Consider the following 55,889-nt stretch of genomic DNA (forward strand, 5'->3'; position numbering starts at 1 on the left):
GGCTGCTGGAGGAGTTCGTGGTCTTCTGGCGCGAGCACGGCGAGGTGCTCATCCGTCAGGAGAACTACCACGAGGCCGCCTGCCAGATCATCCTCATGGCCTTCCTGCACCGCCTGGTCAACGGCGGCGGCTATCTCGATCGCGAGTACGCCGCCGGCACCAAACGCCTGGACGTACTCGTCCGCTGGCCCTACACCGGCCCGGACGGCGAACGCCTGGTGCAGCGCGAAGCCATGGAGCTGAAGGTCTGGCGAGCAGGCAAGGACGACCCCCTCTCCGACGGCCTCGCCCAGCTCGACGGGTACCTGGACCGGCTCAGCCTCACCACCGGCGTCCTGGTGATCTTCGACCGGCGCCCCGAGGCCCCGCCCTGGAACCAGAGAGGCACGTTCGAGCAGGCGACCACCCCGTCCGGCCGCCAGGTCACCGTTCTCCGTGGATGACCCCGAACGCGCCACGTAAAGGGGGTTCTACCCGTACCACCTGCCGCGGCGGGAGGTGCGGGGGCGGCGGGTGGCGCGGATGCGGGCGAGGATCCGCACCATGCCCTCGGGGCCCGGCTGCCACCCGCCCTCGATCAGGGCGTTGGCCACGGCCTCCAGGAGGTCGGCGGCCCGGCCGGGGATGACGTCGGGGCCCGCGACGACGATCCGCCAGCCGAGGCCGCGCAGCTCCTCCCGGCGCGACTCGTCATGGCGGCGGTCGGCGGGGGTGGTGTGATGCTCGCGGCCGTCGTACTCGACCGCCACCTTGTAGGCCTCCCATCCGAGGTCCAGGCAGGCGTGGCGGCCTCCGGGGAGAGTGACGCGGAGCTGCGGAGCGGGTCTGGGCAGCCCGCAGTCGGCGAGCATCATCCTCAGCAGGCTCTCCCTCGGGGACGCGGCCCGCCGGTCGGCGAGGGTGAGCACGTCACGGGCGCGGCCGGAAAGGGTGCGGTGCCACAGCGGGCCGAGGTCGACGCCCCGGCGCAGGAACTGGTCAAGCACCACCACCGCCTCGGCCCTGGGCAGCCAGTGGGCGCAGTCGAAGGCGGTCCTGGCGGGGGTGGTGACGCGGATGCCGGCATGGTGGGTGACGTCGCCGGCGAGCAGGGCCGCCGGATAGGTGACGCAGCCGGGAGCGTCCAGCCCTTCCGGGGTGATCAGCTCCAGGGGTTGCAGCGTGCCGAGGGGGTGCGACGTCTCCACGCCCCAGACGCGTGCCGCGCTCGCCCGGCACACCACGGCCTCGGGAATCGCCCGCGTGACCCGCCGGGCCTGGACCAGCAGGAGGACCCGTTCGCGCGCCCCTGCCCGCTTGCGCTCCTTCTGCGGGACCGGCTGAACCGCCGGGCCGAAACGGGGCTGCGGCTCCCGTGGCCTCCAGGAAGCATCGTCAGACTCACCGTGAGTACGGTCCGCGGGTTCAGACGATGTGGAGGCGGTCATGGGTTCAGGGTGCACCGGTGGCCCGCGCAAAGCGGGAGGTGAGCGGGGTTCTGTGGATGGGCGACGGCCGTCCACAGGACGTCACGGGTGCAGGTGGAGGCCCTTGAGGGTTTTGTCCACGGCGTTCTTGGGGCCGTACACCGCCAGGCCGACGAGCTGCAGGTCCGGCGCCGCCACCGCGCGCACGGCGGCCCGGTTGGCGTCGTCGTGGCCCGTCTTGAACATCTCCTCGATGTAGACCGCCACCCGCAACCCCCGCGCCACGGCCTTCTCACGGACCGAGGCGAGCGAGCCGGCCGTGTAGACGAGCACCGGCTGGCGGAACATCGGCAGGTACGCGTTGCCCGACCCGTCCTCGTAAGGCTCCCCGATCGTCTCCGGCGCGCCGCCGGCCACGGCGCTCGCGAGGAAGGCGGTGACGTTCAGTTTCTGCCAGGTGGCCAGGTCGTCGCGGACCACGATGCCGATCTTCGTGTCGAAACGCATGGCGTCCAGGCTGCCGTCACCGCCCCTTCGGGGTCTTGAACGCTGGTGCGGCTATCCGGCCAGCACCGGCTGCCAGCCGGGCACCTCGTGGTAGCGGCGCAGCTCGGCCAGCCCGGCGAGGTTGCCTCCCCAGGCGGCGAAGGGCGGGCGGTCGAAGCCGCTCTGGATCATGGTGAGCCGGGTCTTGCCGCCGGTGCCCTCCAGCTCCCAGGTGCCGACGCCGGTGGCGCCCCAGTCGACGCTGACCTTGCGGTCGGTCTCCAGCTCCAGGATCTTGGCCGGGTGGGGGTTGTTCTCGATCCGGCCCATCGCGAACCGCCCGCCGACGTGCGGCTCGATCTCGATCGGGTAGCCGAACCAGCGGGTGGCCGACTCGGAGTCGATCAGCGAGTGGAACACCTGCTCCGGGGACGCGTCGACCAGGACCGAGGCGCGCAGGTCGCCGGTGGCGGTGAAGTCGATCTTCGGGGTGAGCTCGCGGCCCTCGAAGTGCTCGGCCAGGTTGGTCAGCGCCAGGCACCAGTACGTCTGCAGCACTCCCCTGATCGAGCTCTCCGCCAGCGCCTCCTCCATGCTGAAGTGGCTCTGCTCGACCGTGACGACCGTGGTCTCGGGCCCCTCCTCCTCCAGCCGGAGCTCGGTGGTCGTCTCGACGCCGTCCAGCGTCCAGGCGAACCGGACCGTACGGTCGTCGGCGTGCAGCAGCCGCTGGTGCGGCGCGTCGCCCTCGGGGGTGTGGCGGCCCCAGAAGGCGTAGCGGTCGGGCAGCTCCACCTCGGCGTGCTCGGCGAGCCAGACGCGCAGCGCGGCGGGGTCGGTGAGGGCGTGCCGGACCTCCTTGACCGGGGCCTGCACGCGGGCACGAATGATCATGGGCTCTCTCCCTTGGGGTAACAGGCGAGGGCGAGCTTGAAGGCGTCGCCTTCGGCTCCCCCATAGCGCGTGAACAGGTCCCGCATCACGGTCTGCAGGTCGTCGAGGAACTCCTGCCGCTGCTCCGGCCGTACGTGGATCTCACCGGACAGGCCGATGGACGGCAGCTCCGGCGCGGTCCTGTCGAGCGCGGCGATGTCGGCCTGGACCTCCTCCATGAGGTCGAGCAGGTAGCCGAGGCTGAGCTCGTCGCGTGCCCTGGTCAGCCCGATGCGGCCCACGAGGCGCGGCGACAGCCAGTAGGAGCGGGCGCCGGCCTGGTAGATGCCCTCGCTGATGCCGCGCACCTTGCGCTCGGCCACCTGGTCGACCAGCCCCGCGTCCACCAGCCGCTTGACGTGGTAGTAGACCCGCTGCGGGGTCTGACCGAGCCGGGCCGCGACCTCGCTGCAGGTGCGCGGCTCGGCGAGCTGCCGCAGCACCTCGACGCGCTGCGGCTTGAGCAGCGCCTCGGCCTGCTCGATCTCTTCCAGATACAGGACTTCTCTCATCGCAAAAATCATCCTTTACGTAAAAACACTGTTTGTCAATAGAATCGGAGGCGTGGCACGTGAATGGTCCCGCTACTGGAGGTCTCCCGACCGGCCGATCGAGGCCATGCACGCCCACTTCGCGCGCCACGTCTACCACCGGCACAGCCACGAGACCTACTCGTTCGGCATGACCGAGGACGGCGCGCAGTCGTTCACCTGCCGGGGGTCGGCGCACACGAGCACCCCGGGCATGGTCATGGCCTTCAACCCCGACGACCCGCACGACGGCCGGCCCACCGACGCCCTCGGCTTCACCTACCGCATCGTCCATCTCGGCCCCGGCCTGATGTCGGAGGTGCTCGACGACCTGGCGGGCCGCCGCACGGGCCTGCCGCTGTTCGCGGAGCCGGTGGTGCACGACCCGGCGCTCGCCGCCGCCCTGCGCGCGCTGCACGCGGCCCTGCTCGGCGGCGCGCCCGCGCTGCGCCGCGACGAGCTGCTCGCCGACACGGTCAGGGCGCTGGTACGGCGCGCGGCCACCGGCCCGGTCACCGTGGCGGGCGGCTCCGGCGGGGTGGCGGCCAGGGTCAGGGCGATGCTGCGTGACCGCCCGCTCGACGACGTGACGGCCGACGACCTGGCCAGGGAGGCGGGCACCAGCAGGTTCGCCGTCTACCGGGCGTTCCGCGCCGCCTACGGGATGGCGCCCAGCGACTACCAGCGCCTGCTCAGGCTGCGGGAGGCGCGACGGCTGATCGCGGGCGGGACCCCGATCGGCGAGGTGGCGGCGCTCACCGGGTTCGCCGACCAGAGCCATCTGACGCGCTGGTTCGGCCGCTGCTTCGGGCTCACCCCCGCCGCCTACCGCGCCGCCGCCCTGTGACCCGTCACGGCCAGGAGGACTCCTGGTCGGGGTCGCCGCCGTCGGTCAGCAGCCGCAGGTCCGACTCGACCATCATCGCCACCAGCTCGTCGAACGACACCGTCGGCTCCCAGCCGAGCTGCACCCTGGCCTTCTTCGGGTCCGCGCACAGCAGGTCGACCTCGGCGGGCCGGTGCAGCGCCTGGTCGGTGACCACGTACCGCTCCCAGTCGAGCCCCGCCGCCGCGAACGCGGCCTCGGCCAGCTCCCTGACGGACTTCATCCGCCCGGTGCCTATCACGTAGTCCTCGGGCTTGTCGGCCTGGAGCATGAGGTGCATGGCGCGCACGTAGTCGCCGGCGAACCCCCAGTCGCGCCGCGCCTCCAGGTTGCCCAGCCGCAGTTCGCCGGCCAGGCCGAGCTTGATGCGGGCCACCCCGAGCGAGACCTTGCGGGTGACGAACTCGGCCCCGCGCCGGGGCGACTCGTGGTTGAACAGGATGCCGGAGACCGCGAACATCCCGTACGACTCGCGGTAGTTCTGCGTGAGGAAGTGCCCGTACGTCTTGGCGACCCCGTACGGCGAGCGCGGGTGGAAACCGGTGCTCTCGTTCTGCGGGGTCTCGCCGACCTGGCCGAACATCTCCGAGGAGGAGGCCTGGTAGAAGCGGATCTGCCCGCCCGACGGGCGCCCGCCGCGTGAGACGCCGGAGCACACCCGGATGGCCTCCAGGACGCGCAGCACGCCCATCCCGGTGACCTCGGCCGTCAGCTCGGCCTGCTCCCACGACATCGGCACGAACGAGATCGCGCCGAGGTTGTAGACCTCGTCCGGCTGAACGCGTTCCACCGCGGAGATCAGCGAGCCCTGGTCGAGCAGGTCGCCCCTGACGAGGTGGACGTCGGCCAGAAGCTTGCGGATGCGCGACACGCGCGGGTTGGCCTGGCCGCGGGCCAGCCCCCATACCTCGTAGCCCTGATCGAGCAGGTGCTCCGCCAGATAGGAACCGTCCTGGCCGGTGATGCCGGTGATCAGAGCGCGCCTGGCCAAGGGTCCTCCAACTCTCGCCTACCCGGGGAATACTATCTAGAACACGTTCCACCGAACAACGCTCGGTCAGGCTAATGCCGCAGTTCGCACGGCTTGTCCGTGTGACTGTGAACCATTCCAGATGACCTACCGAATGGTAGCCTTCTCGGACTAAGGTCATCTTTCACGGTACACGCCCGCGTTCCGGGCCTACCGGCGGAGAAAGGGGTGTCCGTGAGCACGGACTCGCTGCGGATCGCGCTGCTGTCCTACCGCAGCAAGCCCACCTGCGGCGGCCAGGGCGTCTACCTCCGCCACCTGAGCCGCGAACTGGTCGCGCTCGGCCACCACGTCGAGGTGTTCTCCGGCCAGCCGTACCCCGAGCTCGACGAGGGCGTCATCCTGCGGAAGGTGCCCAGCCTCGACCTCTACCGCGACGAGGACCCGTTCCGCACCCCCAGACTCGGCGAGTACCGCGACTGGATCGACCTCCTGGAGGTCGGCACCATGTGGACCGCGGGCTTCCCCGAGCCGCTCACCTTCACCCTGCGCGCCCACCGCGAGCTGAAGAAGCGCGTCGGCGACTTCGACGTGGTGCAGGACAACCAGACCCTCGGCTACGGCCTGCTCGGCATCCAGAAGCTGTTCCCGGTGGTCGGCACCATCCACCACCCGATCAGCGTGGACCGGCGCATCGAGCTGGAGGCCGCCCAGGGCGTCAAGAAGCTGACCATGCGCCGCTGGTACGGGTTCGTGAAGATGCAGGCCAAAGTGGCCCCCCGGCTGAACCCGATCCTGACGGTCAGCGAGTCGTCGCTGGCCGACATCCACCGCGACTTCAACGTGCCGCAGGCCAACATGCGCCTGATCCCGCTCGGCGTCGACACCCGCTACTTCCACCCCCGCCCGGACAAGCCCCGCCGCAAAGGCTCGATCGTGGCCGTGGCCAGCGCCGACTCCCCGATGAAAGGGGTCGCCACGCTGCTGCGGGCCGTCGCCAAGCTGGCCACCGAGCGCGACGTCAACCTCACCGTGGTGAGCCGGCCGACCCCCGGCGGGCCCACCGAGCAGCTCGTGCAGGAGCTGTCGCTGCAGGACCGGGTCCGGTTCGTGCACGGGATCTCCGACGACGAGCTGGGCGAGCTGATCGCCACCTCGGAGATCTCGGTCGTCCCCTCGCTGTACGAAGGGTTCTCACTGCCCGCCGTCGAGCACATGGCCTGCGGCACGCCGCTGGTGGCCAGCCGTACGGGGGCGCTGCCGGAGGTCGTGGGCGACGCCGCGGTCCAGGTGTCGCCGGGCGACGCCGAGGAGCTGGCCGCGGTGCTGCGCCGGCTGCACGACTCGCCGGAGGAGCGCGAGCGGGTGGGCCGGGCCGGCTACGACCGGGTCATGGAGCGCTACACCTGGCACGTGGTCGCCAAGAAGACCGTCGAGGCCTATCGGGAGGCCATCGCCGCCCGCCGGTCCCGCTGATCGCCCGTCCGAAGACAGGAGAACGTTTCTCGTGCTGACCGTCGACTTCGACCGGCTGCCCGTGGGCCCTGGGGTGCGCGTGCTCGACCTGGGGTGCGGCGGTGGCCGGCACGCCTTCGAGGTGCTGCGCCGCGGCGCGAACGTGGTCGCCTTCGACATGGACCAGACCGAGCTGGACAGCGTGGCGGCGATGTTCGCGGCGATGGACAAGGCGGGCGAGGTGCCCGGCGGGGGCACCGGCGAGACCGTCCAGGGCACCGCGCTCGACATGCCGTTCGAGGACGCGAGCTTCGACCGCGTGATCGCCGCCGAGGTGCTGGAGCACATCCCGGACGACATGACGGCGATGCGGGAGATCTTCCGGGTGCTCAGGCCCGGCGGCACGGCCGCGATCACGGTGCCGAGCTTCCTGCCCGAGCGCATCTGCTGGGCGCTGGACGAGGACTACCACACGGCCCCCGGCGGGCACGTGCGCATCTACACGCTGGCCGAGCTGTCGGCCAAGCTGAAGTCCACCGGGTTCGTCATCGGCCCGCACCACCACGCCCACGGCCTGCACGCCCCCTACTGGTGGATCAAGTGCGCCGTCGGCGTCAACAACGACGACAACCCGCTGGCGAAGGCGTACCACGAGCTGCTCGTGTGGGACATCATGAAGCGCCCTCCCGCCACCAGGATCGCCGAGGCTCTGCTGACCCCGATCATCGGCAAGAGCGTCGTGCTCTACGTGCGGAAGCCCGAGGCGTGATCTCGCGCGAGCAGGTCGTACAGACGGCCGAGAGCATCGCGGCCATCCAGCAGGACGACGGGGGCGTGCCCTGGCCCGAGGGGCACGTCGACGCGTGGAACCACATCGAGTGCCTGATGGCCATGGCCGTCGCCGGGCTGCGCGAGCCGGTCGGGCGGGGCTACGCCTGGCTGGCGGCGCACCAGCGCGAGGACGGCTCCTGGCCGATGAAGGTGGTCGGCGACGCCGCGGTGGAGCGCGGCGGCGAGTCCAACCACGCCGCCTACGTCGCGGTCGGGCTCTGGCACCACTGGCTGGTGACCGGCGAGCGGGCCTTCGCCGAGGAACGCTGGCCGATGGCCAAGGCGGCGCTCGACTACGTGGCGGGGCTGCAGACCGAGCGCGGCGAGATCGTGTGGGAGCGCGACGCGCACGGCCGGCCGGCCACCTACGCGCTGCTGACCGGCTGCGCCTCCATCCACCAGGGGCTGCGCTGCGGGGTGCTGCTGGCCGACCGCCTGGGCGACCCGCAGCCGCACTGGGAGCTGGCCGCCGACCGGCTGGCGCACGTGCTCGCCGCGCACCCGGAGGCGTTCGCCGACAAGAGCCGCTACTCGATGGACTGGTACTACCCCGTGCTCGGCGGCGCGGTGCGCGGCCAGGCCGCCTTCGAGCTGCTGGAGCGGGAGTGGGGCACGTTCGTGGTCCCCGGGCTCGGCATCCGCTGCGTGTCGGACCAGCCGTGGGTGACCGGCGCGGAGACGTGCGAGCTGGCGCTGGCCCTGGACGCGCTGGGCGACCGTGACCGCGCGGTCGCGCTCTTCGCCGACATGCAGCACCTGCGGCACGAGGACGGCTCGTACTGGACGGGCTGGCAGTTCGCCAACCGCAAGCACTTCCCGTACGAGCGTTCCGGCTACACGTCCGCGGCCGTGATCCTGGCCGCGGACGCCCTGCAGGGGCTCACCGGCGGGGGCGGGATCTTCCGCGACACCGCCGCGCCGTCCGGCCTCACCGGCCGCCCGGAGCTGTGCGGCTGTACGCCCGCGCGGGCGTGACACGCAAGCGGTTTTGCCGCGTCTTTGCGCGCGAGGCCCGTGCGGCTCCGTGAAAGCGCCCAATGCGGTTACTAGCTTCGGGAGCGACCGTACGAGGCGTCTTCGGGGGAAGCGTGGGCGACACGGGCACGACATCGTTCTTGGAGCACGCCGGAAGCGAGCCGGTGGCGAGCCCGGCCCGAGGATGGCGGCGGCTGCTGTCGAGGGATCCGGGCGAATCGGACCTGAGCAGGCGGAGGTTCCGGCTCACCCGGCCGGCCTCCAGGGCCGTCATCGAAGGCGCGGAGAAGTCCTACCTCACCGGCTTCAACGCGGTCGTCTCACGGAATGTCGAACGGATCGAGGACATCTCCCGTGATCAGCTGGCCTTCGCCTACGAAGGGGCGGGGGCCGCGTGCGCGGTGCTCGATCTGGTCACCCTGACCCGGGGCCGGCGCCTTCGCGAGCTACTGGCCGGCCCCGCCGCGCACCACGCGTTCGCCGCCCATCTGGGCGCCGGCCGCGGCTACGCCATGCTGCGGATGCGGCCGGTGCGCGCCGCCCGGCGGGCCCACCCGCTGCTGCGCTGGCTGGCGCTCGACGGGTTCGGGTTCCAGTGGAGCATGGCGCGGGCCGACCGCATGGTGGGCGAGCGGGCCATGCCCGACCTGCTGTCGCGGGCCCACTGCGCGCTGTTCGACCAGGGGCTGGGGCGGCTGCTCTGGTATCACGACTGCGCCTCGCCCGACGACGTGGCGGCCAGGATCGCCGCCTATCCGGTGGCGCGGCGGGCGGCGCTGTGGAGCGGCGTGGGCTTCGCCGCCGCCTACACCGGCGGCGCGGAGGCCGACGAGCTGTGGTGGCTGACCGAGCACGCGGGCGCCGACGGCTTCCGCTCCCACCTGGCGCAGGGCTGCGCGTTCGCCGCGACGGCCAGGGCCCAGGCGGGGCACCTGCCGGACCATGTGGCGCAGGCGGCGCCGATCCTGGCGGGCGGCACGGCCGAGGAGGCCGTCGCCTGGGCCGACCGGGCGCTGCTGACCCTCCCGGACGACCCGTGCGGCCACGAGGAGTTCCTCGCCTGGCAGGCGCACACCCGCCGCCTCTGGCTGCGCCGCCACCAGCCGGCCTGACCCGGCGCGCTAGATGCCGTCGGCGACGCGTTCCAGGACGCGCAGCGAGCCCGTCACGCCGACCTCGGCGAACGCCCCGGACTCCAGCGCCCGCAGGTAGACGCGGTAGGGCGCCTGGCCGCCGTCGGCGGGGTCGGGGTAGATGTCGTGGAAGACGAGCGCCCCGCCGGGCATGACGTGCGGCGCCCAGCCCTCGTAGTCGCGGGTCACCGGCTCCTCGGAGTGGCCGCCGTCGATGAACAGCATGCCGAGCGGCGTCGTCCACAGCTTCGCCACCCGGTCCGAGTGTCCGACGATCGCGATCACCTCGTCCTCCAGCCCGGCGGCCGCGATCGTGGCGCGGAACGTCGGCAGGGAGTCCATCTTGCCGAAGCGCAGGTCGACCAGCGTCGGGTCGTGGTGCGCCCAGCCGGGCTGGATCTCCTCGGAGCCGCGGTGGTGGTCGACGGTGACGACCACGGAGCCGGCCTCGCGGGCGGCGGCGCCGAGATAGATCGCCGACTTGCCGCAGTAGGTGCCGATCTCGCAGATCGGCCCGCGGGTCCCGTACGTCCGAGCCACCTCGTACAGGGCCAGGCCCTCCTGCGCGGGCATGAAACCCTTGGCGTGCTCAGCTGCGTAGAGCAGCGCGGGCGGCATCGTCATGCCCAGCACCCTAACGGCACCGAATCTTATTCGGGCGACCCCTTGCCCGCCATTATGCAACCTGTTCTACTTGGCAGCGTGAATCAGCGCGCTCGCATCTCCATGTCCGAGGAAGAGGTCGCCGCGTTCCTGGAAGCGGGACGTAAGCTCCAGCTGGCCACCATCAACGCCGACGGCACGCCCCACCTCGTGACCATGTTCTACGGCCTGGACGACAAGGGCAGGATCACGTTCTGGACGTACGCCAAGTCGCAGAAGGCGCTCAACCTGGCCCGCGATCCGCGGGTGAGCTGCCTGGTCGAGCTGGGCGACGACTACAGCGAGCTGCGCGGGGTGCTGGTGTACGGGCGGGTCACGCCGCAGGACAGCCCTGAGGACGTGCTAGACGTCGGCATGCGGGTGGCCCGCCGGATGACTCCCGGCGTGGCCGACGAGCAGCTGCGTCCCTACGTGGAGCACACCGGGCGCAAGCGGCTCGCCTACGTGGTCGAGCCTGTCAAAGTGGTCTCATGGGATCACCGGAGAATCACGTGAAAGTCAGTGTCGACGAGCTGGTCTGCGAGGCCAACGCCGTCTGCATGGGCCTCGCGCCCGAGGTCTTCGAGCTGGATGACGACGACCAGCTCCACATCCTGCTCCCCGAACCACCCCCCGAGATGCTCGACCGCGTCCGCCACGCGGTGCGGTCCTGCCCCAAAGCCGCCCTCTCCCTTGAGGATTAGCCGGAGGAGGAACCCATGCGCGCAGCTCTCCTGCACGCCGTAGGCGACGACAAGCTGGACATCCGCGACGACATCACGCTGGCCCCCGTCGGGCCGGGTGACGTCCGCGTACGGATCAAGGCGACGGGCGTCTGCCATTCCGACCTGTCGGCCATGACCGGCGTGCTGCCGCAACCCGTGCCGCTGATCCCCGGCCATGAGGGCGCGGGCGAGGTGGTGGAGGTCGGCGAGCACGTCGGCTCGGTCCAGCCGGGCGACCACGTGGTGATCAGCTGGCGGCCGGCCTGCCAGGAGTGCGACCTGTGCCTGGGCGGCCAGCCCTTCCTGTGCATGAAGTACATCATCGAGTCGTTCACCAAGGGCAACTTCCGCTTCGGCGGCGGCACCACCGCCTTCGGCATGGCCGGCTGCGGCACCTGGGCCGAGGAGATCGTGGTCCCGTCGGTGGGCGTCGTGAAGATCGACCCCGAGGTGTCGTGGGAGGCGGCGGCGCTGATCGGCTGCGGCATCACCACCGGCGTGGGCGCCGCGATCAACACCGCCAGGGTGCGCCCCGGCTCGACGGTCGCGGTGATCGGCTGCGGCGGCGTCGGCCTGTCGGTGATCCAGGGCGCGCGCATCTCCGGCGCCCGCACGATCCTCGCCATCGACCCGCTGGAGTCCAAGCACGAGCTGGCCAAGAAGGTCGGCGCCACCCACGCGGTCACCCCCGAGGGCGTGCCTGGCGCGCTGGCCGAGCTCACCGGCGGCGCCGGCTTCGACTACGGCTTCGAGGTCGTCGGCAAGTCGGCCACCATCCAGTCGGCCTGGCAGATCACCCGCGCGGGCGGCGACGTGATCGTGGTCGGCGCGGGCGCGGCCGACGACATGGTCTCGATCTCCGCCTTCAGCCTGCTGTTCGAGGGCAAGAACCTGCTGTCGAGCCTGTACGGGGAAGCGGACGTCCGCCATGACTTCCCGTACTTCGCCAAGCTCTACAAGGCCGGGCAGCTCGACCTGGAGTCGCTGATCAGCTCCCGCATCAAGCTCGCCGACCTCAACGACGCGGTGGCCGCGCTGAAGAGCGGCGAGGTGCTGCGCCAGATCGTCATCATGGACTGATCGCGGTTTCGGTCGCCGGCGCCCGGGTGGATCGTCCCGGGCGCCGGCGGCCGCAGGAGGTCTCAGCCATGGCCGTGGGTCGCGCCGGCCGGGCACTTCACGCTCGGGTTCCACTGCTCGAACATGCCCTTCGGGTTCTCCTTGAAGATCCAGAGGTGCAGGTCGTAGTGGATGGGCATGCCGTCCACGTGCGGCCCCATCGGCCCCTGGAACTCGTGCCCGAGCAGCGTGGGCCGGTCGTCCACGGTCGCGATGCGCTGGTCCCTGTCGCGCTGGAAGTACTCGACCGCCCCCAGCTCCCGCCCGCCGTGGCCGTCGGGCACGTACACGAGGATCTCCGGACGCATCAGCTCGATCTTCGGGTCCTCGATGAGCCGCGTGTTGGCGTAGTGGTAGCCCATGCCGCCGAGCCGCTCACCGCCGGGCAGCGTGTACGGGAACTCCCAGCAATCGTCGGCCCTTTCGTACCCGTCCTGCTCGGCGACCTTCGGGTCCTTGTACTTCGCCGTCGCCTGGCGCAGCTGGTCGAGCCAGTCCGCCGGAGGGGTGTCACTCTGACCCACGTCGACGCCCTCTGCCTGGGCCGTCGCCGCATCGGGCAGGACGACGACGGACGTCGCGCATGCGGCCGCCAGGAGCATGGATGCGATTCTTCTCATGCCCTTGTTTGTCCGCTAACGCCCCTCGTGTCAAACACTGAGGGTTTCCAATTCTTCACTGACGGTCAGCGGCGGGCGAGGGCCTCGGGTCCGAGGCCCTCGCCCGATGGTCAGCCGCTGCTGAAGGCCGCGTCGAAGGCAGCCGTCGGCGGGGTGATCGAGTTCATGGTGCGGATGTACGACAGCGCCTCCCTGGCCCCGTCGAGCCGGTCCATCCCGGCGTCCTCCCACTCGATCGAGATCGGTCCCTCGTACCCGATGGAGTTCAGCGCGCGGAAGCAGTCTTCCCACGGCACGTCGCCGCGGCCGGTGGAGACGAAGTCCCAGCCGCGCCGCATGTCCGCCCACGGCAGGTGCGACGACAGGCGGCCGCGGCGGCCGTCGCCGACGCGGACGCGGGTGTCCTTGCAGTCGACGTGGTAGATGCGGTCGGCGAAGTCGAGGATGAACGCCACCGGGTCGAGGTCCTGCCACACCATGTGGGACGGGTCCCAGTTGAGCCCGAACGCGGGCCGGTGGCCGATGGCCTCCAGGGTGCGCACGGTGGTGTGGTAGTCGTAGGCGATCTCGCTCGGGTGCACCTCCAGCGCGAACCGCACGCCGACCTCGTCGAACACGTCCATGATCGGGTTCCACCGGTCGGCGAAGTCCTGGTAGCCGGCGTCCACCATGGAGGCGGGCACGGGCGGGAACATCGCGACGGTGTGCCAGATGGACGAGCCGGTGAAGCCGACGACGGTGTCGACGCCGAGCAGGGCGGCGGCCCTGGCGGTGTTCTTCATCTCCTCGGCGGCGGCCTGGCGCACCGACTCGGGGTCGCCGTTCCCCCAGATGCGGGCGGGCAGGATCGCCTTGTGCCGCGCGTCGATCGGGTGGTCGCAGACGGCCTGGCCCACGAGGTGGTGGGAGATGGTCCACACCTTCAGGCCGTGCTTGTCGAGCTGGGCGCGCTTCTGCTCGACGTACGACGGGTCGGAGACGGCCTGGGCGACGTCGAAGTGGTCGCCCGAGCAGGCGATCTCCAGACCGTCGTAGCCCCATTCGGCGGCGAGCCGGCACACCTCCTCGAACGGCAGGTCGGCCCACTGGCCGGTGAACAGCGTGACGGGTCTCATCAGTCCTCCACGGTGGTGTAGCGGCTGCCGTCGGCCGCGCTGCGCTCGACGGCGGCGAGCACGCGCTGGACGCGCAGCCCGTCGGCGAACGACGGCGTGGGATCGGCGCCCTGGCCGATGGCCTCCAGGAAGTCCTTGATCTCGTGGGTGAACGTGTGCTCGTAGCCGAGGCCGTGGCCGGGCGGCCACCACGCGCCCACGTACGGATGGTCGGGTTCGGTGACGAGGATGCGCTCGAAGCCGCGCCCGCCGTCGCTGACCCACAGCTCGTTCATCGCCTCGAAGTCGAAGGCGAGGCTGCCGAGTGAGCCGTTGAGCTCGATCCGCAGCGCGTTCTTGCGGCCGGTGGCGAACCGGGTGGCCTCGAACGAGCCGAGCGCCCCGCCGGACAGCCGTCCGACGAACAGGGCGGCGTCGTCGACCGTGACGGCCCCCCTGCCGGAGCCGCCGCTGGCGGCCAGGCCCGCCGAGCCTTCGGCCAGCGGCCGCTCCTTGATGAACGTCTCGGTCAGCGCGGACACCCCGACGAGGTGCTGGCCGGCGATGAACTGGGCGGCGTCGATGATGTGCGCGCCGATGTCGCCGAGCGCGCCCGAGCCGGCCTTGTCCTTCCGCAGCCGCCACACCAGCGGGAAGTCCGGGTCGACGATCCAGTCCTGGAGGTACTGGGCCCGCACGTGGCGGATCTCGCCGAGCCGGCCCTCCTCCACCAGGCGGCGGGCCAGCGCGATGGCGGGCACCCGCCGGTAGTTGAACGCCACCATGCTCTTGCCGGTGGCCGAGGCGGCGGCCGCCGCCATGGCCTCGGCCTCGGGCACGGTGTTGGCCAGCGGCTTCTCACAGATGACGTGCTTGCCGGCGCGGAGTGCGGCGATGGCGATCTCGGCGTGCGTGTCGCCGGGCGTGCAGATGTCGACCACGTCGACGTCCGCCCGCCCGACCACCTCCCGCCAGTCGGTCACAGCCTCGTCCCAGCCCAGCCGCTCGGCCGCCGCCTCTGTGGCGTCCTTCGACCGGCCCGCGATGACCCGCATGCGGGGCGTGACGGGCAGGTCGAAGAAGGCGGCGACGTTGCGCCAGGCCTGGGAATGGACGCGGCCCATGAAGGCATAGCCGATCATGCCGACGCCGACGGTTCTGTCTGACATGCAACCCCCGATCAGGATTCGAAGCCGAGTGGCAGATACTGCTCGACGTTCTCCTTGGTAATGGTCTCGGATGCCAGCGTGATCGACTGGGGAACCTGGTTCTCCACGAGATCACTCATGCCCTTCCCTTGGGCGATCAGGCGGGCGAGCTTGATCGCGGAGGAGGCCATGGTCGGGCTGTAGGTGACGGTGGCCTTCAGGACCGTGTTGTCCTCCTTGATCGCCCGCATGGCGTTGGCCGAGCCGGCCCCGCCGACCATGATGAACTCGTCCCGGCCGGCCTCGCTGATGGCGGCGAGCACGCCGACGCCCTGGTCGTCGTCGTGGTTCCAGAGCGCGTCGATCTTGCTGTGGGCCTGCAGCAGCGAGGTGGCGACCTCGTTGCCGGTCTCGACGGTGAACTGCGCGTCCTGCTGGGCGGTGACCTCGAACCCGTACGTCTTGAGCGCGTCGGCGAAGCCCTTGCTGCGGTCCTGGGTCAGCGGGAGGGTGGCGATGCCCTGGATCTCGACGATGACCGGGTTCGAGACGTTCTTCTCCTTGAGCGCGGTGCCGATGTAGTGGCCGGCGGCCACGCCCATGCCGTAGTTGTCTCCGCCGATCCAGGTGCGGTAGGCGAGCTTGTCGGGGAAGATCCGGTCCAGGTTGACCACGGGGATGCCGGCCTCGGTGGCCCGCAGCGCGATCTGGTTCAGCTGCTGGCCGTCGTTGGGCAGGATGACCAGCGCGTTCACCTTCGCGGCGATGAGCGACTCGACCGCGGAGATCTGCTGGTTGATGTCGTTGGTGGGCTCGACGGGCTGGAACTCGACGTCCGAGAACTGCTTGGCGGTGGCCTCGGCGTTCTTGGCGATGGCCGCGATCCAGCCGTGGTCGGCGGCGGGGGCGGAGAAGCCGATGGTCACCTTGGTGCCGGGCTCGTCGTTGCCGCCGGCCGCCTGGGTGGGCGCGGGGGCGGCCGAGGTCGGCGCGGCGGACGGCTCGTTGCTGGTGCAGCCGGCCGCCAGCAGCGCGGCTCCGCCGAGCCCGCCGATCAGGAAACCCCGGCGCGCGACGTTTTCACTCATGGTGCTCTCTCCTTCAAGTTCCGCCGCTGGAGGAGGACGGCGACGACGATGATCAGGCCCTTGGCGATCAGTTGGTCACTGGTGTTGAGCCCGTTGAGGATGAACAGGTTCGTGATGAGCGTGAAGATGAGCAGGCCGAGGATCGATCCGATGATCGTGCCCCGGCCGCCGGTGAGCAGGGTGCCGCCGATGATGACGGCGGCGATCGCGTCCAGCTCGTACAGGTCGCCGTGGGTGGACGAGCCCGTGGTGGTGCGGGCCATGATGAGGACCGCGGCGATGCCGCAGCACAGCCCCGACAGCGCGTAGAGCAGCATGGTGTGCCGGCGCACGTCGATGCCGGCGAGCCGGGCCGCCTCGGGGTTGCCGCCGACGGCGTAGGTGCGGCGGCCGAACGTGGTGCGGTTGAGCAGCACCCAGCCGAGCGCCACGACCAGCGCGAAGATGTAGACCAGCAGCGGGACGCCGAGCACCCGCGTGGTCGACAGCTCGACGATGGCGGAGTTCTCCGGCTGGATGAGCTGCGTCTTGCGGTCGGACATGCGCTGGGCGAGCCCGCGGGCGGCGACCAGCATGGCCAGGGTGGCGATGAACGGCACCAGCCGCCCGTAGGCGATGAGCACCCCGTTGACCAGCCCGGTCCCGGTGCCGACCAGGATGGCGCAGATCGCCATGACGACCGGGCCGAACTCCTGGGTGGCCACCGTCGTCGCCCACACCGAGGCCAGCGCCATGATCGCGCCGACCGACAGGTCGATGCCGCCGCCGATGATGACGAACGTGGCCCCGACGGTGATGACGCCGATGGTGGCGGCCAGCGACAGGATGCTGACCAGGTTCGAGGTGGTGGCGAACGCGGCCGGCTTGGTCACCAGGCCGACGACGACGAGCAGCGCGATCGCCACCAGCAGGCCCATGTGGCCGGCCTCGGTCAGCCTGCCGAGCGGGTTGCCGCCCGCCCGCCCCGGCAGCGCGATGCCTGGCGGCCCGGTGTCCGACCGTGGTTTCGTGGGGTCGCTCATCAGGCCGCCCTCCCGTTCATGATCATGTCGAGTACGAGGTGCTCGTCGAGCTCGCGGGCGTCGCCCTCGTGGATGACCGACCCTTCGCGCAGCACCAGCACGCGGTCGGCGAGGCCGAGCACCTCAGGCACCTCACTGGAGACCAGCAGCACGCCGATGCCGCGGTCGGCCAGGTCGCGGATGACCGCGTACAACTCCGCCCTGGCGCCCACGTCGACGCCCCGGGTCGGCTCGTCGAGCAGGAGCAGCTTGCGGCTGCCGAGCAGCCAGCGGGCGAGCACCGCCTTCTGCTGGTTGCCGCCCGACAGCGTCTTGACGGGCCGCTCCGGGTCGGGCGGGCGGATGTCGAGCGCCTTGGCCAGCCGCTCGGCCTCCGCCCTCTCCCGGGTACGGTCCAGCCAGCCGAACTTCGCGAACCCGGGCAGGCTGCCCAGGGTGATGTTGGCCGTGACGCTCTGGTCCAGCAGCAGCGCCTGGGCCTTGCGTTCCTCGGGGGCCAGGCCCATGCCCCGGCGCACGTTGCCGACGACGCTCTTCCGTACCTGCTTGCCGGAGAGCACCACCCGGCCGGAGGACGGGCGCGCCCCGTACACGGCTTCGAGGATCTCCGAGCGTCCGGAGCCGACCAGGCCAGCCAGCCCGACGATCTCGCCGGCGCGCACCGAGAAGGACACGTCGCGGAACGCGCCCGGGGAGGTGAGCCCCTCGACCCGCAGCACCTCCTCGCCGGGCGGCCCGTCGGCGGGCGCCTCCGGCCGCGGCGGGAACACGTACTCGACGTTCCTGCCGGTCATCAGCGAGACGATCTGGGAGGTGGGGGTGTCGCGGGCGGGCAGCCCCACCGCGACGGTGCGGCCGTCCTTCAGCACGGTGACGCGGTCGCCGATCTCGCGGATCTCCTCCAGCCGGTGGGAGATGTAGACCACGGCCACGCCCTGGCTCGTCAGCTCGCGGATGATGCGGAAGAGGTTGGCCACCTCGTCGTGGGCGAGCGCGGCCGACGGCTCGTCCATGATGATCAGCCGGGCGTCGTGGGACAGCGCCCTGGCCATGGACACGACCTGCTTGGCGGCCGGGGACAGACGGCCCACCTCGGTGGTGGGGCGGATCTCGGGGTGGCCGAGGCGTTCGAGCACCTGGCGGGCGGCCCGGTTGCCCGCGGCCCGGTTGACGAAGCCGAGCCTGGCGTGCTCGTGGCCGAGGAAGACGTTGTCGGTCACGCTGAGCCCGTCGACCAGGTCGAGCTCCTGGTAGATGGTGGCGAAGCCGAGCTTGATCGCGTCGTTGGGACCGGACGGGCGGACCCGCTGACCGTTGAACTCGACCGTGCCCTCGTCCGGCTGGTGCACGCCCGCCATGACCTTGATGAGCGTGGACTTGCCGGCGCCGTTCTGGCCCAGCAGGCAGTGCACTTCTCCCGCCCGCACGTCGAGGTCCACGCCGTCGAGCGCGCGCACGCCGGGGAACTGCTTGACGATGCCCCTCATGACGAGCATGGGGCTCCCTTTCAGGCGTTGACGATCTTGTTGATGTTGTCCGGGGACAGGTAGTGCTCGATCGCCAGGATTCCGGCGCCCATGACCGCGGCGTCGACTCCCATGCGACTCGGCACGATCGACAGATGGTGGGTGGCCAGCGGCAGCGAGCGGCGGTAGATCGTCTCCCTGATGCCCGCGAGCAGGTGCTCGTGGACGCGGGAGAGCGCGCCGCCGATGACGATGGCCTCGGGGTTGAAGAAGTTGACCAGGCTGGCGAGCACCTCGCCGATGAGCCGTCCGGCCTCCCGGACCAACCGCAGCGCCTGGGTGTTGCCGGCCTGGACCAGGGCGACGACGTCGGCGCCCGTCTCGGCGGGGACGCCGAGCTCGGTGAGCCGGCGCGCCACCGCCGCGCCGCCCGCCACCGCCTCCAGGCAGGCGCTGTTGCCGCACCGGCAGCCGGACTCCTCGTGGCCGCTGACGCGGATGTGGCCGATGTCGCCGGCCGAGCCCTGGGCGCCCCTGTGGAGGGTGCCCTCGGCCACGATGCCGCAGCCGATGCCGGTGCCGACCTTGACGAACAGCAGGTGGCGGGCCGCCGGGAAGGCGTTGCGGTGCTCGCCGAGCGCCATCACGTTCACGTCGTTGTCGACCAGGACGTCGACGCCGGGGAAGTAGTCGGGGATCGGGTAGTCGTTCCAGCCGGGCATGATCGGCGGGTTGTTGGGCCGGCCGGTGGCGAACTCGACCGGCCCCGGCACACCCATGCCGATCACCCGCAGCGCCGCCCTGGGCCGGCCCGCCTCGGCGAGCAGCCGGTCGATCCGCCCGTCGACGTGGGCCAGGACCTTCTCCGGGCCTTCGCCGATGAGCAGCGAGTCCTCGCACTGGGCGAGCAGGTCGCCGGTCATGTCCATGAGCGCGATCCGGCAGTGGGTGGCGCCCAGGTCGACGCCGGCGAACGCGTGCTCCTCGGCGTGCAGGCGGAGCTGGCGCGGCGGCCGTCCGCCGGTGGACTCGCCGCTCTCGGTCTCCTCGACCAGCCCGCGTTCGATCAGCGCGTCCACCCGTTGCGAGATCGTGGAGCGGGCCAGGCCGGTGAGCCGGGCGAGATCGGAACGGGTCGTGGCAGAGCCTGCGCTGATGAGCGTCAGGACGTCACCGGGCGAGCCCGGGGCGGGGGTCATGCCGCGACAATAAGATCACACAACGCGCAATTCAAGAGGGCGAGGTGACATAACTCCCCATACTTACGCCGTTCATCGAACAAAGTCTGATTGGCCGGACATGACGAAGGCCGGACGGGGGTTCCCCCGCCCGGCCTTGACGTGCCGCGATCAGAGCATGCGCTGCATGGACTCCGTGGCCGACTGGACGTACGGCTGCTCGGCCATGACCTCGTCCCAGTGGTCGGCGATCGTCTCGGGCGTGAGGTCGTCGGTCTTCCAGCCCGGTCCCTCGGCGACGAACACCCGGGCCACCCGGCCCCCGCCCACGCTGAACACCTCGCCGCTCACCTCGCACGACTCGTGCACCAGGTAGGCGACCAGGGCGCTGATCCGCTCCGGGGTGAACTTGGCCTCGAACTCCGCGGGCAGCAGCGCCTCGGTCATCCGGGTCCACGCGATCGGGGCGATGGCGTTGGCCTTGATGCCGTTGCGCGCGCCCTCGATGCCGATGGTCTTGGTCAGCCCGACCAGGCCCATCTTGGCCGTGGAGTAGTTGGCCTGGCCGAAGTTGCCGAACAGGCCGGCCGGGCTGGAGGTGTTGACGACGCGGCCGTAGCCGGCCTCCTTCATGTGCGGATAGGCGGCCTGGCTGACCAGGAAGGACCCGCGCACGTGCACGGCGAGCACGTTGTCGAAGTCCTCGACCGTCATCTTGCCCAGGGACTTGTCCCGCAGGATGCCGGCGTTGTTGATCACGATGTCGACCTTGCCGAAGGCGTCGACCGCGGACTTGACGATCGCTCGCGCGCCCTCGGGGGTGGCGACGTTGTCGGTGCTGGCTATCGCCTGCCCGCCGTTCTTGGTGATCAGCTCTGCCACCTCGGCGGCGGGGCCCGTCGAGGCGCCGGTGCCGTCGAGCGCGCCGCCGAGGTCGTTGACGACCACCTTGGCGCCGCGCTCGGCCAGCAGCAGCGCGTGTGAGCGGCCGAGGCCGTGCCCGGCCCCCGTGATGATCGCGACCCTGTCATCGAACCGCAGCATCGAACCTCCAGCACAGGAGAACAACATTCTGTTACCTGCACGATAACCCAGCGCCCCGCGGTCAGCCCTCAGCTCCGGTTCACAGCTCGGGTCCACAGCTCCGGCTCCCCCGGCAGGCGGCGGGCCCGGCCGCGCGACTCCAGCCACACCAGGTGGGCGAGCGTCTCGTTGCCGGCCGCGCGGCGCATGAACGACGGGATCGACTCCCAGGGCCGCGACCAGGTGAGCTTGGTGGCCACGTCCCAGCAGGTGACGCCGTCCGTGCCGGAGACGACCTCCTCGATCTCGGCCAGCCGCTCGCGGTGGTGCTCCATCACGTAGTCGACCCGCCCGGCCAGCTCCAGGAACCGGTACTCGTGCGCGGGGAGCACCTCCTCCACGTCGAACGCGCGCAGGGCGGCCAGCGCGTCCAGGTAGTCGGCCAGCGGGTTCGGCGCCGACTGCGGGTGCACGGCGACGGCGGAGGTGATCCTGGGCAGCACGTGGTCGCCGGTGAACAGCAGCTTCCTGGACGGCTCGGCGAAGCACAGGTGGCCGGGCGAGTGCCCCGGGGTCCACACCGCGCGCAGGTCCCAGCCGGACAGGTCGAGCCGGTCGCCGTCCTCGATGAGCCGGTCGGGCGCGGCCATCGTGACGAAGGTGCGGATCATCATGGACGCGCCCGCCAGCTCGTCCACGGTCGAGGCGGGCACGCCGCACCGCAGGAGCTGCGCGCGCTCCTTGGCGACGAGCGCGTCGATGAACTCCTCGTCGTACCGCTCGCGCAGCAGCCCGGCGTCGGCGGGGTGCAGCCCGATCCAGGCGCCCGACGCCTCGCGGACCCGCCCGGCGAGCCCGTAGTGGTCGGGGTGGATGTGGGTGACGAGCACCGCCCTGACGTCCGCGATCGTGTAGCCGGCCACGCCGAGCCCGGCCGTCAGCGCCTCGTACGCCTCGTCGGTGTCCCACCCGGCGTCGATGATCGCCACGCCGTCGGCCAGCTCCAGCGCGTAGACGAGCACGTACCGCAGGGGGTTGATCGGGATGGGCACCGGGATCGACCAGAGACCGGGCCGGACCCGCTCGACCTCGGGGATGCCGCCGCCCGTCCATGCCGCGCGCTGCTTCTCGCTGGAGGGAGTCACCACGAACTTCGCCATGCCCGTGATTCTGCCCGTACTTCCCGAACCATGTTCTACTGGGGTCATGGACGCGGTACGTGACGGGCGCTGGGTCAGGCAGGCCAACCACTTCACCGACCGGCTGGGGCCGCCCGAGCCGGGCCGCTACCGGCTCTACGCCTCCTACGCCTGCCCGTGGGCGCAGCGGGTGCTGATCGTCCGCGAGCTGCTCGGCCTCCAGGACCTGCTCGACGTCGCGATCGTGGACCCGATCAGGGACGAGCGGGGCTGGCGGGTGCCGGGCGGCGGGTTCCTGTCGGAGCTCTACCTCGCCACCGACCCGGGCTTCGAGGGCCGCCACACGGTGCCGTGCGTGTGGGACGTCAAGGAACGGCGCATCGTCACCAACGACTTCCCGCAGATCACCCTGGATCTGGAGACCCGCTGGGGCGGCACGCCCGACCTGTACCCCAAGGAGCTGCGCGACGGGATCGACGCCGTGAACGACCGCCTCTACCACGGCCTCAACAACGCGGTCTACGAGGCGGGCTTCGCCAGGAGCCAGGAGGCGTACGAGGACGCGGTGGGCCGGGTGTTCGCCACGCTGGACTTCCTGGAGGAGCGGCTGACGGGGTCGGAATTCCTGTTCGACCGGCTGACCGAGAGCGACGTGCGTGCCTACACGACGCTGGCGAGGTTCGACACGGTCTACTACGCGCACTTCAAGTGCTCGGTCCGCCGGTTGACGGACTATCCGGCGGTGTGGGCGTACGCGAGGAGGTTGTACGCGATCCCGGCCTTCCGCGAGACCACGGACTTCGACCACATCAAGCGCCACTACTACATGACCCAGACGACCATCAACCCGAACCGGCTCGTGCCGCTGGGACCGGAGCTCGACTGGAGCCTGTGACCGGCATCCGGACGAACAGCAGCGCCGAGGCCAGCACCACGGCCGCGCTCACCCCCCAGGCGGCGGCCACGCCGGCATGCACGGCGAGCGTGCCGAGCGTCAGGTTGGCCAGGATGCCGCCGGACTGCAGGGAGAGCGAGGACGTGGAGGTGACGGTGGTGCGTTCGGCGGCCGTGACGGCGTTGTGGGTCATCTCCAGGCACAGCAGCCCGGTCACCGAGGAGCCGACGAACAGCGCGACGTAGGCCGCGCCGGCGGTCAGCAGCCCGGCCGCGCCGCCGAGCCCGGCCGTCGCGGCCAGCGCGCCGACGGAGAGCGCGGTCGCCACGAGACCGGCGATCGCTCCCCTGGCCGAGCCACCGGCCAGACGGGCCGCCCGGGGCGCCAGCGCGCTGCCCGCGGCGCTGCCGGCGAACCCCAGCGCGGCGACGACCGCGTACGCCGTGCTGCCCTGCTCGGCCGTGCCCGCCAGCTGGGCCAGACGGCCCGGGGTGAGCAGCTCGATCGACATCAGCATCACGCCCGAGGCCGCGGACGCGAGCATCAGGCGGCGCAGCACGCGCCCGCCGGCCGCCAGCCGCACCCCGGAGACGACCGTGGCGGGCACCTCGCGCAGCACGCCGCCGAGCGACCTGCGGGCATGCGGCGGCTCGGGCAGCGCGAGGAGCACGACCGCCAGCAGGACCGCCGCCGCCACCGCGCCGACCAGGCTCGGCGCGGCCAGCGGGAACACCAGCTCAGGCGGCACGACGAGCGGCAGGGCGCCGCCGGCCAGCACGCCGAGGCAGAGCGCCACGGACTCCATGGCCGCGCCGCGGGACAGCCCCGGTTTGAGGTCGGCGTCGCGCCCTTCGAGGCGGTGCAGCGTGTCGACGTACCAGGACGTGGCGGGACCGCTGGACAGGGCCCTGGCGACGCCCTTGAGCGCCCCGCTGACCAGGAACATCCAGAACGCCGTGGACACGCTCATCAGCAGGAGCGCCGCTGTCAGGAACACGGCGGAGACGGCCAGCATCACGCGCCGCCCCACGACGTCGGACAGGCCGCCGGTGGGCAGTTCCAGGGCCACGGTGACCGTCGAGAAGACCGTGACCACCAGGCCGATCTGCGCCAGGCCGAGACCTCTCTCGGTCATCAGCAGCACCATCGAGGGGACCTGCAGCCCGACCGGCAACCAGGCCAGGAAGCAGACGAGCGTGTAGCGGCGTAACGCGGAACGGGCGGTCATGACTCCTCCTCCTGGGACGTGCGGGGGACGGCGCCCAGCCAGACGTGCACCTTCCTGGCGCCGGGGTCGCCGGCGTGGCGGGCGACGAGGTCGCGCAGGAGCTCCTCGGCCCGGTCCTTGAACTCGCGGAGCGCGGCGGGCGGCAGCGTGAGGAGGTGGTCGCTCATCCCGGAGACGTCCGCCCACTCCTCGGACCAGCCGGCCTGGTCGTACTCCTCCATCACCCGCCCGACCATCTCGGCCTGCCGCAGGTGGATGATCCTGAGCGCCTCGCGGCCCTCGGCGCTGGCGGACAACTCGACGGCGTCCCACGAGGTGTAGCGGTGGCGGGCGCGCCAGCGGCGCTCGCGGCCGTCGCGCTGGTCGGCGTCCTCCTCGATGAAGCCGTACTTGAACAGCTCGCGCAGGTGGTAGCTGGTCGAGCCCGAGCTCTCGCCGACCTTGCGGCCCAGCTCGCTCGCGGTGGCCGGCCCGTCGCCGCGCAACAGGCCGAGCAGGCGCACCCGCAGCGGGTGGGCGACCGCCTTGAGCACCCGCGGGTCACTGATCGTGTACTGCTCTTCCATACGGTCGAGCGTAAACCGCAAAGAGTTTTTTGCAAAGGCAATTTTGCGGTTTTCCGAGATCGATAGACTGGGCGGATGCTGGACGACATCTGGGTGGACGACGCGGTCGCCGCGCTCCGCCCCGACTTCACGGTGCTCGCGATGACGGCTCTCGGCCTGCGCAACGGGCCCACCGACGACCGGTCCCGCGCCTGGCTCGCCGAGGCGGCCGAGGCGGCGCGGCCGGTCCAGGACGCCAAGATCGACGCCTGGAAGGACGCCTACCGCGCCTTCGGCGCCAAGCCGCAGCGCACCCGCCCGTCGGTCGACGCGCTCACCCGCAGGCTGCCGCTGCCGGAGATCAACCTGGTGGTCGACGCCTACAACTCCGTCAGCGTCAGACACGCGCTGCCCATCGGCGGCGAGGACCTCGACCGCTACTCCGGCCCGGCCCGCCTGGTCAGGGCGACCGGCGAGGAGGCGTCCGAGGAGGCGCTGGGGCAGCCTGAGCCCGGCGAGGTGATCTGGCGCGACGACGTGGGCGTGACCTGCCGCAGGTGGAACTGGCGCCAGGTGGTGCGCACCCGGCTCACCGAGGAGACCACCAACGCGATCTTCCTGCTGGAGCGGCTGGAGCCGATGACGCTGGAGGAGCTGAAGGAAGCCGGCGAGGAGCTCGCCGACCTGCTGACCCGGCTCACTCCCGAGGTCCGCATCACCACCAGGCTCGTATCAAGCGGGAAGTAAACACCATCCAGTGATGTTGATACCAAAAGGTAATATTTTCAGCACCGCCTGTACTGACGAGGGAGGCGTGACCTCTTTGGACACCCCTGAGAGGATCAGCCGTGGCGCAACGGCCTAGGCTGCGCGCTGTGCCGGTCCGGGCGAGTAGCCTTGGACAAGTTCTCTATCATCAACGCCGATCTGCGGAAGAGGGCGATTTCCGCCGTGTCGTCTGAGTCGTCGCGGACAAACCCGCTGGCAAGCTTTGGTCAGAATGAATGGCTTGTCGACGAGCTGTACCAGAAGTACCTCCAAGACCCCGAGTCTGTAGACAAGGCCTGGTGGAACTTCTTCGCTGACTACAACCCTGACTACGGACCGGGGCGCACCCCGGCCAGGGAGGCGGCGAACGGCACGGCTACCGCGCCCGCGCCCGCCCCCGCAGCACCAGCGAAGGAGCCGCCCAAGGCGGCGCCACCCAAGGCGGCGCCGGCCGCCGTGAAGCCGAAGCAGCCGCCTGCCCCGGTGCCCAAGGGCGCCGAGGAGGTCAAGCTGCGCGGCGCCGCGGCGCGCACGGCCGTCAACATGGACGCCTCGCTGGCCATCCCGACCGCCACCAGCGTCCGGGCCATCCCGGCCAAGCTGATGGTCGACAACCGCATCGTGATCAACAATCACCTCAAGCGGGGTCGCGGCGGCAAGGTCTCCTTCACCCACCTGATCGGCTTCGCCGTGGTCCGGGCGCTGGCGGCCATGCCGGACATGAACCACTCCTACACCGAGGTCGACGGCAAGCCCACGCTGGTCAAGCCGGAGCACGTCAACCTCGGCCTGGCCATCGACGTGCAGAAGAGCAACGGCGAGCGCCAGCTGCTCGTGCCGTCGATCAAGGCGGCCGAGGAGATGGACTTCCGGCAGTTCTGGATGGCCTACGAGGAGATCGTCCGCAAGGCGCGCGCCGGCAAGCTCGGCGTCGACGACTTCGCCGGCACCTCGATCTCGCTGACCAACCCCGGCACGATCGGCACCGTCCACTCCGTGCCCCGCCTGATGCCCGGCCAGGGCACCATCATCGGCGTGGGCGCGATGGAGTACCCCGCCGAATACCAGGGCGCCTCCCCCGAGACGCTCTCCCGCCTGGCCGTCTCCAAGGTCATCACGCTGACCAGCACCTACGACCACCGGATCATCCAAGGCGCCCAGTCGGGCGACTTCCTGCGCACGATCCACCAGCTGCTGCTCGGCGAGAACGGCTTCTACGACGAGATCTTCGAAGCCCTGCGCATCCCGTACGAGCCGGTCCGCTGGGTCCAGGACGTCTCGGCCTCGCACGACGACGACGTGTCCAAGTCCGCCCGGGTGCTGGAGCTGATCCACGCCTACCGCGTGCGCGGTCACCTCATGGCCGAGACCGACCCGCTGGAATACAAGCAGCGCAAGCACCCCGACCTCGACATCCAGTCCCACGGGCTCACCCTGTGGGACCTGGAGCGCGAGTTCGCCACCGGCGGTTTCGGCGGCCGCCCGCTGATGCGGCTCCGCGAGATCCTGGGCGTGCTCCGCGACTCCTACTGCCGCACCGTCGGCATCGAGTACATGCACATCCAGAACCCCGAGGAGCGGGCCTGGATCCAGGCGCGGGTGGAGAAGCCGCACGCCTCCCCGGCCCGTGACGAGCAGCTCAACATCCTGAGCCGGCTCAACACCGCCGAGGCGTTCGAGACCTTCCTGCAGACCAAGTACGTCGGCCAGAAGCGCTTCTCGCTGGAGGGCGGCGAGTCCCTCATACCGCTGCTCGACTCGGTGATCAGCGACGCCGCCGACGAGGGCCTCGACGAGGTCGTCATCGGCATGGCCCACCGGGGCCGGCTCAACGTGCTGGCCAACATCGTGGGCAAGTCCTACGGGCAGATCTTCGGCGAGTTCGAGGGCAACATCGACCCCCGCACCGCCCACGGCTCCGGTGACGTGAAGTACCACCTGGGCGCCTCCGGCGAGTTCACCGCGCCGAGCGGCAAGACCATCACCACCTCGGTGGTGGCCAACCCGTCCCACCTGGAGGCGGTCGACCCGGTCCTGGAGGGCGTCGTCCGCGCCAAGCAGGACCTGCTGGAGCGCGGCGAGGAGGGCTTCACGGTCCTGCCGGTGCTCGTCCACGGCGACGCGGCCTTCGCCGGCCAGGGCGTCGTGGCCGAGACGCTCAACCTGTCGCAGCTGCGCGGCTACCGCACCGGCGGCACCGTCCACGTCGTGGTCAACAACCAGGTCGGCTTCACCACCTCGCCCGCCTCGTCCCGCTCCTCGGTCTACGCGACCGACGTGGCGCGGATGATCCAGGCGCCGATCTTCCACGTCAACGGCGACGACCCCGAGGCCGTGGTCCGCGTGGGCGAGCTGGCCTACGAGTACCGCCGGGCGTTCCGCAAGGACGTCGTGATCGACCTCATCTGCTACCGCCGCCGCGGCCACAACGAGGGCGACAACCCGGCCTTCACCCAGCCGCTGATGTACGACCTCATCGACGCCAAGCGCTCGACCCGCAAGCTCTACACCGAGGCGCTGATCGGCCGGGGCGACATCACGGTCGAGGAGGCCGAGTCGGCCCTCCGCGACTACCAGGCCAAGCTGGAGCAGGCGTTCACCGAGACCCGCGAGGCGGCGAAGAAGCCGCTGGAGGCGGGGGCGATGCGGGTGCCGCCGACCGAGGTGGTCAAGTGGTCCCACGCCGACACGGCGACCTCGATCACCGACGAGACGCTCAAGCGCATCGTCGACACCCAGCTCAGCCTGCCCGAGGGCTTCACGGTGCACCCGCGCCTCGCGCCGGTGCTGCAGCGCCGGGGCCAGATGGTGGAGCAGGACTCCATCGACTGGAGCATGGGCGAGACGCTGGCGTTCGGCGCGCTGCTCATCGACGGCCACCCGGTCCGCCTCGTCGGTCAGGACTCCCGCCGCGGCACGTTCACCCAGCGCCACGCCGTGCTGGTCGACCGCGTGACCGGCGCCGAGCACACCCCGCTCAAGGCGTTCAACCAGGGCACGACCAAGTTCTACGTCTACGACTCGCTGCTGAGCGAGTTCGCGGCGCTGGGCTTCGAGTACGGCTACAGCGTCGTACGCCCTGACGCGCTGGTGCTGTGGGAGGCGCAGTTCGGCGACTTCGTCAACGGCGCCCAGACGATCATCGACGAGTTCATCTCGTCCGGTGAGCAGAAGTGGGGCCAGCGTTCGGGCGTGGTGCTCATGCTGCCGCACGGCTACGAGGGTCAGGGCCCCGACCACTCCTCGGCCCGCATCGAGCGGTTCCTCCAGGTCTGCGCGCTCGACAACATGACGGTCGCGCAGCCGACCACCCCGGCCAACCACTTCCACCTGCTGCGTTGGCAGGTGAAGTCGGGCCGGCACAAGCCGCTGGTCATCTTCACGCCGAAGTGGCTGCTGCGCCACAAGCGGGCCACCTCTAAGGCCGCCGACTTCACCTCGGGCACCTTCCAGCCGGTCATCGGCGAGACGCTGATCGATCCGGGGAAGGTCACCAAGGTGGTCCTGTGCTCCGGCAAGGTCTACTACGACCTGCTGGCCAAGCGGGAGGCCGACGGCCGCGACGACGTGGCGCTGGTCCGCGTGGAGCGGCTCTACCCGTACCCGAAGGAGGAGCTCGACGCCGAGCTGGCCCGGTTCGGCCCGCAGGCCGAGCTGCTCTGGGTGCAGGACGAGCCGATCAACATGGGCCCGTGGCCCTACCTGTCGCTCAAGCTGGCCGAGGACCCGCAACTGCTGGGCGGCCGCCCGCTGCGGCGGGTCTCCCGTCCGGCCAACAGCTCGCCCGCGGCCGGCTCGCACGCCGCCCACGACGCGGAGCTGGAGGAGATCCTGCGCCAGGTCTACGGCTGACCTGATCACGTGAGTCGGCCCCCGCCCCGGCGGGGGCCGACTGCTTTCGCCGCGCTCCCCGCCGGGACGTGCGGGTCGCTTGGAGAGTCGAGGAGACGGAGCACGATGTACTTCACGGATCGGGGGATCGAGGAGCTGGTCGCTCGCCGGGGCGAGGAGGAGGTCACCCTGCTCTGGCTCGGCGAGCGGCTGCGCGAGTTCGTCGATCTCAACCCCGAGTTCGAGACGCCGGTCGAGCGTCTGGCCACCTGGCTGGCCAGGCTCGACGACGAGGACGAGTGACACCCGCCCGCCCGTAGACGCGATACATCTTGAGATTTCGGCGGACGCGACATATCGTGTTCACTGTCAAGATGCGTCGCCAGAGAGGGCGGGATCATGCGGCAGTGGACCATCGAGAGTCCAGAGCAGCTCACGTTCGGGCACGTTGACGCCCTCGACGTGCGCATCGTGGCGGGCAGGCTCGCCGTGCTGGCCAGCGACGGTCCACCGGCGCTCGAAGTGACCGAGTTCGACTCGGCCTCACCGCTGCTGGTCACCTACGACGAGGACGCCCGGCGCCTGAGCGTCACGTACAAGGATCTGACCTGGGACGGGATGCTCGGCTGGCTGCGCCGCGACCGGCGCAGGACCGTCGCGACGCTCACCGTGCCGCGCCGCTGCGCGGTCAACGCCGGAGTCGTGTCGGCGTCCGCCGTGGTGGCCGGGTTCGAGGCGTCGACGCAGGTCAAGAGCGTGTCCGGCGAGATCGTGCTCGACGGCGTGAGCGGTGAGGTGAGCGCCACCACCGCCTCCGGCGCGGTGGAGAGTCGGGCGATGGAGGGCGATCTGTCGTTCAAGAGCGTCTCCGGCGACCTGACCGTCGCCGACGGCCTGCCGCGCAGGCTGCGCGCCAACACCGTCTCCGGCCGCATCACCGCCGACCTCGCGCTCAAGCCGACCGGCTACGTCACGCTGAACACGGTGTCCGGCTCCATCCTGGTCCGGCTGCCCGAGAACGCGGCGACGGACGTCACGATCAGGTCGACGTCCGGCCGCCTGGTCAGCGCCTTCGAGGAGGTGTCGCAGACCGGCGGCCCCGGCGCCCGGTCGATGTCGGGGCGGCTGGGCGGCGGCATGGCCTCCCTTTCCGCGACGACCGTCTCCGGCGAAGTCACGCTGCTCAAGAGGGAGAAGCAATGAGTCCCGTCTTCGGCCACGGCCGGCTCCGGCTCTACCTGCTCAAGCTGCTGGAGGAGAGCCCCCGCCACGGGTACGAGGTCATCCGGCTGTTGCAGGACCGCTTCCTCGGCGTCTACTCGCCCTCCCCCGGCACCATCTACCCGCGCCTGGCCCGCCTGGAGGCCGAAGGCCTGGTCACGCACGAGGTGGCCGACGGCAAGAAGGTGTTCTCCATCACCGACAAGGGCCGCGAGGAGCTGAACGCCCGCCTCGACGAGCTCGACGACCTGGAGCGGGAGATCTCGGCCTCGGTACGCGACATCGCCCGCGAGGTGAAGGAGGACGTCCGCGACACCGTCAAGTCGCTGCGCGAAGAGCTGACGCGGATGGCCAGGGACGTGCGCACCGGCACCGGCGACGACGTCCGCCGTACGCGTGAGCGGCAGAAGCAGGAGTTCACCCGGCTCAAGGAGGAGCAGAAGCGCCAGTGGAGCGAGCACGCCCAGCACTGGCAGGGCGAGAGCGAGCGGCTGGCCGGCGAGTGGCGGCGCATCTGGACCGAGGTGTGGCGCACGGTCGGCGGCGCGCCGGAGAGCCGGGCGGAGCTGGACGACGAGCTGGGCGAGGCGCTCGCCGACTTCGTGGCGAAGGTCCGCGAGGAGGCGTCGGAGTCCAGCATCACCCGCGAGAAGCTCGACGACCTGCGGCGCACGCTCGACGAGACGTCCGCCCGGGTGCGTGACACGCTGCGATCATGATCCGCCGGAGGGCGCCTGCTCCCCCGCCACCCGGGACCAGGCGCCCTCCGAGGTCAGGCGGTGAAGACGATCTTGCCGAAGACGTCGCCCTCGTGCATGGCCGCGAACCCGTCCCGGGCCTCGGCGAGCGGCATCGTCCGGTCGACGACCGGCCGGACGCCGGTCTGCTCCAGGAAGACGCCCAGCCGCTGGAGCTGGTCGCGGGTCCCCATGGTGGAGCCGACCACCGAGAGCTGCAGGAAGAAGACCCGGTTCAGGTCGGCCGGCGGGACCGCCCCGCTGGTGGCGCCGCTGACCACGATCCGCCCGCCCGGCCTGAGCGACTTGAGCGAATGGTCCCAGGTGGCCTGACCGACCGTCTCCATCACGGCGTCCACCCGCTCGGGCAGCCGCGCGCCGGACTCGAAGACCTGGTCGGCGCCGAGCTCGCGGGCTCGTTCCCGCTTGGACTCCGAGCGGCTGGTCGCCCACACGCGGAACCCGCCCGCCCGGCCGAGCGCGATGAGCGCGGTGGCGACGCCGCCGCCGGCCCCCTGCACGAGCACGGTCGAGCCGGGCTCCAGCCCGGCCTTGTCGAACAACATCCGGTACGCGGTCAGCCACGCGGTGGGCAGGCAGGCGGCCTCCTCGAAGGAGAGCGCGGCCGGCTTGGGCACGAGGTTGCGGCGGGGCACGGCCACGCGTTCGGCGAACGTGCCGTCGTACACCTCCGACAGCAGCGACCGCTTCGGATCGAGCGTCTCGTCGGCCCCGGAGCCGACCACCGCGTGCACGACGACCTCGTTGCCGTCCTCGTCGACGCCGGCCGCGTCGCAGCCGAGCACGATCGGCAGCCGGTCCTGCCTGATGCCGACACCCTTGAGCGTCCACAGGTCGTGGTGGTTGAGCGCGGCCGCCCGCACCGAGACGGTCGTCCAGCCGTCGGGGACCTTCGGCTCGGGGCGCTCACCGAGGGTCAGGCCGGCGAGAGGATTGTCGGGATCGGTCTGTGTGGCGGTAACGGCGAACATGGCCGCACCTTACTTGACGCTGATCCGGATGCCGTCGAGCGCCTTGCCGACGAACGCGTCGTCGCCCATCGCGACCACGCGCATCCCGTCGCGGCACACGTCCGCGACCGGGTGTCCGCGCCCCCGGACGCCCCGGGGCAGGCCGCGCGCCTTCTCGCAGCCGGGGGTGGGGATGAGCGCCACCATGTCGGTCGCGCCGCCGCCGAACCAGAGCTGCGGCCCCACCGGCTCGCCGCGTTCGGTGTCGCCCGGCGCGGCCAGCCGCACCCGCCCGGAGCCGGACAGCACCAGGTGGCCGTCACCGGTCACCCGGCCGCGCACCCCGCTCGCGACCGCCAGCCGCTGGTCGAACCCCAGCCCGGGCGGGCGGTCGTACATGGCCATCCGCCACGGGCCGAACGCGAACAGCAGCACCTGCCCGAACGAGCCGCTGCCCGCCTGACGCGGCCAGAGCGTCACGTTGTCGCCGAACGACCTGATCGGCTCGCCCCCTCGGGTGATCTCCAGCTCGCCGTTGTAGGGAGCGGTGAGCTGGCGGAACTCGTCGTCGACCCACACGCCCTGGAACGGTCGCAGGCCGAGCCGGTCGAGGCGGAGCTCGGCGGGGTAGCGCACGGTGGCCCGGACGCCGTCGGGGAACGTCACCTCGATCCGGGCCGTGCCCTTCTTCTCGTCCGCTTCCGGATGCAGCAGGTTGGGGCGGCTGTCGACGCGGGTGAGCGACCGGATGGGGGCGGCGGCCTCGCGGGGCGGTTCCCGCTCGGGCGCGGGGTCGGGCCCGCGGCTGAGGATCAGGCCGGCGACGGACGCGCCCAGGAGCGCGAGCACGACCAGCAGCCCGATCGGACGGCGGCGGTCGCGCTCGCCCGCTTCGATGACATCGAACTGATCGGCCACGACGGACCTCGCTAGCGAGTTGTACTGCCTTCAGTTCAGTTGAGCGGCGACCGCCAGCGCAACCCCTCGAACTTGGCGAAATCCCGGTCACAGGTCACGAATTCGCATCCGTGCTCAATGGCGAGCGCGGCGAGATACGCGTCGGGCACGAGCTTTCCTTTCGCGTCGGATGCGACGCACAGCCGGGTGAAGATCTCCCAGTGCCGGGACCCGGCGTGGATCGTCACCGCGTGTGGCTGGCCACGGACGCTCTCGGCGAACTGTCTGGCCGTCTCGAAGGGCGTCGAGCCTGGGATGCGCGGGTCGGTGACGATGCGGATGAAGCCGTTGATGACGAAGTCGCTCACCGCGTAGGACTCCTCCCCGTAGAGGAGCTCCTTGAGGGCGGCGAGGCACTGCTCGTGGTGCTCCATGTCCCGCCGCTGCGCGTTGACCAGGATGTTGACATCAAGCATCCTCATGCTGCCGCACCCCCACCACACGCTCGATGTCATCCAGTTCAAGCATCTCCTGGATCTCGTGCCAGGTCAGCGTCGGCCCGTCCTCGGCCCCGGAGAGGGGCAGGTTGATCTGAGGGCGCTCCACCGTGTCGGTGGAACGGTTGAGTAGTTGACGCAAGGCGTCCTCCATCACCGAGTTGAGACTGCGTCCGTTTCTGGCCGCGTACGCCTTCGCCTCGTTGAGGAGTGTCTCGTCGATGCGCACCGTGGTCCTCCGCATGACTCCAGCGTCCGCCAGTGACATTTAAATGTCAATAGCGAAGCGTAGTCGAGCAGTCACAATCTTTGCACCATCTTTGCCACCTCACCAACTCGCCACATTGACCTTGCCGTCCGTCGTCAGCTCGACCCGCTGCCCCACCAGCTCCCGCGACACGGCGTCCGCCATCAGCTCTTCCCTGGTCACGTGCGCGTACGCCCGCGCCCCCGACGGAAGGTCGGCGACGAGGATGCCCCGCCACGGCACGCCGTCCTTGTCGTAGGCGACCGTGTATCCCGCCACGACCGCCGGTCCCTCGTACGAGTCCGCGATCGGCACCGGCTCGGCGGTGAAGACCGGCTCCGGCCCGCCCAGGACACCGCCCGGCTCCGCGGACCAGATCGCGTACGTGTGCTTGGTCAGGTGCATGCCGACCCCGGTGACGAGCCCGTGGCCGCCGCCGGCGCGCAGCAGGCCGGCCATGGTGACGGTGGAGTGCAGCACGTAGTCGCTGGCCGGGCCGCCCGCGTACGGCAGGCCGCCGGTGACGGTGAGGCCGCGCGGGTCCATCGGGTCGAGCTTGATCGCGTCGCACGTCTGGCGGAGCGCGATGGCGAAGCAGCTGTAGACGTCGAGCGCGCGCATGTCGTCCAGGGTGAGCCCGGCCCTGGCGAACGCGGACTCGGCGGCCCTGCCGACGGCCTGCGAGGCGCCGAGCGCGGGCCGGGCGGCCACCTCCCACGTGTCCTCGGCGTAGGCCCAGCCGCGCAGGTAGACGCGCTGGTCGGAGGGCACCCCGAGGCGGTCGGCGAGCGCGGTGCTGGCCAGCACGACCGCCGCCGCCTGGTCGACCTCGATCACGGCCACGGTGCTCCGGTTGTACGGCCAGCCGACGAACCGGTTGCCGTCGATCAGCTCTTCGGGGGTGCGCGGGGTGCGCCGCCAGGCGTGCGGGTTGGCGGCGGCCACCCGCGTCATCGGCGCCATCATCCGGCCCCGGTCGAGCATCTCCTGCTCGATCGTGTGACCGAGGGCGGCGCGGCGGGCGGTTTCCATGATCGGGTACGTGTGCACGGGCAGGAAGAGCTCGTGCGCCAGCTCGCTGGGGTGCGGCGGCCGTTCCCAGGCGTACGGCGGCCTCGGGTCGGCGGCGTGGCTCCACGGCGCGTGCTCGCCCGCCAGCCGGTACGCCCGGCGGGTGGCCAGGGCCTCGGCTCCGGTGATCAGCGCGGAGTCGAGCTCGCCGGCCGCGATCCGGGCCGCCGCCTCGCCGATGAGCGTCTGCGGAGCGGTGCCGCTGACCTTCGAGTACGCGGTGTGCCCCGGAGTGGCGCCGAGCCGCTCGGCGAGCCGTCCGGTGGGCGTGTCGTACTGCCAGGAGTCCGTGTGGACGATCTGGATCGATTCGAGGCGTTCCACCGGGAGCCGCGCCTGGGCCGCGGCGGCCCGCGCCGTCTCCTCCCACAGGTCGAGCGGTTCAGGGCCGGGCTGCTCGCGGACGGTGCGCTGGGCCGCGCCGATGAGGCAGGGGGTGCGTGGATCCATGCCCCCCATCCAACCAGAACAAGATTCGGTTGATAAGGAACGGTTTCGACCAGCACCGGAGGCCGGGCCGAGTGATCACCGAATCCGCCACGCCGGGAAGAACATCTTCCGCGCGAACGTGACCTTCCACCATTTGACCGTCGACCATCGCGAATTGGCCTCGCAAATCCGGCGTCTAGCTGGGATGACGTCATACAATGAAGATCGTTTATAGGCACGTTCCAGCACGCTTGACATGGTTCTTATGCGACGCAAGTCACGCTTGCTCAGATAACGAATCTCCATCCGAGCTGCAATAGCCCCAGTTGATCTGGAAAAATCCACCGTTACAACCTCAGAAAGGCACTTTCATGATCTCCCGGGCCAGGCACCTGCTAGCCGCCGCCGTCAGCGGCGCGCTGCTGATGCTGCCTGCGTTCACCGGGAGCGCGAACGCCGCCGCGGCGAGCCACGTCTTCCACGTCTCACTCGCCAAGACCAAGGCGGACGTGCAGAAGGTCGCCGACTACTGGAAGCCCGAGAAGCTCAAGAAGGCCGACAGCTACACCCCCGCCGCCCCCACCTCGAACGGCTCGCCGAAGTCCGGCACCGCGGGCGGCGGCACGGTGGCCAGCCAGCGGATCACCGCCCTGCGCAAGGCGGCCGGCCCGGTCAACGCCGTGGCGCCGAAGACGGGCCGGGCCAGCACGACCGGCAAGGTCTTCTTCCGGCTCGGCACCAAGGAGTACTGGTGCTCGGCCGCCGCCGTGGCGGCCGGCAACCACAGCGTGGTCGCCACCGCCGCACACTGCGCCTACGACGCACGCCAGGGCAAAGAGGCCGATTCCTGGATCTTCGTCCCGGAGCCGGGCGCCGACGGCACCACGCCGCACGGCATCTACGTAGGCTCGTCGATCAGCATGCACGAAGACTGGGCCGGCAAGAACGACTACGACTTCGACTACGCGTTCGTCACGGTCCACCGCGGCTTCACCTGGGTCAAGCAGGGCAACACCTACGTGGCCAAGGACGTCGGCCGGCTGCAGGACAACGTCGGCGGGCTCGGCCTGGAGCTGGCCAAGAAGCCGCCGCTCGCCCAGGTGCACGCCTTCGGCTACCCCGCCGGCCCGCAGCCCGACGGCAGCAGGCCCTTCAACGGCCAGACGCTGAAGAGCTGCGTGGGCGGCACGCGCAAGGCCGTCGCCCCCAGCCTCGACCTCGACCACGGCGTGCAGCTCCACCCCTGCAACTTCAGCAAGGGCGCCAGCGGCGGCCCGTGGATCACCGGCCTGAACAACAACCTGGGCAACCTCATCGGCGTCAACAGCCTGACTTGGAACAGAGACGCTAAGGGCGAGTTCGACGCGGTGTCCTCGCCGTACCTCACGGCCGCTGCCGGAGACGTCTACCGGCACGCCGCCGCGCAGAAGACCCCGGCAAATGTGATCTAGTTAACAAGTTACCGATCGGTCACTCCGGGCGATCAGCCCAGACATTGGTCTCGGTACGATCACGGCGGCCTTCCGCGCGCCGACCGCGCCCGGTGGGAACCCGCGTGACCAGGATCGACGCTGTACGGTTCCGGCTGTCCGTTTGCTGGCATCCGGGGCGCACCAAGGCGCCGCGCCAGCGTAAGGCAAAGCCTGGAGTTACCTTGAAGCGAATCCTCCTCCCCGTCGGCGGCGCCACCGTGGCGACCGGCATGCTGCTCGCCGGCCTCAACGGCACCGCGCAGGCCGCCGGCGACGTCGCCAACGACCCCATGGCCAGGAACACCAGCCAGGCGGCCTCGGTCGCGTCCTTCTGGTTCGCCTCGAACGGCGCCGCCCTCCGTCGCGCCACCGCCTACACCTGGGATTCCAAGGACGTCAGGAAGGTCGTCTCCAAGGGCGGCTACAGCCCTGACGGCAGGCCCGGCACCGCCGCCCCCACCAGCGGCAACAAGGCCGCGGGCGGCTCGCAGAACGTCAACCTGCCCAAGACGGTCGGCAAGGTGTTCTTCGTCGACGGCTCCGGCAAGTTCCGCTGGTGCTCGGCCACGTCCATCCAGTCGAACTACCGCAACCTGGTCGCCACCGCCGGCCACTGCGTGTACGACACCGAGAGCAACAAGGCCCTTCTGAACAACTGGGTCTTCGTGCCCGGTTACTACCAGGGCAAGACCCCCTGGGGCATCTACGTCGGCAAGCAGGCCTTCACCCACTACGACTTCGACGTCTACGAGGACTACGACCGCGACTACGCGTTCGTCACCGTCTACAACGGCATCCAGTTCACCGGGGCCGAGCGCGTCAACCGGCGCGACTACCAGCGCTTCAGCGGCCCCAAGCGGTCCTGGGGCGGCCAGCGCTACATCCTGAAGTCCAGGGACGTCGGCCGGCTCGGCGACAACGTGGGCGGCCAGGGCTTCGCCTGGAACCAGCCCGCCAACCGCACCGTGCGCACCTTCGGTTACCCCTCCGCGCCGCACCCCGACGGCAGCAAGCCGTACAGCGGCGTCACCCCGAAGCACTGCTACGGCAGGACCACCGCCAAGGCCGTCGGCGCCTCCTGGCTGAAGATCGACGAGCACATCGGGCTCAAGTGCGCCGTGACCCCCGGTTACGACGGCGGGCCGTGGCTCACCCAGTACAGCAACGCCAAGCGGGTGGGTTACGTCAACGGTGTGACCAGCACCTTCGCCGACCAGGACGGGAACGACCGGATCGACTACATCACGTCGCCGTACTTCGACGGCGAGACGGCCGCGGTGTACAACGCGGCCAGGAACGTGTGGTCGGGCAAGATCGTCGGCCCCAACGGCGAGCTCTACCGCTGACCCAGTCCGCTTCGTGAAGGGCCCGGCCACCGCCGGGCCCTTTTTCGTGCCCGCGGAGGCTAGGTGTCAGCGCAAGGCCCAGACGGGCAAAACCGCCCAGACAATCATGAATTCTCCGGAACCTGAACGTTCCCTGGCAGAAGACTGGCTACTTAGACGGAGGATAGGTTCCATTCGGTTCCTGTGATCTGAGTCACATTTCCCTGACTACAGCCCGTGAGGCGATGCTAACGGAACTTTCGTCCCAATCTTCACACCCCCTACATACCCTGGGAAAACGTACCGACCCGATCACGTACGGCGAACATCTCTGACAGGTCACGGAATGGTCACGGCGATCCGGGTCCGTGCCGGACCCTTCGATTCGGCTTTCACCTGCGGAGATCACCGCGCTATGTTCCTTGCTATCCCTTTACTGACGCATGGGGCGCAAGTTGCGGCCCACGACAGACCAAGGAGCAGTTCCCTTGAAGCGCATCCTCATCCCCGCCGGTGGTGCCGTTCTGGCCACCGGTCTCCTGGCCGCCGGTCTGGCCGGTACGGCTCAGGCCAACAACGACGTCGCCACGGACGCGATGGCGAAGAACGCCGCCGCGGCCAAGGCCATCGCCTCGTTCTGGGCGGACAACAACGGCGCTGCTCTGAAGGCCGCCAAGGAGTCCAACGTCTGGGACAAGACGGACGTCACCAAGCTGCAGAGCAAGGGCGGCTACAGCGCCGACACCAAGGCGGGCTCCACCGCCCCCATCGGCCAGGAGAAGAAGACCTCCGCCAAGGTGCAGAACGTCAACATGCCGAAGACCATCGGCAAGGTGTTCTTCGTCAACGGCAAGGGCGAGAAGAAGTGGTGCTCGGCTACTTCGATCCAGTCGAAGTACCGCAACCTCGTCGTCACCGCCGGCCACTGTGTCTACGACGTCAAGGCCAACTCGGACGTCATGGACAAGTGGGTCTTCGTCCCCGGTTACTACCAGGGCAAGTCCCCGTTCGGCATCTACGTCGGCAAGCAGGCGTTCACCCACTACGACTTCGACGTCTACGAGGACTTCGACCGCGACTACGCGTTCGTCACCGTCTACAACGGCGTCAAGCTCGGTGGGGGCACCGCCAAGAAGGTCTCCAAGGCCGAGTTCGAGAAGTACGAGGGCCTCAAGGAGGCCAAGGACGTCGAGATCAGCCGCGAGGAGTTCCGCGCGTGCCGGCTCGACCCCACCTCCACTGAGGCCTGCTGGGTGAAGCGCGGCTCCAAGGCCGAGCCCACCGGCCCGGACTTCCCGGGTGCCGAGGTCGCCAAGATCGAGGTCTCCGAGGCCAAGTACAAGGCCGCTCGGGTGGGCAAGGGCAACGGGCGCAAGTTCGGCGAGCCCATCGAGGAGCACGTCACCTGGCGCGAGGCCGAGAAGTACCTGGAGAACCAGAAGAAGGACGCCGAGAAGTACCCGGGCACCGTCAAGCTGGACCGCAGGGGCAACAGCACCATCACGCACTTCTTCGTGCAGCAGTGGTACAAGCCCGGCTCCGACACGAAGTTCTACAAGACCGTCTTCACCATCATCGAGAACGCCGCCACGGACGCGGGCCGGCTCGGTGACGTGGTCGGCGGCCAGGGCTTCGCGTGGAACCAGCCGACCGGCAAGTACGTGCGCGTGTTCGGTTACCCGGCGGCTCCTCACCCCGACGGCCACAAGAACTACACCGGCATTACTCCGAAGTGGTGCTACGGCAAGACCACGAAGAAGCTGGTGGGTGACGCGGCCAAGAAGATCGAGGAGCACGTCGCGCTCAAGTGCGCGATGACCGAGGGCGCCGACGGTGGCCCGTGGCTCTTCAAGTACAGCAACGCCAAGCGTCTCGGCTACGTGAACGGTGTCACCAGCACCTTCAACGACCAGGACGGCAACAAGCGCGTCGACTACATCTCGTCGCCGTACTTCGACGGCGAGACCAACACGGTGTACAAGGCCGCCGCCAACGTGTGGTCCGGCAAGATCATCTAAGTTGCGACGCCACTGACGGTCACCCGTTGAGGGATCGTCACCTGTAAGACCCGAAGGGCCCGGCACACCAGCCGGGCCCTTCGGCGTTCCGGGCCCGGAAAGTGCGGGCGCTTGGACGCACAGGACACGCAGATGGTGCCATGAACCCATTGTGATGTGCGTCACACCAGCGAGAGAGGCGTCCCGAGGGGGCCGCACCGCTCTCGCCAGTCACACTAACAACATCCTTATGCTGATCTGCGAGAACACCCGGCCGGTGACCTTCCCCCGGCTCCTGCGCTGAAGCGTCTCAAACATCACAGATCGATCACGCCCGACATGTCGCCTCTTTTTCATTCAAAGCGGCTTCCTGTTAGCAAGATCGACACTGTATCTTCCTGGCTATCCCTTTACTGACGCATGGGACGCAAGAGGCGTTCCACGACAGCGCAAGGAGTTACCTTGAAGCGCATCCTCCTTCCGGCCGGTGGCGCCATTCTGGCCACTGGTCTCCTGGCTGCCGGCCTGGCCGGTACCGCTCAGGCCAACGACAAGAAGATCAACGACGAGGTTCTGGCCAGCCAGGCCAAGGCCGCTGAGATCCTCGACTTCTGGACCAAGTCCAACAACGCTGCCCTGAAGCAGGCCTCGGCCTACCACTGGGACAGCAAGGACGTCACGAAGGTCGTGTCCAAGGGCGGTTATTCGCCTGACGGCAAGCCTGGCTCCACCGCGCCCATCGGCGAGGAGAAGAAGTCCGCTGTCAAGACCCAGAACGTGAACCTGCCGAAGACCATCGGCAAGGTCTTCTTCGAGGGTCGCGACGGCAACCTGTACTGGTGCTCCGGCACCTCGATCCAGTCGAACTACCGCAACCTGGTTGCGACCGCTGGTCACTGCGTCTACGACGTGTCCGGCAACGCCGAGGTTGTGTCGCGCTGGGTCTTCGTCCCGGGCTACTACGAGGGCAAGACGCCGTACGGCGTGTACGTGGGCAAGCAGGCCTTCACCCACTACGACTTCGACGTCTACGAGGACTTCGACCGCGACTACGCGTTCGTCACCGTTTACAACGGCATCGGCGGTTCCCTGAACAAGCCGAAGGCGGTCACCAAGGCCGAGTACGACGCCTACAAGGGTGAGAAGTTCACCAAGAAGGTCGAAGTCAGCGAGGACGAGTTCAAGAAGGGTCGCCTCGACCCGAAGAACGCCAACCTGTACTTCCGTGACTGGGGCAAGAAGGACCAGGTCTCTGGCCCGGACTACCCCGGTGCCGAGGTGGCCAAGCACGAGGTCTCCAAGGAGGTCTACGACAAGGCGCGCACCGGCCAGGGCAACCTCCGCAAGTACGGCGAGCCCGAGGTCGAGCACGTCACCTGGCGCGAGGCCGAGAAGTACAAGGGCCCGGGCGAGGTCAAGATTGACCGCAAGGGCAACAGCACCATCACGCACTACTACGTGCAGGTGTGGTACAAGCCCGGCACCGCCACCAAGTACTACAAGGCCGAGTTCTACATCGTGGTCCACGAGGTCAAGGACGCTGGTCGCCTCGGCGACGTCGTCGGCGGCCAGGGCTTCGCGTGGAACCAGCCGACCGGCAAGTACGTCCGTACCTTCGGTTACCCGTACGGCAAGCACCCCGACGGCAGCAAGCCCTACACCGGCAAGACGCCGAAGTGGTGCTACGGCAAGACCGGCGCCAAGACGACTCAGGCCGCGAAGTACAAGGTCGAGGAGCACGTGTCCCTGAAGTGCGCCGTCACCGGCGGCTACGACGGTGGCCCGTGGCTCTTCAAGTACAGCAACGCCAAGCGTCTCGGCTACGTCAACGGTGTCACCAGCCTGCTGTACGACGCCGACGGCAACGACCGCTGGGACCACATCTCCAGCCCGTACTTCGACGGTGAGACCGCTGCGGTCTACAACGCCGCGAAGAACGTCTGGTCGGGCCAGATCACCCCGATGCCCAAGTAAGTCGGGTTGATCTCCCGGAGTCGGGGGTCCAAACCTCGGTTCCTTCTGCTTCACCCGAAGGGCCTGGCTCGCGCCAGGCCCTTCGGCCATTTCTGATGACATTTCTGACAAGATCCCTGTTCGTTTGTGACCAGAGGGACAGGAGTGTCGATAGGGTCTTTACACCCCTTGTAGATATACGTGTGGAGCCATCCCGTGAAGCGCCTGCTCATCCCCCTCGCAGCCGCCAGCCTGAGCGTCACCGCTCTGGCCATACCGGCCCAAGCCGCCCCCCACTGGGTCAAGGACCCTCTGACACCCCAAGCGAAGGACGCCTACGGCGCCGCCTTCTTCTGGCTCGACGCCAACGGCGCGGCCCTCAAGAAGGCCACCCAGTACCACTGGGACGCCAAGAAGGTCGACAAGATCGTTCGTAAGGGCGGCACCACTCCCGACGACGGCAAGCCGGGCGCCACGGCTCCGGCGACGACCGGCTCGGGCGGCAAGACCAAGAACGTCAACCTGCCGAAGACCATCGGCAAGGTCTTCTTCGTCGACAAGGCCGGCAAGCACCGCTGGTGCTCGGCCACCTCGATCCAGTCCCGCCACCGCAACCTCGTAGCCACCGCCGGCCATTGCGTGTACGAGAGCGGCGAGGACGTCTTCGCCAAGTGGGTCTTCGTCCCCGGCTACTACCAGGGCACCGCCAAGTTCGGCGTCTACGTGGGCGCCTACGCCTTCACGACCTACGACCTCGACACCTACGACGACTACGACGGCGACTACGCGTTCGTGGCCGTCCACAACGGCTTCGCGCTGGCCGGCGAGAAGGAAGTCACGCCCAAGGAGTACAAGGCCTGGGCCGGCGACAAGTGGGTCAAGCCGCGCGAGATCACCCGCGAGGAGTTCGGCAAGTGCCAGCTCAACCTCGGCGAGTGCTGGTCCGAGGGCAAGGACACGAACCCTGACCTGGTCGGCCCCGACCACCCGGACGCTGTCCTGGAGAAGGTCGAGGTCAGCCCGGAGACGTACAACAAGGCCAAGGCCGGCCGCACACAGGGCGCCAAGTACGGCGAGCCGGTGACCGAGGCGGTCACCTACGCCCAGTGGAAGGCCTACAAGGGTCCCGGCACCAAGGGCAAGGACAAGGTCGGCAACTACACCATCACGCGCTACCACGTGCAGCGCTGGGTGAAGCCCGGCACGTCCCGCAAGTACTTCGAGGGTCGGTTCGTCATCGGCCTGGCCAAGGACACCGGCCGCCTCGGTGACGTCGTCGGCGGCCAGGGCTTCGCCTGGAACCAGCCGATGAACCAGCAGACGATGGTCTTCGGCTATCCCGCCGCCCCGCACCCCGACGGCGACAAGCCGTTCACCGGCGTGACGCCGAAGTACTGCTACGGCAAGACGGGCACCAAGACCATCCAGGCGAACATGTTCAAGGTGGAGACCCACCAGGTGCTCAAGTGCTCGATGACCCCGGGCGCCGACGGCGGCCCGTGGCTCATCAAGTGGAACAACTCCAAGCGCACCGGCTACGTCAACGGCGTGACCAGCGTGTTCTACGACGACGACGGCAACGACCGGGTCGACCACATCAGCTCGGCCTACTTCGACGGCGAGACGGCGGACGTCTACAACAAGGCGAACTACGCCCAGACGAAGTCGATCGTCGGCCCGAACGGCGAGCTCCTGCAGTAGTCGTCAGAACGTGAAGAGCCCGCCGGCGCGCCCGGCGGGCTCTTTCGTCTTCAGACCCCCGCGAGCTCCCGCGTCCGCTCCCTCAGCACCCGGACCGGGGCCTCGTTCTTGTACGGCTCCAGCCGCCTGCGCAGGTCGGCCATGTACGTGCGGGAGCGGGCCGACTGCAGCTCGCTCCCCAGCGTCATGGCGCCGAGCGCCACCGAGCAGGCTTCCTCCAGCTCGCCGCACTGCAGCAGCCCGGCGGCCAGCAGCGACAGGTTGAACATGCGGCCGCGCACGAAGCGGCCGTCCATGTCGAGCGAGCGCCGCGCCTGTCGTACGGTGCGCTCGCCCTCCCCCAGGTCGCGGAAGCAGTGAGCGATCTTGGCCGACAGGTAGGCCTCGTCGAAGTAGCCCAGCCAGGGCGGCTCGCCGGCCGGCTTGCGGACGTCGAACGCGCGCTCGGCCTCGTGCAGCGCGCCGCCGCAGGCGCGGGCGTCACCCAGCCCGGCGTGCGCGTGCGCCTCCAGCACGTGGCTGGAGGCCAGCAGGGTGGCCACCCCGGCGCGACGGGCCGAGAGCTGCGCGGCCCGCGCCAGGTCGAGCGCGTGCGCGTGCTGGCCCATGTAGATCGCCTGGTGTGCCATGCCCGCCAGGATCTCGCCGCCCAGGGCGTGGTCGTCGGAGCCCCTGGCCAGGCGCAGCGCCTGGATGAGGTAGCGCTGGGCGAGGCCGTGCTGCTCCAGGTCGTAGGCCATCCAGCCGGCCAGCCTGGTGAGCTCGGCGGCGGCCGCGGCCAGCTCGCGGCCGGTCTTGTCGCCGTACGAGCCGTCCTTCAGGAGCGGCGTCACGGCGGTGTCCAGATATCTCACGACAGACGAGCGCACGCGCCCGCTGCCGAACCGGTTGTCGAGCTCCCCGAACGAACGGGTGACCTCGTGGATGGCGGCGATGTCCGCCCTGCCCACCCTGCGGGCGCCCGCTGCGCTGGGCCGCCCTTCCGGCGGGGAGGTGAGCCACCGCACCGCCCCTACGGAGCCCGCCCCGATCGCGAACGTCGAATCGAGCAGGAACCTCCGTCTCTCCACATCGGCCCGCCACAGCGCCGTCACGGTCGCGACCCCCTCCTGCCACGTGTGCGTGAACTCCTGCCCGAGATCGAGGGGCGTAGCAGCGGCGGGCATGCCCAGGTCATCAGCCGTGACGGGCCTGCCCAGCCGCTGTGCGAAGATCTCGGTCAGGAGCCCGGGCACCGGGTCCCGCGGCCGCTGGCCACCGATCCATCGGAGGACGGAGCTGTGGTCGTACTTCAGGCCGGGGGTGCCACGCGCGGCTCCCAGATCGTTGAGGCGCCTGGCCAGACCCTTGTGGGAAAAGCCCGCCTCCACGATGAGCTGCCGCAGCAGTCGATTGGGCTCGCGTTTCATCGCTCTCCTCCAGGCAGGAGCCGGCGCCCGCATCCTTACAGAGGGCTCTTGTTATAGCACGCTGGGTAAAGGATGTTTGAGGAATCCTTCACTCGCTGCCGACCCGGCGGGCTCCTGCCTGGAGAGAAGACGATCAGGCGCGGGCGACTCCGTCGGCCCTGGCCTGCGCGGCGACGGCGGCCGTGACCGCGGGGGCGACCCGCTCGTCGAACGGGCTCGGGATGACGTAGTCGGCGCTGAGGTCGTCGCCCACCACGCCCGCGAGCGCGTCGGCGGCGGCCACCTTCATGTTCTCGGTGATCGTGGTGGCCCGCACGTCGAGGGCGCCGCGGAAGACGCCGGGGAAGGCCAGCACGTTGTTGATCTGGTTGGGGAAGTCGGAGCGGCCGGTGGCCACGACCGCCGCGTGGCGGGCGGCGACGGCGGGCTCGACCTCGGGCGTCGGGTTGGACAGCGCGAACACGATGGCGCCGTCGGCCATGGCGGCGACCGCCCGCTCGGCGACGGTCGAGCCGGACAGGCCGACGAACACGTCCGCCCCTGCCAGCGCGTCCTCGGTGGATCCGGTGTGCTTGGCGCGGTTGGTGTCGCGGGCCAGGGCCTCCTTGACCGGGTTGAGCCCTTCGCGGCCGGAGTAGATCATGCCCTTGGAGTCGGCGACGGCGATGTCGCCGATGCCGGCCTCCAGCAGGATGCGGCTGACCGCGACGCCGGACGCCCCGGCCCCGGCCACCACGGCCCGCAGGTCGCCCAGCGAGCGGCCGGTCAGGCGGGCGGCGTTGCGCAGCGCGGCCAGCACCACGATCGCCGTGCCGTGCTGGTCGTCGTGGAAGACGGGGATGTCGAGCCGCTCGCGGAGCTGCCTCTCGACCTCGAAGCAGCGCGGCGCGCTGATGTCCTCGAGGTTGATGCCCCCGAACGAGGGCGCCAGCCGCACCACGGTCTCCACCAGCTCGTCGACGCCGGTGCAGGCGAGGCAGATGGGCACCGCGTCGACGCCGCCGAACTCCTTGAACAGCAGCGCCTTGCCCTCCATGACCGGCATGGCGGCCACGGGTCCGATGTCGCCCAGGCCGAGCACGGCGGTGCCGTCGCTGACGACGGCGACCACGTTGGAGATCCAGGTATAGGTGTCGGCCAGCGCGGGCGTCTCGGCGATGGCGCTGCAGACGCGTGCGACGCCGGGCGTGTAGGCGAGCGCCAGATCGTCGGCGTTGCGCACCGGAACGGTCGAGCGGACCTCAAGCTTCCCCCCGCGGTGCAGGGCGAAGGCCGGATCGGATTCGTGAGCGGATGTGATGGACACAGCGACCCCAGTAGTGGTTGTGACGGAAGAGACCTTGGGCAGACGGGCGGAGATGCCTGGCCTCGGTTCGCCAGGATCCCCTCGTCGATGCCTCGGAGGGGTACGGGGGTCACCCGTCGCTCCATAGTGACACATGCTGAGACGGGATCAGGTAGCCCCCCTGACGCCGCTTCGTTGACGCATCGTTAAAAGCCCGATGACTGACTGCAGCTAAACCCGCTCTAAACTGCACAAAGCTCAACCTTTCTCCGCATACCACTTCGAGGAGGCCTCCCCGTGGCCCTCTGGTCCATGAAGCGCCGAGGCATGGCCGCCGGCGCCCTTGCGTTGACCGCCACCCTGACCCTGTCCGCGTGCGGCAGCGACTCGGGAGGTTCCGGTACGACCTCCGCCAGCGCCTCCGCGGACGCCGGTGACGCGGCGGGCGGCGCCAAGCTGGTGCAGCCCGGCAAGCTGACGGTCTGCACCAACGTCCCCTACGAGCCGTTCCAGTTCAAGGAAGGTGACAAGATCGTCGGCTTCGACGTCGACATCGTGGACCTCGTCGCCAAGAAGCTCGGCGTCGAGCAGGAGATCGTCGACATCGACTTCGCGGTGATCAAGAGCGGCGCCGCCATGGCCACCAACAAGTGCGACCTGGCCGCCGCCGGCATGACCATCACCGAGGAGCGCAAGGCGAACATCACGTTCTCCGACCCGTACTTCGACGCCACCCAGGCCCTCCTGGCCAAGAAGGGCACCGGCGCCACGTCCCTGGAGGACGTCAAGGCCAAGGGTCTCAAGCTGGGCGCCCAGGCCAGCACCACCGGCCTCGACTACGTCAAGAAGAACGGGTTCGACCCGACCGAGTACGCCGACTCCCCCAAGGAGCTCCTCGCTCTGCAGGCCGGCCAGGCCGACGTGATCGTCCAGGACCTCCCCGTGGTGCTCACCTGGCTGAAGAAGCCGGAGATCGCGGAGAAGTTCGAGCTGATCGCCAGCCTCGACACCGGCGAGCAGTACGGGCTCGGCATGAAGAAGGACGCCGACCCGGTGCTGGTCAAGACCGTCAACGAGGAGCTCGCGGCGGCGAAGTCGGACGGCAGGTACGAAGAGATCTTCGTGAAGTGGTTCGACAAGAAGCCCGGCGAGCTGGGCTGATCCATGGCGGACCAGCCGAAGGCGGCTGAGCCGGCCCGGCGCCGGCTCAGCCCTCGCAAGAGGCAGCGCATCTTCCGCGGCGTCCAGTACGCCATCCTGGTCGCCGCCTTGGTCGCCCTCGCCCTTTACGCCGACTGGGCCAGCCTGGCCCAGAACTTCGCGCGGCTGGACATCGCCGAGCTGATGCTGCCCGACCTGTTCACGGTCGCGCTGCTCAACACGATGGTGTACGCGGTCGGCGGGTTTCTGTTCTCCTTCGTGTTCGGCCTGATCGTGGCGCTGATGCGGCTGTCCACGGTGGGCCCGTACCGGTGGCTGGCGACGCTCTACATCGAGATCTTCCGGGGCGTGCCCGCCCTGCTGGTCTTCCTGATGATCGTCTTCCTGCCGCTGGCGCTGCCAGGTTTCGCGGTGCCCTTCGGCACCTACGGCCAGGCCATTCTCGGCCTCGGCCTGGTCGGCACCGCCTACCAGGCGGAGATCTTCCGGGCGGGCCTGCAGGCGGTGCCCCGGGGGCAGACGGAGGCCGCCAGGTCGCTGGGCATGTCGGCGACCAGGGCCCAGTTCACCGTGGTGGTCCCGCAGGCCATCCGGATCGTCATCCCGCCGACCACCAACCAGTTCGTGGCCCTGCTCAAGGACTCCTCGCTGGTGCTCTTCCTGGGCGTTTCGGGCCAGTACGTCGATCTGACCAAGTTCGGCAACGACATGGCGTCCACCCACGCCAACGCCACGCCCATCCTGGTCGCCGGTCTGACGTACCTGATCGTCACGGTGCCGCTGGGCTACCTGGCGGGACGTCTGGAGAAGCGCAAGGGGACGAGCCGATGACGCACGCGATCGAGATCAGGGACCTGCACAAGCACTTCGGCCAGAACCAGGTGCTGCGCGGCATCGACATGACCGTCGAGCCCGGCCAGGTCGTCTGCGTCATCGGGCCGTCGGGCTCCGGCAAGTCGACGCTGCTGCGCTGCGTCAACCTGCTGGAGGAGCCCACCCGGGGCAAGGTCTTCGTCGACGGCGTCGAGGTGAACGACCCCGACGCCGACATCGACGCGGTACGACGCCGCATCGGCATGGTGTTCCAGCAGTTCAACCTGTTCCCGCACATGACGGCGCTGCAGAACGTGATGATCGCCCAGCAGCGGGTGCTGAAGCGCGGCAAGCGGGACGCCGAGAAGATCGCCAGGGAGAACCTGGAGAAGGTCGGCGTCGGCGAGAAGTGCGACTCCTTCCCCATCCAGCTCTCCGGCGGACAGCAGCAGCGGGTGGCCATCGCCAGGGCGCTGGCCATGGACCCCGGCCTCATGCTGTTCGACGAGCCCACCTCCGCGCTCGACCCCGAGCTGGTCGGCGACGTGCTCGCGGTCATGCGCAAGCTGGCCGAGGAGGGCATGACCATGCTCGTGGTCACCCATGAGATGGGGTTCGCCCGCCAGGTGGCCGACCGGGTGGTGTTCATGGACGGCGGCGTCATCGTCGAGGACGGCCCGCCCGCCCAGGTGATCGGCGATCCGCAGCACGAGCGGACCCGCACCTTCCTGGAACGCGTGCTGCACCCCGAGGAGTGACCGCTGGACGCCCGCGCGACCGGGCGTCCAGCACTTTTCGTGTAATACTCCCGCATGGACTTGACCTCTTACGCCGAGTGGGCGGTCCGTCTCGTCAACGACCCGGAACCGCCGCCCGGCCTGCGGGAGCTGCGGGCCGAGCTGGCCGCCGTGTTCGACGCCGCGGGCGCGGAGGAGCGGCTGGTGGCCCTGCTCAACGACCTGCTCGTGCGCTACCCCGTACGGCCTCAGCTCACCGACCACGACGGCCGGGGCTGGCACCTGCACCTGGCCGGCCACACCGGCGCCGCCGCCGTGATGGGGCTCGCCTCGGTGGTGGCGGAGCTGGGCGCCGACCGGCTCGGCCGCTGCCTGGAGACGCGCTGCGACCGCGCCTTCCTCGACACCTCGTCCAACCGGTCGCGCCGCTACTGCTCGCCCCGCTGCGCCAGCAGGGCCAACGTCGCGGCCTACCGGGCGCGCCGCCGCGGCGGCCAGTAGCGCAGCACGACGCGGCCCACGAGCTCGGGGACCGCGCCGAAGTCCCAGCTGTCGCGGCGGCCGCTCGCGCGCTGGTTGTCGCTCTCCAGCCACCAGCCGTCGGCGCCGTGCCAGGCGGCCCGCTTGACGATCAGCCGCTCCGGCTCGCCGGGCAGCCGGGCCACCACGATGTCGCCCGGCCGGGGCGGCACCCGGCGGCACACCAGCAGCCAGTCTCCCGGCAGCAGCGCGGGCCGCATCGAGTCGCCCTCGACACGCACTCTCATGGGCCGCCACCCCTTTCTCCCCGGGGGTTCGGAGACGAGTAAGGTCGGTACGAGGACCAAGCTCATTCGGCATCTAGGAAGGACTTTCTGATGCTCGCACGACTGCTACGACCCAAGCATGTCGCTTCCGCGCACTGCGACCTGCCCTGCGGCGTCTATGACCCGGCACAGGCCCGGATCGAGGCGGAGTCAGTGAAGGCGATCATGGAAAAGTACGCGGCGAACGAGGACCCGGTCTTCCGCGCCCGTGCCATCACCATCAAGGAGGAGCGCGCGGAGCTGGTCAAGCACCACCTCTGGGTGCTCTGGACCGACTACTTCAAGCCGCCGCACCTGGAGCAGTACCCCCAGCTCCACCAGCTCTTCTGGGACGCCACCAAGCTGGCCGGCGCCGCCGGGGCCAAGGGCACCGTCGACGTCGCCAAGGGCGAGGAGCTCCTCGGCAAGATCGACGAGATCTCCAAGATCTTCTGGGAGACCAAGGCCGCCTAAACCGGCCTAAAGGCTCTGTGCGGCCTTCAGGCCGCGCAGAGCCTTTTCCGTTGAGGGCGAGTCTGAATCCGCCAAGCAGCTCCTTCTGGCGGTAAGTTGCAGTCAGCGTCGTATACGCGAGGAGGAACGTGACCGAGGACACCGAGACGCGCGCGACAGGTGAGGCCGCCATCCGCGACGTGGTGAGCATCAGGCTCCCCGCCGACAGCGCCTACCTGTCTGTGTTGCGTACGGCCACAGCCGGCCTGGCCGCCCGGCTGGATTTCACGCTGGACGAGATCGAGGATCTGCGGATCGCGGTCGACGAGGCGTGCGCCATGCTGCTCAACGAGGCGGTGCCGGGCACCGACCTGACCGCCGAGTTCGAGCTCACCGGGCAGGAGATGCAGGTCCGCGTCGAGGTGGCGACCGTCGGGAGCTCCGCACCGAAACGCGATGACTTCGCCTGGATGGTGCTGACGGCCCTCGCCGACGACGTCGACGCGGTGACCGACGCGGCCGATCGCATGGCGATCATCCTGCGTAAGCGCCGAGGCGCGGCGAGGCCGGCGTGACGGAAAGGACTGGAGCCATGGCCGCCAGCGACCACGCCGTGCCCGACCGGGTCCGTGCTCGCATGCTGTTCGCCGAGCTGTCCGAGCTGGGCCCCGACGAGCCGCGCCGGCAACGCATCAGGGACGAGTTGGTCGAGCTCCACCTTCCCCTGGTCGAATACCTGGCCCGCCGCTTCCGCAACCGAGGCGAGTGGCTCGACGACCTCACCCAGGTCGCCACCATCGGGCTGATCAAGTCCATCGACCGCTTCGACCTCAACCGCGGCGTCGAGTTCTCCACGTACGCGACGCCTACCATCGTCGGCGAGATCAAGCGTCACTTCCGCGACAAGGGCTGGGCGGTCCGGGTGCCGCGCCGCCTGCAGGAGCTGAAGCTCTCGCTCACGAAGGCCATCAGCGAGCTCTCGCAGCGCGAGGGGCGCGCCCCCACGGTCGCGGAGCTGGCCGCCTTCCTGAAGATGACCGAGGAGGAGGTGCTGGAGGGTCTCGAGTCGGCCAACGCCTACTCGACGGTCTCCCTCGACGCGCCCGACTCCGGCGACGACGACGCCCCCGCGGTGTCCGACTCGCTCGGCATCGTGGACGAGTCGCTCGAAGGCGTCGAATACCGCGAGTCGCTCAAACCGCTGCTCGAACGGCTGCCGCCGCGCGAGAAGCGCATCCTGCTGCTGCGGTTCTTCGGCAACATGACCCAGTCGCAGATCGCCACCGAGCTCGGCATCTCGCAGATGCACGTGTCGCGGCTGCTCGCCCGCACCCTCGCCCAGCTCCGCGAGGGCCTGACGGCCGACGACTAGGCGTCGTCGCCGAAGAACGCGTGAGTGGTGGGAGGCGCCAGCAACATGCCCAGCCCGGCGAGGGCGACCGCGATCAGCGGGATCCCGAGCGCGGGCTGGTCTGACTGGATGAGCGTCACGGCGACCGGCAACAGGAAGATCTGGGCCACCACACCGGGGGCCCTCCCCCAGCGCTGGCCGGCCAGCAGCCCGCCCCATGCCACCCAGAGCAGCCCGGCGCCGATCAGCACCCCGAACGCGGCCTCGGCCAGCGCGGCCGTCAGGTCGGACGCCCCGCCGAGCACGGTCCCGACCGCGGCGTAAACTCCCAGGCCCAGCGCGACCAGCCCCTCAAGGGCGACGATCACGGCTGCCATCACCAAACTCCACGGACGCTTCCCCACACCCGAACCCTATCCGCCCCGGCCGCCTTACTTTCCCTGCGCGACCACCTTAAAAAAGGATGTTCACGACAAGCCGGACATCCATCAGCGGCTACCCTGGCCTCATGCGCGCGATGCTCCTGGTCAACCCCAAGGCCACCACCACCAACGCCCGCACGCGCAACGTGCTGCTCCGCGCGCTCGGCGCGGCCGTCGAGCTGGCCGTCGAGGAGACGGCCTACCGCGGCCACGCAGCCACGCTGGCCGCCACCGCCCGTGCCAAGGGCTACGACATGGTGGTCGTGCTGGGCGGCGACGGCACCATCAACGAGACCGTGAACGGCCTGCTCAACCCGGTCAACGGCGCCCCCGAGCCGCTCGGCGACGACCCGAGCATGAGCCGCCCCGCGCTCGCCGTCATCCCCGGCGGCAGCGCCAACGTGTTCGCCCGCGCCCTCGGGCTGCCCAACAACCCGGTGGAGGCCACCGGCGCGGTGCTGGAGGCGCTGCGCGAGGGCCGCCGGCGCACCGTGGGGCTGGGGCAGGCGCTGTGGGAGGGCGAGAGCCGCTATTTCACCTTCTGCTCGGGCCTGGGCTACGACGCCGAGGTCATCAGGGCCGTGGAGGGCCTGCGCGGCACCGGCCGCAAGGCCACGCCCGCCCGCTACGTGAACACCGCGCTGCGCCACTACCTCGCCACCGACAAGCGGCGTCCGGCGATGACGCTGACCGGCCCCGGCATCCCCAGGGCCAGGGGCGTGTTCATGGCGATCGTCTCCAACACCTCGCCGTGGACGTACCTCGGCAGCAGGCCCGTCCAGCCCACCCCGTGGGCGGGCTTCGAGACCGGGCTCGACCTGCTCGGGCTGCGCCGGATGGGCGTCATGGCCCTGCTGCCGGTGATCCGCCACATCCTCACGCAACGTGACAGCCTTCCGTCGGGCAAACACCTCGTGCAGCTGCACGACGAGGCCGAGTTCACGCTCACCGCGGACCGTCCCGTGGCCTTTCAACTGGACGGAGACTATTTGGGGGAACGTGAGGCCGTGACCTTCCGTGCTACACCGAACGCGTTACAAGTTCTGGTCTAGCTGGTTACATTCGGTCATGGTGTGACGCATACGACAGCCATTACGGGGAAAACTTGGGTGTTGCCCTCTTGCGTGCACTCTCCGTGGCTGAAAAGCTCATAGTGACGTCGGAACGTAGGACCTTTAGCCAAAACCCCTGGTCCTCCGCCGTATGCGGGCAGCCCCGGCTCCACCACAAGGTGCCGGGGAATTGTTCGCACGCCTTAGTGAAACTCTTCACAAAGTAGTAGCCGCACCGGAGCCGACCGCAGGCTCCATCTAGTAAGGAGTGGACGCATGGACTGGCGACACCGAGCCGCCTGCCGTGACGTGGACCCCGAGCTGTTCTTCCCGATCGGGAACACCGGACCGGCACTCATGCAGATCGAGGAAGCCAAAGAGGTCTGCCGTTCCTGTTCGGCCGTGGAAGCCTGCCTCAAGTGGGCGCTGGAGTCCGGTCAGGACGCCGGTGTGTGGGGCGGCCTCAGTGAGGACGAGCGTCGCGCGCTCAAGCGACGCACCGCTCGGGCCCGCGCCCGCGCGACCGCCTGACCGACATCGACGCAGAAGGCAGGAACCCGCCTGAAAACCGCGACGAGCCGACCAGCCTGGCACGACACCGTGTCCGCCAGGACCGCGCCGCGTCCCTGATAGCCAGGGGACGCGGCGTTCAGGCTTTCTGACGGTCTCCGGCGGGCAGCGGGATGGAGAGCGTCGCTTCCGTGCCGCCGCCTTCGCGCGGTCTGACCGAGAGCTTGCCCGACAGCTCCCCCTCGACGAGCGTGCGGACGATCTGCAGCCCGAGGCTGGTCGAGCTGTCGAGGTCGAACCCCTCGGGCAGGCCCCTGCCGTCGTCCCAGACGACGACGCGCAGCCGCTCAGGGCCCGACTCCACCACCACCTGCAGCCGCTCGGGCCGGCCGTGCTGGAGCGCGTTCTGCATCAACTCGGTCAGGGCCATGGCCAGCGGGGTGGCGATGAGCGAGGGCAGCACGCCGAACGCCCCCAGCCGGCGCGGCGTGACGCCGGCCTCCGGCGCCGACACCTCCCCCGCCATCGCGATCACGCGGTCGGCGATCTCGTCGAAGTCGACGAACTCCTCCGGCGCGTGCGAGAGGGTCTCGTGCACGATCGCGATCGACCCGACCCGCCGCACCGCCTCCTCCAGCGCCTCCCGGCCCTCCGGCACCTGCAGCCGCCTGGCCTGCAGCCTGAGCAGGGCGGCGACGGTCTGCAGGTTGTTCTTGACCCGGTGGTGGATCTCGCGGATGGTGGCGTCCTTGGTCATCAGCTCGCGCTCGCGCCGCCGCAGCTCGGTCACGTCGCGGATGAGCACCAGCGCGCCGATGCGGCCGCCGCCGACGATCAGCGGGATCGCGCGCAGTTGCACGATCGTGCCGCCGGACTCGACCTCGGTCTCCTTGGCGGCCCGCCCGCTGGCCACGATCATCAGGTCTTCGTTGATCGGCTCGTCGGAGTAGCACAAGGTGGCGGTGACGCGGCCCAGCTCCACGCCCACCAGGTCGGCGTGCAGGCCGAGCCGCCGGTAGGCCGACAGCGCGTTCGGGGACGCGTACGTGACCCGGCCGGCCCGGTCGAGCCGCAGCAGGCCGTCGCCGACGCGCGGCGAGCGCACCAGGATGGGCTCCTCGCCGGAGAACGGGAAGCGGCCCTCCGCCACCATCTGCGCCAGGTCGGAGGCGCTCTGCAGGTAGGTCAGCTCCAGCCGCGACGGGGTGCGGGCGGACGACAGGTTGGTGGAGCGCTGGATGACGGCGAGGAACCGGGCGTCGCCGCCGGGGACGGCCCGTCGCACCGGGATGGTCTCCTCGCGCACCGGGACGCCCGTCGACCAGTCGGGGTCGCCCTCGCGGCAGATGCGCCGCTCGCTCCAGGCGGTGTCGATCAGCGGGCGTTCGCCCCTGGCCACGACGCTGCCGACGACGTCGTCGTGGTAGACGGTGGGGCCGGTGGTGGGCCGCATCTGGGCGATCGCGATCCAGCCGTCCTCCCCCAGCAGCGGCGCCCACAGGATGAGGTCGGCGAACGACAGGTCCGCCAGCAGCTGCCAGTCGGAGACCAGCGAGTGCAGCCAGTCGAGGTCCGCCCCGTCGAGTGCGGTGTGGCGGACGACGAGGTCGCTGAGAGTCGGCACGACTGCATCATGCGTGGTTTCCCGCCGAACATCCAAACCGGCGCCCTGGCCGTACGCGCTCAGAAGACGGCCAGTGATAACCATCACATCGCCGGCGGGGGCAGGAGGCGAAAGGCACGTCTCCCGTACGACTGCGCACCTGCGCGAACAGGAAGGACGCGATCCTCGGTTGCCACGCCGCCCACGGCTGTGGATATCCTTCACCATCAGCCTGAGCTGCCCGTACGGGCGCGCGGCAGGGCAGGTGAGCGGGTCTGCGCGGAGCAGAGAGCCGGGGCACCGGCGCGCTGCCCTCGCGCGCGGTTGACCGTGAGGGCAGATCTGGGTTCCGATGATCTCGCGGTGATCCGACACGCCCTCACCGCCGTGGCAGAAGTGAAGGTGAGAGCGTGACAGACGAAGGCCCTCGCGTACCGAAGTACTACGACGTGAAGCGGAGCCTGCTCGAGCTCACGAAGTCGCTCCAGCCGGGCACCGCGCTGCCCCCCGAGCGGACTCTCGCGGTGCGCTTCGAGACCTCCCGCACCACGGTCAGGCAGGCGCTGACCGAGCTGGTCGTCGAAGGACGGCTGCTGCGCATCCAGGGCAAGGGCACGTTCGTCGCGCAGCCCAAGGTGGCCCAGGTGCTGCAGC

General features: G+C 69.9%; 57 protein-coding genes (1 of these 57 running past the window's edge). 30 read left to right on the top strand and 27 right to left on the bottom strand.

Annotated features, from left to right (window positions below; genetic code table 11):
* On the top strand, window positions 1–443 hold a 443-nt coding region (locus tag ABD999_RS41080; RefSeq protein ID WP_345483191.1), incomplete at its 5' end, for a hypothetical protein.
* 27 nt (window positions 444–470) lie between these two features.
* On the opposite strand, the gene ABD999_RS41085 is transcribed toward ABD999_RS41080, so the two are convergent.
* The 4 genes from ABD999_RS41085 to ABD999_RS41100 all read right to left on the bottom strand — a co-directional run bounded on the left by ABD999_RS41085 (window position 471) and on the right by ABD999_RS41100 (window position 3,337).
* Window positions 471–1,187 carry a hypothetical protein gene (locus ABD999_RS41085; protein ID WP_271279967.1) on the bottom strand — a complete coding sequence of 239 codons (717 nt, stop codon included), beginning with the start codon at window positions 1,185–1,187 and terminating at the stop codon, window positions 471–473.
* A gap of 321 nt (window positions 1,188–1,508) precedes the next feature.
* Window positions 1,509–1,913 carry a DUF2000 family protein gene (locus ABD999_RS41090; protein ID WP_148029390.1) on the bottom strand — a complete coding sequence of 135 codons (405 nt, stop codon included), beginning with the start codon at window positions 1,911–1,913 and terminating at the stop codon, window positions 1,509–1,511.
* 51 nt (window positions 1,914–1,964) lie between these two features.
* On the bottom strand, window positions 1,965–2,786 hold the full coding sequence (locus tag ABD999_RS41095) for an SRPBCC family protein (RefSeq protein WP_271279968.1): 822 nt from the start codon (window positions 2,784–2,786) through the stop codon (window positions 1,965–1,967).
* On the bottom strand, window positions 2,783–3,337 hold the full coding sequence (locus ABD999_RS41100) for a winged helix-turn-helix domain-containing protein (RefSeq protein WP_148029388.1): 555 nt from the start codon (window positions 3,335–3,337) through the stop codon (window positions 2,783–2,785). Before ABD999_RS41100 ends, ABD999_RS41095 begins: the two co-directional genes overlap by 4 nt.
* 52 nt (window positions 3,338–3,389) lie before the next feature.
* Between ABD999_RS41100 and ABD999_RS41105 the strand changes: the two genes are divergently transcribed.
* Complete coding sequence (locus ABD999_RS41105; RefSeq protein WP_271279969.1) at window positions 3,390–4,202, top strand: AraC family transcriptional regulator; 813 nt, start codon at window positions 3,390–3,392, stop codon at window positions 4,200–4,202.
* Window positions 4,203–4,206: 4 nt separating this feature from the next.
* On the opposite strand, the gene ABD999_RS41110 is transcribed toward ABD999_RS41105, so the two are convergent.
* Window positions 4,207–5,232 (bottom strand): GDP-mannose 4,6-dehydratase, encoded by a 1,026-nt coding sequence (locus tag ABD999_RS41110; RefSeq protein ID WP_148029387.1) that lies wholly within the window; start codon window positions 5,230–5,232, stop codon window positions 4,207–4,209.
* Between the two features lie 213 nt (window positions 5,233–5,445).
* On the opposite strand from ABD999_RS41110, the gene ABD999_RS41115 reads away from it, so the two are divergent.
* From ABD999_RS41115 to ABD999_RS41130, 4 genes are all read left to right on the top strand, one after another.
* Window positions 5,446–6,687 carry a glycosyltransferase family 4 protein gene (locus ABD999_RS41115; protein ID WP_372452505.1) on the top strand — a complete coding sequence of 414 codons (1,242 nt, stop codon included), beginning with the start codon at window positions 5,446–5,448 and terminating at the stop codon, window positions 6,685–6,687.
* Between the two features lie 31 nt (window positions 6,688–6,718).
* On the top strand, window positions 6,719–7,435 hold the full coding sequence (locus ABD999_RS41120; protein ID WP_271279970.1) for a class I SAM-dependent methyltransferase: 717 nt from the start codon (window positions 6,719–6,721) through the stop codon (window positions 7,433–7,435).
* Window positions 7,432–8,472, top strand: coding sequence for a prenyltransferase (locus ABD999_RS41125; RefSeq protein ID WP_271279971.1), 1,041 nt, complete (start codon window positions 7,432–7,434; stop codon window positions 8,470–8,472). Before ABD999_RS41120 ends, ABD999_RS41125 begins: the two co-directional genes overlap by 4 nt.
* Window positions 8,473–8,612: 140 nt before the next feature.
* Complete coding sequence (locus tag ABD999_RS41130; protein WP_271279972.1) at window positions 8,613–9,584, top strand: DUF1702 family protein; 972 nt, start codon at window positions 8,613–8,615, stop codon at window positions 9,582–9,584.
* Between the two features lie 9 nt (window positions 9,585–9,593).
* Here ABD999_RS41130 and ABD999_RS41135 read toward each other — a convergent pair whose 3' ends face one another.
* Window positions 9,594–10,229, bottom strand: a complete 636-nt coding sequence (locus tag ABD999_RS41135; protein ID WP_187280959.1) for a class I SAM-dependent methyltransferase — start codon at window positions 10,227–10,229, stop codon at window positions 9,594–9,596.
* A gap of 78 nt (window positions 10,230–10,307) precedes the next feature.
* Between ABD999_RS41135 and ABD999_RS41140 the strand changes: the two genes are divergently transcribed.
* From ABD999_RS41140 to ABD999_RS41150, 3 genes are read left to right on the top strand one after another with little or no spacing between them, the layout of a single operon-like run.
* Complete coding sequence (locus tag ABD999_RS41140; RefSeq protein ID WP_148029382.1) at window positions 10,308–10,763, top strand: pyridoxamine 5'-phosphate oxidase family protein; 456 nt, start codon at window positions 10,308–10,310, stop codon at window positions 10,761–10,763.
* On the top strand, window positions 10,760–10,951 hold the full coding sequence (locus ABD999_RS41145; RefSeq protein WP_148029381.1) for a ferredoxin: 192 nt from the start codon (window positions 10,760–10,762) through the stop codon (window positions 10,949–10,951). The genes ABD999_RS41140 and ABD999_RS41145 overlap by 4 nt, the downstream gene beginning before the upstream one ends.
* Before the next feature lie 15 nt (window positions 10,952–10,966).
* On the top strand, window positions 10,967–12,052 hold the full coding sequence (locus ABD999_RS41150) for a Zn-dependent alcohol dehydrogenase (protein ID WP_148029380.1): 1,086 nt from the start codon (window positions 10,967–10,969) through the stop codon (window positions 12,050–12,052).
* Between the two features lie 62 nt (window positions 12,053–12,114).
* Here the strand turns inward: ABD999_RS41150 and ABD999_RS41155 are convergent, their stop codons facing one another.
* The 9 genes from ABD999_RS41155 to ABD999_RS41195 form a co-directional block, all read right to left on the bottom strand.
* The gene (locus ABD999_RS41155) at window positions 12,115–12,711 is read right to left on the bottom strand and encodes a hypothetical protein (protein ID WP_345483193.1); all 597 of its coding nucleotides are present in this window, start codon (window positions 12,709–12,711) and stop codon (window positions 12,115–12,117) included.
* A 110-nt stretch (window positions 12,712–12,821) separates the two neighbouring features.
* Window positions 12,822–13,829, bottom strand: a complete 1,008-nt coding sequence (locus ABD999_RS41160) for a sugar phosphate isomerase/epimerase family protein (protein ID WP_148034296.1) — start codon at window positions 13,827–13,829, stop codon at window positions 12,822–12,824.
* The gene (locus ABD999_RS41165) at window positions 13,826–14,974 is read right to left on the bottom strand and encodes a Gfo/Idh/MocA family protein (protein WP_187280958.1); all 1,149 of its coding nucleotides are present in this window, start codon (window positions 14,972–14,974) and stop codon (window positions 13,826–13,828) included. Before ABD999_RS41165 ends, ABD999_RS41160 begins: the two co-directional genes overlap by 4 nt.
* Before the next feature lie 11 nt (window positions 14,975–14,985).
* The gene (locus ABD999_RS41170) at window positions 14,986–16,041 is read right to left on the bottom strand and encodes an ABC transporter substrate-binding protein (protein WP_271276603.1); all 1,056 of its coding nucleotides are present in this window, start codon (window positions 16,039–16,041) and stop codon (window positions 14,986–14,988) included.
* A complete protein-coding gene (locus ABD999_RS41175) occupies window positions 16,038–17,063 on the bottom strand; it encodes an ABC transporter permease (RefSeq protein WP_148029377.1) in 1,026 nt (341 codons plus the stop codon). Before ABD999_RS41175 ends, ABD999_RS41170 begins: the two co-directional genes overlap by 4 nt.
* On the bottom strand, window positions 17,063–18,559 hold the full coding sequence (locus ABD999_RS41180) for a sugar ABC transporter ATP-binding protein (protein ID WP_271276602.1): 1,497 nt from the start codon (window positions 18,557–18,559) through the stop codon (window positions 17,063–17,065). The genes ABD999_RS41175 and ABD999_RS41180 overlap by 1 nt, the downstream gene beginning before the upstream one ends.
* 11 nt (window positions 18,560–18,570) lie before the next feature.
* Window positions 18,571–19,728, bottom strand: a complete 1,158-nt coding sequence (locus ABD999_RS41185; RefSeq protein ID WP_148029375.1) for an ROK family transcriptional regulator — start codon at window positions 19,726–19,728, stop codon at window positions 18,571–18,573.
* A gap of 150 nt (window positions 19,729–19,878) precedes the next feature.
* Window positions 19,879–20,751, bottom strand: coding sequence for an SDR family oxidoreductase (locus ABD999_RS41190; RefSeq protein ID WP_271276601.1), 873 nt, complete (start codon window positions 20,749–20,751; stop codon window positions 19,879–19,881).
* A 68-nt stretch (window positions 20,752–20,819) separates the two neighbouring features.
* Window positions 20,820–21,890, bottom strand: a complete 1,071-nt coding sequence (locus ABD999_RS41195; RefSeq protein WP_271276600.1) for an MBL fold metallo-hydrolase — start codon at window positions 21,888–21,890, stop codon at window positions 20,820–20,822.
* A 46-nt stretch (window positions 21,891–21,936) separates the two neighbouring features.
* On the opposite strand from ABD999_RS41195, the gene ABD999_RS41200 reads away from it, so the two are divergent.
* Window positions 21,937–22,764, top strand: a complete 828-nt coding sequence (locus tag ABD999_RS41200) for a glutathione S-transferase family protein (RefSeq protein WP_271276599.1) — start codon at window positions 21,937–21,939, stop codon at window positions 22,762–22,764.
* Here ABD999_RS41200 and ABD999_RS41205 read toward each other — a convergent pair.
* Window positions 22,712–23,992 (bottom strand): MFS transporter, encoded by a 1,281-nt coding sequence (locus tag ABD999_RS41205; RefSeq protein ID WP_271276598.1) that lies wholly within the window; start codon window positions 23,990–23,992, stop codon window positions 22,712–22,714. The genes ABD999_RS41200 and ABD999_RS41205 overlap by 53 nt on opposite strands.
* Entirely contained in the window at window positions 23,989–24,558 is a 570-nt protein-coding gene (locus ABD999_RS41210) for a winged helix-turn-helix domain-containing protein (RefSeq protein ID WP_271276597.1), read from the bottom strand. The genes ABD999_RS41205 and ABD999_RS41210 overlap by 4 nt, the downstream gene beginning before the upstream one ends.
* A 75-nt stretch (window positions 24,559–24,633) precedes the next feature.
* Here ABD999_RS41210 and ABD999_RS41215 point away from each other — a divergent pair, with 75 nt between their 5' ends.
* The 5 genes from ABD999_RS41215 (at window position 24,634) to ABD999_RS41235 (ending at window position 31,076) form a co-directional block, all read left to right on the top strand.
* Window positions 24,634–25,284, top strand: a complete 651-nt coding sequence (locus ABD999_RS41215; RefSeq protein ID WP_271276596.1) for a B3/B4 domain-containing protein — start codon at window positions 24,634–24,636, stop codon at window positions 25,282–25,284.
* 204 nt (window positions 25,285–25,488) lie between these two features.
* Complete coding sequence (locus ABD999_RS41220; protein WP_271276595.1) at window positions 25,489–29,157, top strand: multifunctional oxoglutarate decarboxylase/oxoglutarate dehydrogenase thiamine pyrophosphate-binding subunit/dihydrolipoyllysine-residue succinyltransferase subunit; 3,669 nt, start codon at window positions 25,489–25,491, stop codon at window positions 29,155–29,157.
* 105 nt (window positions 29,158–29,262) lie between these two features.
* Window positions 29,263–29,439: a DUF6104 family protein gene (locus ABD999_RS41225; RefSeq protein WP_187280957.1), complete on the top strand. Its 177-nt coding sequence runs from the start codon at window positions 29,263–29,265 to the stop codon at window positions 29,437–29,439.
* A 96-nt stretch (window positions 29,440–29,535) separates the two neighbouring features.
* Window positions 29,536–30,339 (top strand): DUF4097 family beta strand repeat-containing protein, encoded by an 804-nt coding sequence (locus tag ABD999_RS41230; protein WP_148029367.1) that lies wholly within the window; start codon window positions 29,536–29,538, stop codon window positions 30,337–30,339.
* Window positions 30,336–31,076, top strand: coding sequence for a PadR family transcriptional regulator (locus tag ABD999_RS41235; protein WP_148029366.1), 741 nt, complete (start codon window positions 30,336–30,338; stop codon window positions 31,074–31,076). Before ABD999_RS41230 ends, ABD999_RS41235 begins: the two co-directional genes overlap by 4 nt.
* 53 nt (window positions 31,077–31,129) lie before the next feature.
* On the opposite strand, the gene ABD999_RS41240 is transcribed toward ABD999_RS41235, so the two are convergent.
* From ABD999_RS41240 to ABD999_RS41260, 5 genes are all read right to left on the bottom strand, one after another.
* On the bottom strand, window positions 31,130–32,086 hold the full coding sequence (locus tag ABD999_RS41240) for a zinc-binding dehydrogenase (protein ID WP_271276594.1): 957 nt from the start codon (window positions 32,084–32,086) through the stop codon (window positions 31,130–31,132).
* A gap of 9 nt (window positions 32,087–32,095) precedes the next feature.
* Window positions 32,096–32,983, bottom strand: coding sequence for a hypothetical protein (locus tag ABD999_RS41245; protein WP_271276593.1), 888 nt, complete (start codon window positions 32,981–32,983; stop codon window positions 32,096–32,098).
* A gap of 35 nt (window positions 32,984–33,018) precedes the next feature.
* Window positions 33,019–33,444 carry a type II toxin-antitoxin system VapC family toxin gene (locus ABD999_RS41250; protein WP_148029363.1) on the bottom strand — a complete coding sequence of 142 codons (426 nt, stop codon included), beginning with the start codon at window positions 33,442–33,444 and terminating at the stop codon, window positions 33,019–33,021.
* A complete protein-coding gene (locus ABD999_RS41255; protein ID WP_219548937.1) occupies window positions 33,431–33,688 on the bottom strand; it encodes a hypothetical protein in 258 nt (85 codons plus the stop codon). The genes ABD999_RS41250 and ABD999_RS41255 overlap by 14 nt, the downstream gene beginning before the upstream one ends.
* A gap of 99 nt (window positions 33,689–33,787) precedes the next feature.
* Complete coding sequence (locus ABD999_RS41260; protein ID WP_271276592.1) at window positions 33,788–35,227, bottom strand: acetyl-CoA synthetase; 1,440 nt, start codon at window positions 35,225–35,227, stop codon at window positions 33,788–33,790.
* A gap of 350 nt (window positions 35,228–35,577) precedes the next feature.
* Between ABD999_RS41260 and ABD999_RS41265 the strand changes: the two genes are divergently transcribed.
* From ABD999_RS41265 to ABD999_RS41285, 5 genes are all read left to right on the top strand, one after another.
* The gene (locus ABD999_RS41265; protein WP_271276591.1) at window positions 35,578–36,657 is read left to right on the top strand and encodes a trypsin-like serine peptidase; all 1,080 of its coding nucleotides are present in this window, start codon (window positions 35,578–35,580) and stop codon (window positions 36,655–36,657) included.
* A gap of 203 nt (window positions 36,658–36,860) precedes the next feature.
* The gene (locus tag ABD999_RS41270) at window positions 36,861–38,024 is read left to right on the top strand and encodes a trypsin-like serine peptidase (RefSeq protein WP_271276590.1); all 1,164 of its coding nucleotides are present in this window, start codon (window positions 36,861–36,863) and stop codon (window positions 38,022–38,024) included.
* 467 nt (window positions 38,025–38,491) lie between these two features.
* The gene (locus tag ABD999_RS41275; protein ID WP_271276589.1) at window positions 38,492–40,021 is read left to right on the top strand and encodes a trypsin-like serine peptidase; all 1,530 of its coding nucleotides are present in this window, start codon (window positions 38,492–38,494) and stop codon (window positions 40,019–40,021) included.
* 441 nt (window positions 40,022–40,462) lie between these two features.
* Window positions 40,463–41,974, top strand: a complete 1,512-nt coding sequence (locus tag ABD999_RS41280; protein ID WP_271276588.1) for a trypsin-like serine peptidase — start codon at window positions 40,463–40,465, stop codon at window positions 41,972–41,974.
* A gap of 195 nt (window positions 41,975–42,169) precedes the next feature.
* Entirely contained in the window at window positions 42,170–43,654 is a 1,485-nt protein-coding gene (locus ABD999_RS41285; RefSeq protein ID WP_271276587.1) for a trypsin-like serine peptidase, read from the top strand.
* A 50-nt stretch (window positions 43,655–43,704) separates the two neighbouring features.
* Here ABD999_RS41285 and ABD999_RS41290 read toward each other — a convergent pair whose 3' ends face one another.
* Window positions 43,705–45,063 (bottom strand): NsdA family TPR-like regulatory protein, encoded by a 1,359-nt coding sequence (locus ABD999_RS41290; protein WP_271276586.1) that lies wholly within the window; start codon window positions 45,061–45,063, stop codon window positions 43,705–43,707.
* A 133-nt stretch (window positions 45,064–45,196) separates the two neighbouring features.
* Complete coding sequence (locus ABD999_RS41295) at window positions 45,197–46,369, bottom strand: NAD(P)-dependent malic enzyme (RefSeq protein ID WP_271276585.1); 1,173 nt, start codon at window positions 46,367–46,369, stop codon at window positions 45,197–45,199.
* A gap of 291 nt (window positions 46,370–46,660) precedes the next feature.
* Between ABD999_RS41295 and ABD999_RS41300 the strand changes: the two genes are divergently transcribed.
* Genes ABD999_RS41300 through ABD999_RS41315 form a run of 4 tightly spaced genes read left to right on the top strand, consistent with a single transcriptional unit; the run spans window position 46,661 to window position 49,560 of the window.
* Window positions 46,661–47,509, top strand: a complete 849-nt coding sequence (locus ABD999_RS41300) for an ABC transporter substrate-binding protein (protein WP_148029353.1) — start codon at window positions 46,661–46,663, stop codon at window positions 47,507–47,509.
* Between the two features lie 3 nt (window positions 47,510–47,512).
* Entirely contained in the window at window positions 47,513–48,340 is an 828-nt protein-coding gene (locus ABD999_RS41305; RefSeq protein ID WP_148029352.1) for an amino acid ABC transporter permease, read from the top strand.
* Window positions 48,337–49,080, top strand: a complete 744-nt coding sequence (locus ABD999_RS41310; protein ID WP_271276584.1) for an amino acid ABC transporter ATP-binding protein — start codon at window positions 48,337–48,339, stop codon at window positions 49,078–49,080. The genes ABD999_RS41305 and ABD999_RS41310 overlap by 4 nt, the downstream gene beginning before the upstream one ends.
* Before the next feature lie 54 nt (window positions 49,081–49,134).
* Complete coding sequence (locus tag ABD999_RS41315; protein WP_148029350.1) at window positions 49,135–49,560, top strand: CGNR zinc finger domain-containing protein; 426 nt, start codon at window positions 49,135–49,137, stop codon at window positions 49,558–49,560.
* Here the strand turns inward: ABD999_RS41315 and ABD999_RS41320 are convergent.
* The gene (locus tag ABD999_RS41320; RefSeq protein ID WP_148029349.1) at window positions 49,530–49,826 is read right to left on the bottom strand and encodes a S24 family peptidase; all 297 of its coding nucleotides are present in this window, start codon (window positions 49,824–49,826) and stop codon (window positions 49,530–49,532) included. The two genes, ABD999_RS41315 and ABD999_RS41320, sit on opposite strands and share 31 nt — an antisense overlap.
* A 90-nt stretch (window positions 49,827–49,916) precedes the next feature.
* Here ABD999_RS41320 and sodN point away from each other — a divergent pair, with 90 nt between their 5' ends.
* From sodN to ABD999_RS41335, 3 genes are all read left to right on the top strand, one after another.
* Window positions 49,917–50,318, top strand: a complete 402-nt coding sequence (gene sodN, locus ABD999_RS41325; RefSeq protein WP_148029348.1) for a superoxide dismutase, Ni — start codon at window positions 49,917–49,919, stop codon at window positions 50,316–50,318.
* A gap of 128 nt (window positions 50,319–50,446) precedes the next feature.
* Window positions 50,447–50,872 (top strand): ATP-binding protein, encoded by a 426-nt coding sequence (locus ABD999_RS41330; RefSeq protein WP_148029347.1) that lies wholly within the window; start codon window positions 50,447–50,449, stop codon window positions 50,870–50,872.
* A gap of 17 nt (window positions 50,873–50,889) precedes the next feature.
* Window positions 50,890–51,669, top strand: a complete 780-nt coding sequence (locus ABD999_RS41335) for an RNA polymerase sigma factor SigF (protein ID WP_187280956.1) — start codon at window positions 50,890–50,892, stop codon at window positions 51,667–51,669.
* Here ABD999_RS41335 and ABD999_RS41340 read toward each other — a convergent pair.
* Window positions 51,666–52,025: a hypothetical protein gene (locus tag ABD999_RS41340; RefSeq protein WP_246640839.1), complete on the bottom strand. Its 360-nt coding sequence runs from the start codon at window positions 52,023–52,025 to the stop codon at window positions 51,666–51,668. The genes ABD999_RS41335 and ABD999_RS41340 overlap by 4 nt on opposite strands.
* 131 nt (window positions 52,026–52,156) lie before the next feature.
* On the opposite strand from ABD999_RS41340, the gene ABD999_RS41345 reads away from it, so the two are divergent.
* Both ABD999_RS41345 and ABD999_RS41350 read left to right on the top strand, forming a co-directional pair.
* Window positions 52,157–53,122 carry a diacylglycerol/lipid kinase family protein gene (locus ABD999_RS41345; RefSeq protein WP_148029345.1) on the top strand — a complete coding sequence of 322 codons (966 nt, stop codon included), beginning with the start codon at window positions 52,157–52,159 and terminating at the stop codon, window positions 53,120–53,122.
* 276 nt (window positions 53,123–53,398) lie between these two features.
* A complete protein-coding gene (locus ABD999_RS41350; RefSeq protein WP_148029344.1) occupies window positions 53,399–53,653 on the top strand; it encodes a WhiB family transcriptional regulator in 255 nt (84 codons plus the stop codon).
* A 118-nt stretch (window positions 53,654–53,771) separates the two neighbouring features.
* Here ABD999_RS41350 and ABD999_RS41355 read toward each other — a convergent pair whose 3' ends face one another.
* Complete coding sequence (locus tag ABD999_RS41355) at window positions 53,772–55,256, bottom strand: PAS domain-containing sensor histidine kinase (RefSeq protein ID WP_148029343.1); 1,485 nt, start codon at window positions 55,254–55,256, stop codon at window positions 53,772–53,774.
* A gap of 389 nt (window positions 55,257–55,645) precedes the next feature.
* Here ABD999_RS41355 and ABD999_RS41360 point away from each other — a divergent pair, with 389 nt between their 5' ends.
* Window positions 55,646–55,889 carry the beginning of a GntR family transcriptional regulator gene (locus tag ABD999_RS41360; protein WP_148029342.1) on the top strand. It continues 476 nt past the right edge of the window, so the window shows 244 of its 720 coding nt (coding positions 1–244); its start codon is at window positions 55,646–55,648; its stop codon lies off the right edge, out of view.

It is taken from the genome of Nonomuraea ferruginea (assembly GCF_039540635.1).
In the GTDB taxonomy this organism is placed as follows: Bacteria; Actinomycetota; Actinomycetes; order Streptosporangiales; family Streptosporangiaceae; genus Nonomuraea; species Nonomuraea ferruginea.

Excerpts from the sequence above, each read along its gene's own strand:
- ABD999_RS41350 (WP_148029344.1), top strand. The coding sequence starts at position 53,399 with ATGGACTGGCGACACCGAGCCGCCTGCCGTGACGTGGACCCCGAGCTG.
- ABD999_RS41340 (WP_246640839.1), bottom strand. The coding sequence starts at position 52,025 with ATGGCAGCCGTGATCGTCGCCCTTGAGGGGCTGGTCGCGCTGGGCCTG.
- ABD999_RS41095 (WP_271279968.1), bottom strand. The coding sequence starts at position 2,786 with ATGATCATTCGTGCCCGCGTGCAGGCCCCGGTCAAGGAGGTCCGGCAC.
- ABD999_RS41150 (WP_148029380.1), top strand. The coding sequence starts at position 10,967 with ATGCGCGCAGCTCTCCTGCACGCCGTAGGCGACGACAAGCTGGACATC.
- ABD999_RS41265 (WP_271276591.1), top strand. The coding sequence starts at position 35,578 with ATGATCTCCCGGGCCAGGCACCTGCTAGCCGCCGCCGTCAGCGGCGCG.
- ABD999_RS41335 (WP_187280956.1), top strand. The coding sequence starts at position 50,890 with ATGGCCGCCAGCGACCACGCCGTGCCCGACCGGGTCCGTGCTCGCATG.
- ABD999_RS41195 (WP_271276600.1), bottom strand. The coding sequence starts at position 21,890 with ATGGCGAAGTTCGTGGTGACTCCCTCCAGCGAGAAGCAGCGCGCGGCA.
- ABD999_RS41260 (WP_271276592.1), bottom strand. The coding sequence starts at position 35,227 with ATGGATCCACGCACCCCCTGCCTCATCGGCGCGGCCCAGCGCACCGTC.
- ABD999_RS41205 (WP_271276598.1), bottom strand. The coding sequence starts at position 23,992 with ATGACCGCCCGTTCCGCGTTACGCCGCTACACGCTCGTCTGCTTCCTG.
- ABD999_RS41165 (WP_187280958.1), bottom strand. The coding sequence starts at position 14,974 with ATGTCAGACAGAACCGTCGGCGTCGGCATGATCGGCTATGCCTTCATG.
- ABD999_RS41230 (WP_148029367.1), top strand. The coding sequence starts at position 29,536 with ATGCGGCAGTGGACCATCGAGAGTCCAGAGCAGCTCACGTTCGGGCAC.
- ABD999_RS41210 (WP_271276597.1), bottom strand. The coding sequence starts at position 24,558 with ATGGAAGAGCAGTACACGATCAGTGACCCGCGGGTGCTCAAGGCGGTC.
- ABD999_RS41240 (WP_271276594.1), bottom strand. The coding sequence starts at position 32,086 with ATGTTCGCCGTTACCGCCACACAGACCGATCCCGACAATCCTCTCGCC.
- ABD999_RS41345 (WP_148029345.1), top strand. The coding sequence starts at position 52,157 with ATGCGCGCGATGCTCCTGGTCAACCCCAAGGCCACCACCACCAACGCC.
- ABD999_RS41320 (WP_148029349.1), bottom strand. The coding sequence starts at position 49,826 with ATGAGAGTGCGTGTCGAGGGCGACTCGATGCGGCCCGCGCTGCTGCCG.
- ABD999_RS41290 (WP_271276586.1), bottom strand. The coding sequence starts at position 45,063 with ATGAAACGCGAGCCCAATCGACTGCTGCGGCAGCTCATCGTGGAGGCG.
- ABD999_RS41155 (WP_345483193.1), bottom strand. The coding sequence starts at position 12,711 with ATGAGAAGAATCGCATCCATGCTCCTGGCGGCCGCATGCGCGACGTCC.
- ABD999_RS41200 (WP_271276599.1), top strand. The coding sequence starts at position 21,937 with ATGGACGCGGTACGTGACGGGCGCTGGGTCAGGCAGGCCAACCACTTC.
- ABD999_RS41185 (WP_148029375.1), bottom strand. The coding sequence starts at position 19,728 with ATGACCCCCGCCCCGGGCTCGCCCGGTGACGTCCTGACGCTCATCAGC.
- ABD999_RS41100 (WP_148029388.1), bottom strand. The coding sequence starts at position 3,337 with ATGAGAGAAGTCCTGTATCTGGAAGAGATCGAGCAGGCCGAGGCGCTG.
- ABD999_RS41235 (WP_148029366.1), top strand. The coding sequence starts at position 30,336 with ATGAGTCCCGTCTTCGGCCACGGCCGGCTCCGGCTCTACCTGCTCAAG.
- ABD999_RS41175 (WP_148029377.1), bottom strand. The coding sequence starts at position 17,063 with ATGAGCGACCCCACGAAACCACGGTCGGACACCGGGCCGCCAGGCATC.
- ABD999_RS41180 (WP_271276602.1), bottom strand. The coding sequence starts at position 18,559 with ATGCTCGTCATGAGGGGCATCGTCAAGCAGTTCCCCGGCGTGCGCGCG.
- ABD999_RS41170 (WP_271276603.1), bottom strand. The coding sequence starts at position 16,041 with ATGAGTGAAAACGTCGCGCGCCGGGGTTTCCTGATCGGCGGGCTCGGC.
- ABD999_RS41305 (WP_148029352.1), top strand. The coding sequence starts at position 47,513 with ATGGCGGACCAGCCGAAGGCGGCTGAGCCGGCCCGGCGCCGGCTCAGC.
- ABD999_RS41250 (WP_148029363.1), bottom strand. The coding sequence starts at position 33,444 with ATGAGGATGCTTGATGTCAACATCCTGGTCAACGCGCAGCGGCGGGAC.
- ABD999_RS41225 (WP_187280957.1), top strand. The coding sequence starts at position 29,263 with ATGTACTTCACGGATCGGGGGATCGAGGAGCTGGTCGCTCGCCGGGGC.
- ABD999_RS41215 (WP_271276596.1), top strand. The coding sequence starts at position 24,634 with ATGCTGGACGACATCTGGGTGGACGACGCGGTCGCCGCGCTCCGCCCC.
- ABD999_RS41190 (WP_271276601.1), bottom strand. The coding sequence starts at position 20,751 with ATGCTGCGGTTCGATGACAGGGTCGCGATCATCACGGGGGCCGGGCAC.
- sodN (WP_148029348.1), top strand. The coding sequence starts at position 49,917 with ATGCTCGCACGACTGCTACGACCCAAGCATGTCGCTTCCGCGCACTGC.
- ABD999_RS41315 (WP_148029350.1), top strand. The coding sequence starts at position 49,135 with ATGGACTTGACCTCTTACGCCGAGTGGGCGGTCCGTCTCGTCAACGAC.
- ABD999_RS41135 (WP_187280959.1), bottom strand. The coding sequence starts at position 10,229 with ATGACGATGCCGCCCGCGCTGCTCTACGCAGCTGAGCACGCCAAGGGT.
- ABD999_RS41310 (WP_271276584.1), top strand. The coding sequence starts at position 48,337 with ATGACGCACGCGATCGAGATCAGGGACCTGCACAAGCACTTCGGCCAG.
- ABD999_RS41300 (WP_148029353.1), top strand. The coding sequence starts at position 46,661 with ATGAAGCGCCGAGGCATGGCCGCCGGCGCCCTTGCGTTGACCGCCACC.
- ABD999_RS41090 (WP_148029390.1), bottom strand. The coding sequence starts at position 1,913 with ATGCGTTTCGACACGAAGATCGGCATCGTGGTCCGCGACGACCTGGCC.